Annotated in this window: 45 protein-coding genes and 1 pseudogene (1 of these 46 cut by a window edge); 23 read left to right on the top strand and 23 right to left on the bottom strand. The window is 70.2% G+C overall.

Annotated elements, in window-relative coordinates; genetic code table 11:
- Positions 1-218: 218 nt before the first annotated feature.
- A complete protein-coding gene (locus ACFYW1_RS28425) occupies positions 219-653 on the bottom strand; it encodes a contact-dependent growth inhibition system immunity protein (protein ID WP_388999145.1) in 435 nt (144 codons plus the stop codon).
- 204 nt (positions 654-857) lie between these two features.
- On the opposite strand from ACFYW1_RS28425, the gene ACFYW1_RS28420 reads away from it, so the two are divergent.
- Positions 858-1,217: an NUDIX domain-containing protein gene (locus tag ACFYW1_RS28420; RefSeq protein ID WP_388999143.1), complete on the top strand. Its 360-nt coding sequence runs from the start codon at positions 858-860 to the stop codon at positions 1,215-1,217.
- Between the two features lie 150 nt (positions 1,218-1,367).
- Here the strand turns inward: ACFYW1_RS28420 and ACFYW1_RS28415 are convergent, their stop codons facing one another.
- The 3 genes from ACFYW1_RS28415 to ACFYW1_RS28405 form a co-directional block, all read right to left on the bottom strand.
- On the bottom strand, positions 1,368-2,084 hold the full coding sequence (locus ACFYW1_RS28415; protein ID WP_388999140.1) for a hypothetical protein: 717 nt from the start codon (positions 2,082-2,084) through the stop codon (positions 1,368-1,370).
- A gap of 70 nt (positions 2,085-2,154) precedes the next feature.
- Complete coding sequence (locus tag ACFYW1_RS28410; RefSeq protein WP_388999137.1) at positions 2,155-2,850, bottom strand: formylglycine-generating enzyme family protein; 696 nt, start codon at positions 2,848-2,850, stop codon at positions 2,155-2,157.
- A 262-nt stretch (positions 2,851-3,112) separates the two neighbouring features.
- Complete coding sequence (locus ACFYW1_RS28405) at positions 3,113-3,307, bottom strand: hypothetical protein (RefSeq protein ID WP_388999134.1); 195 nt, start codon at positions 3,305-3,307, stop codon at positions 3,113-3,115.
- Between the two features lie 201 nt (positions 3,308-3,508).
- Here ACFYW1_RS28405 and ACFYW1_RS28400 point away from each other — a divergent pair, with 201 nt between their 5' ends.
- Positions 3,509-4,270: an SMI1/KNR4 family protein gene (locus ACFYW1_RS28400; RefSeq protein WP_388999131.1), complete on the top strand. Its 762-nt coding sequence runs from the start codon at positions 3,509-3,511 to the stop codon at positions 4,268-4,270.
- A 268-nt stretch (positions 4,271-4,538) separates the two neighbouring features.
- Here ACFYW1_RS28400 and ACFYW1_RS28395 read toward each other — a convergent pair whose 3' ends face one another.
- Both ACFYW1_RS28395 and ACFYW1_RS28390 read right to left on the bottom strand, forming a co-directional pair.
- Positions 4,539-5,717 carry a S1 family peptidase gene (locus ACFYW1_RS28395; protein ID WP_388999128.1) on the bottom strand — a complete coding sequence of 393 codons (1,179 nt, stop codon included), beginning with the start codon at positions 5,715-5,717 and terminating at the stop codon, positions 4,539-4,541.
- Positions 5,718-5,996: 279 nt separating this feature from the next.
- A complete protein-coding gene (locus ACFYW1_RS28390; protein ID WP_388999125.1) occupies positions 5,997-6,434 on the bottom strand; it encodes a MarR family winged helix-turn-helix transcriptional regulator in 438 nt (145 codons plus the stop codon).
- A 59-nt stretch (positions 6,435-6,493) separates the two neighbouring features.
- On the opposite strand from ACFYW1_RS28390, the gene ACFYW1_RS28385 reads away from it, so the two are divergent.
- Positions 6,494-6,901: a glyoxalase/bleomycin resistance/extradiol dioxygenase family protein gene (locus tag ACFYW1_RS28385; RefSeq protein ID WP_388999123.1), complete on the top strand. Its 408-nt coding sequence runs from the start codon at positions 6,494-6,496 to the stop codon at positions 6,899-6,901.
- Between the two features lie 39 nt (positions 6,902-6,940).
- Here ACFYW1_RS28385 and ACFYW1_RS28380 read toward each other — a convergent pair whose 3' ends face one another.
- The 3 genes from ACFYW1_RS28380 to ACFYW1_RS28370 all read right to left on the bottom strand — a co-directional run bounded on the left by ACFYW1_RS28380 (position 6,941) and on the right by ACFYW1_RS28370 (position 10,068).
- Positions 6,941-7,492 (bottom strand): glycoside hydrolase family 25 protein, encoded by a 552-nt coding sequence (locus tag ACFYW1_RS28380; RefSeq protein WP_388999120.1) that lies wholly within the window; start codon positions 7,490-7,492, stop codon positions 6,941-6,943.
- Between the two features lie 185 nt (positions 7,493-7,677).
- Positions 7,678-9,042, bottom strand: a complete 1,365-nt coding sequence (locus tag ACFYW1_RS28375; protein ID WP_388999118.1) for a radical SAM protein — start codon at positions 9,040-9,042, stop codon at positions 7,678-7,680.
- A 180-nt stretch (positions 9,043-9,222) separates the two neighbouring features.
- Positions 9,223-10,068, bottom strand: coding sequence for a pentapeptide repeat-containing protein (locus ACFYW1_RS28370; RefSeq protein WP_388999115.1), 846 nt, complete (start codon positions 10,066-10,068; stop codon positions 9,223-9,225).
- A 259-nt stretch (positions 10,069-10,327) separates the two neighbouring features.
- Between ACFYW1_RS28370 and ACFYW1_RS28365 the strand changes: the two genes are divergently transcribed.
- From ACFYW1_RS28365 to ACFYW1_RS28340, 6 genes are all read left to right on the top strand, one after another.
- Entirely contained in the window at positions 10,328-10,819 is a 492-nt protein-coding gene (locus ACFYW1_RS28365; RefSeq protein WP_388999112.1) for a hypothetical protein, read from the top strand.
- Between the two features lie 87 nt (positions 10,820-10,906).
- A complete protein-coding gene (locus ACFYW1_RS28360) occupies positions 10,907-11,131 on the top strand; it encodes a hypothetical protein (RefSeq protein WP_388999109.1) in 225 nt (74 codons plus the stop codon).
- Between the two features lie 465 nt (positions 11,132-11,596).
- Complete coding sequence (gene rhaI / locus ACFYW1_RS28355) at positions 11,597-12,763, top strand: L-rhamnose isomerase (RefSeq protein ID WP_388999106.1); 1,167 nt, start codon at positions 11,597-11,599, stop codon at positions 12,761-12,763.
- Between the two features lie 69 nt (positions 12,764-12,832).
- Complete coding sequence (locus ACFYW1_RS28350) at positions 12,833-14,878, top strand: bifunctional aldolase/short-chain dehydrogenase (RefSeq protein ID WP_388999103.1); 2,046 nt, start codon at positions 12,833-12,835, stop codon at positions 14,876-14,878.
- A gap of 34 nt (positions 14,879-14,912) precedes the next feature.
- On the top strand, positions 14,913-16,484 hold the full coding sequence (locus ACFYW1_RS28345) for a rhamnulokinase family protein (protein ID WP_388999100.1): 1,572 nt from the start codon (positions 14,913-14,915) through the stop codon (positions 16,482-16,484).
- On the top strand, positions 16,477-17,940 hold the full coding sequence (locus ACFYW1_RS28340; RefSeq protein WP_388999097.1) for an arabinose isomerase: 1,464 nt from the start codon (positions 16,477-16,479) through the stop codon (positions 17,938-17,940). Before ACFYW1_RS28345 ends, ACFYW1_RS28340 begins: the two co-directional genes overlap by 8 nt.
- 73 nt (positions 17,941-18,013) lie before the next feature.
- Here ACFYW1_RS28340 and ACFYW1_RS28335 read toward each other — a convergent pair whose 3' ends face one another.
- The gene (locus tag ACFYW1_RS28335; protein ID WP_388999094.1) at positions 18,014-19,111 is read right to left on the bottom strand and encodes an enoyl-CoA hydratase/isomerase family protein; all 1,098 of its coding nucleotides are present in this window, start codon (positions 19,109-19,111) and stop codon (positions 18,014-18,016) included.
- Positions 19,112-19,354: 243 nt separating this feature from the next.
- On the opposite strand from ACFYW1_RS28335, the gene ACFYW1_RS28330 reads away from it, so the two are divergent.
- On the top strand, positions 19,355-21,487 hold the full coding sequence (locus ACFYW1_RS28330; RefSeq protein ID WP_388999091.1) for a SpoIIE family protein phosphatase: 2,133 nt from the start codon (positions 19,355-19,357) through the stop codon (positions 21,485-21,487).
- A gap of 92 nt (positions 21,488-21,579) precedes the next feature.
- Here the strand turns inward: ACFYW1_RS28330 and ACFYW1_RS28325 are convergent, their stop codons facing one another.
- The 4 genes from ACFYW1_RS28325 to ACFYW1_RS28310 all read right to left on the bottom strand — a co-directional run bounded on the left by ACFYW1_RS28325 (position 21,580) and on the right by ACFYW1_RS28310 (position 25,963).
- Complete coding sequence (locus ACFYW1_RS28325) at positions 21,580-22,068, bottom strand: GNAT family N-acetyltransferase (protein ID WP_388999088.1); 489 nt, start codon at positions 22,066-22,068, stop codon at positions 21,580-21,582.
- Between the two features lie 102 nt (positions 22,069-22,170).
- Positions 22,171-23,586: a DUF6397 family protein gene (locus ACFYW1_RS28320; RefSeq protein ID WP_388999086.1), complete on the bottom strand. Its 1,416-nt coding sequence runs from the start codon at positions 23,584-23,586 to the stop codon at positions 22,171-22,173.
- A 95-nt stretch (positions 23,587-23,681) separates the two neighbouring features.
- Entirely contained in the window at positions 23,682-24,095 is a 414-nt protein-coding gene (locus tag ACFYW1_RS28315; RefSeq protein ID WP_388999083.1) for a roadblock/LC7 domain-containing protein, read from the bottom strand.
- Between the two features lie 446 nt (positions 24,096-24,541).
- Positions 24,542-25,963, bottom strand: coding sequence for an LCP family protein (locus tag ACFYW1_RS28310; protein ID WP_388999080.1), 1,422 nt, complete (start codon positions 25,961-25,963; stop codon positions 24,542-24,544).
- Positions 25,964-26,218: 255 nt separating this feature from the next.
- On the opposite strand from ACFYW1_RS28310, the gene tatA reads away from it, so the two are divergent.
- The 3 genes from tatA (at position 26,219) to ACFYW1_RS28295 (ending at position 27,923) form a co-directional block, all read left to right on the top strand.
- Positions 26,219-26,419, top strand: coding sequence for a Sec-independent protein translocase subunit TatA (tatA, locus tag ACFYW1_RS28305; RefSeq protein ID WP_388999076.1), 201 nt, complete (start codon positions 26,219-26,221; stop codon positions 26,417-26,419).
- A 156-nt stretch (positions 26,420-26,575) separates the two neighbouring features.
- Positions 26,576-27,151, top strand: a complete 576-nt coding sequence (locus ACFYW1_RS28300; protein ID WP_148832935.1) for a TerD family protein — start codon at positions 26,576-26,578, stop codon at positions 27,149-27,151.
- A gap of 172 nt (positions 27,152-27,323) precedes the next feature.
- Entirely contained in the window at positions 27,324-27,923 is a 600-nt protein-coding gene (locus ACFYW1_RS28295) for a class I SAM-dependent methyltransferase (RefSeq protein WP_388999073.1), read from the top strand.
- A gap of 28 nt (positions 27,924-27,951) precedes the next feature.
- Here the strand turns inward: ACFYW1_RS28295 and ACFYW1_RS28290 are convergent, their stop codons facing one another.
- Positions 27,952-28,854 carry an oxygenase MpaB family protein gene (locus ACFYW1_RS28290; RefSeq protein WP_388999070.1) on the bottom strand — a complete coding sequence of 301 codons (903 nt, stop codon included), beginning with the start codon at positions 28,852-28,854 and terminating at the stop codon, positions 27,952-27,954.
- Positions 28,855-29,193: 339 nt separating this feature from the next.
- Here ACFYW1_RS28290 and ACFYW1_RS28285 point away from each other — a divergent pair, with 339 nt between their 5' ends.
- On the top strand, positions 29,194-30,174 hold the full coding sequence (locus ACFYW1_RS28285) for a hypothetical protein (protein WP_388999067.1): 981 nt from the start codon (positions 29,194-29,196) through the stop codon (positions 30,172-30,174).
- Between the two features lie 68 nt (positions 30,175-30,242).
- Here ACFYW1_RS28285 and ACFYW1_RS28280 read toward each other — a convergent pair.
- The 3 genes and pseudogenes from ACFYW1_RS28280 to ACFYW1_RS28270 all read right to left on the bottom strand — a co-directional run.
- Positions 30,243-30,770, bottom strand: a pseudogene (locus ACFYW1_RS28280) (MOSC domain-containing protein); the annotation flags it as partial.
- 28 nt (positions 30,771-30,798) lie between these two features.
- Positions 30,799-30,981 carry a hypothetical protein gene (locus ACFYW1_RS28275; RefSeq protein ID WP_388999064.1) on the bottom strand — a complete coding sequence of 61 codons (183 nt, stop codon included), beginning with the start codon at positions 30,979-30,981 and terminating at the stop codon, positions 30,799-30,801.
- Between the two features lie 99 nt (positions 30,982-31,080).
- Complete coding sequence (locus ACFYW1_RS28270) at positions 31,081-32,160, bottom strand: fatty acid desaturase family protein (protein ID WP_388999061.1); 1,080 nt, start codon at positions 32,158-32,160, stop codon at positions 31,081-31,083.
- 313 nt (positions 32,161-32,473) lie between these two features.
- Between ACFYW1_RS28270 and ACFYW1_RS28265 the strand changes: the two genes are divergently transcribed.
- From ACFYW1_RS28265 to ACFYW1_RS28230, 8 genes are all read left to right on the top strand, one after another.
- Positions 32,474-35,371 carry a DEAD/DEAH box helicase gene (locus tag ACFYW1_RS28265; protein ID WP_388999058.1) on the top strand — a complete coding sequence of 966 codons (2,898 nt, stop codon included), beginning with the start codon at positions 32,474-32,476 and terminating at the stop codon, positions 35,369-35,371.
- Positions 35,368-36,708 carry an SWF or SNF family helicase gene (locus ACFYW1_RS28260; protein WP_388999055.1) on the top strand — a complete coding sequence of 447 codons (1,341 nt, stop codon included), beginning with the start codon at positions 35,368-35,370 and terminating at the stop codon, positions 36,706-36,708. Before ACFYW1_RS28265 ends, ACFYW1_RS28260 begins: the two co-directional genes overlap by 4 nt.
- A gap of 169 nt (positions 36,709-36,877) precedes the next feature.
- Positions 36,878-38,227: an esterase-like activity of phytase family protein gene (locus ACFYW1_RS28255; protein WP_388999052.1), complete on the top strand. Its 1,350-nt coding sequence runs from the start codon at positions 36,878-36,880 to the stop codon at positions 38,225-38,227.
- Between the two features lie 332 nt (positions 38,228-38,559).
- Complete coding sequence (locus ACFYW1_RS28250) at positions 38,560-40,050, top strand: APC family permease (protein WP_388999049.1); 1,491 nt, start codon at positions 38,560-38,562, stop codon at positions 40,048-40,050.
- Complete coding sequence (locus ACFYW1_RS28245; protein WP_388999046.1) at positions 40,043-41,059, top strand: acetamidase/formamidase family protein; 1,017 nt, start codon at positions 40,043-40,045, stop codon at positions 41,057-41,059. Before ACFYW1_RS28250 ends, ACFYW1_RS28245 begins: the two co-directional genes overlap by 8 nt.
- Positions 41,060-41,094: 35 nt before the next feature.
- A complete protein-coding gene (locus tag ACFYW1_RS28240) occupies positions 41,095-41,688 on the top strand; it encodes an N-acetylmuramoyl-L-alanine amidase (RefSeq protein ID WP_388999044.1) in 594 nt (197 codons plus the stop codon).
- A gap of 105 nt (positions 41,689-41,793) precedes the next feature.
- On the top strand, positions 41,794-43,044 hold the full coding sequence (locus ACFYW1_RS28235; protein ID WP_388999041.1) for a GAF domain-containing protein: 1,251 nt from the start codon (positions 41,794-41,796) through the stop codon (positions 43,042-43,044).
- Between the two features lie 102 nt (positions 43,045-43,146).
- Positions 43,147-44,670, top strand: coding sequence for an aldehyde dehydrogenase family protein (locus ACFYW1_RS28230; RefSeq protein ID WP_388999038.1), 1,524 nt, complete (start codon positions 43,147-43,149; stop codon positions 44,668-44,670).
- A 171-nt stretch (positions 44,671-44,841) separates the two neighbouring features.
- Here ACFYW1_RS28230 and xerC read toward each other — a convergent pair whose 3' ends face one another.
- Entirely contained in the window at positions 44,842-46,236 is a 1,395-nt protein-coding gene (gene xerC, locus ACFYW1_RS28225; RefSeq protein ID WP_388999035.1) for a tyrosine recombinase XerC, read from the bottom strand.
- A complete protein-coding gene (locus tag ACFYW1_RS28220; protein ID WP_388999032.1) occupies positions 46,227-46,424 on the bottom strand; it encodes a helix-turn-helix transcriptional regulator in 198 nt (65 codons plus the stop codon). The genes xerC and ACFYW1_RS28220 overlap by 10 nt, the downstream gene beginning before the upstream one ends.
- Before the next feature lie 698 nt (positions 46,425-47,122).
- Here ACFYW1_RS28220 and ACFYW1_RS28215 point away from each other — a divergent pair.
- Entirely contained in the window at positions 47,123-48,484 is a 1,362-nt protein-coding gene (locus ACFYW1_RS28215; RefSeq protein WP_388999030.1) for a hypothetical protein, read from the top strand.
- A gap of 49 nt (positions 48,485-48,533) precedes the next feature.
- On the opposite strand, the gene ACFYW1_RS28210 is transcribed toward ACFYW1_RS28215, so the two are convergent.
- From ACFYW1_RS28210 to ACFYW1_RS28200, 3 genes are all read right to left on the bottom strand, one after another.
- A protein-coding gene (locus ACFYW1_RS28210; protein ID WP_388999027.1) for an IS5 family transposase occupies positions 48,534-49,342 on the bottom strand; the annotation gives its coding sequence in 2 pieces (ribosomal slippage) (positions 48,534-48,995 and positions 48,998-49,342; 807 coding nt in all).
- A 126-nt stretch (positions 49,343-49,468) separates the two neighbouring features.
- Positions 49,469-50,350, bottom strand: a complete 882-nt coding sequence (locus ACFYW1_RS28205; protein ID WP_388999024.1) for an aminoglycoside phosphotransferase family protein — start codon at positions 50,348-50,350, stop codon at positions 49,469-49,471.
- Positions 50,347-51,510: the 3' portion of a helix-turn-helix domain-containing protein gene (locus ACFYW1_RS28200; protein WP_388999021.1), read on the bottom strand. Its footprint extends 240 nt past the window's final position; the window shows 1,164 of its 1,404 coding nt (coding positions 241-1,404); its start codon lies beyond the right edge, outside the window; the stop codon is at positions 50,347-50,349. Before ACFYW1_RS28200 ends, ACFYW1_RS28205 begins: the two co-directional genes overlap by 4 nt.

The raw sequence follows: 51,510 nt of genomic DNA, 5'->3' as shown, positions 1-51,510 counted from the left end.
ACTCGCAGTACGACAGAACTCCGACAGCAAAGACGTGCTCTACCTCCCCGACACCACACACAACACCCTCTACCACGGACTACGCTGAAACCCCCACCAACAACCCCCACACACCACCACCCAACACCACACACACCCGTACAACGGCATCTCTCCTCCACAAGCACAAACTGTGCTCAGGCCGGGCTCAGTCGTGAGCCCGGCCGCACCTTCGCAGATCAGCGAAGTGATTCGATCCGCGCAGCAAAGCAGGCGATCTCATCGGTGGCGCCACGAGGCAGGTCGGCGATCGCTGTCTCCGGCAGTGCCTCGATCACGTCGCGCAGCCGGACGCCGAGTTCCGGCAGCAGGGTCCAGGCCGCAGCGGGGGCGTTGACAGTGGCGAGCAGCAGGTCACCCTCGTAGAAGTATGCGTCGAGCAGCGGTTCCTCGATCAGCAGGCGCACTGCGAGTGGAAGGACGTACGGCAGTGCGACCTGCTGGGAGACGAGAGTGCGCAGATCCGCAGGGACAAGTGCACGCAGCGGGACGCGTCGCAGCTCATGCACCTTGCGGATCAGCCGAGTTGAGTCGGCGGCAGGAGGCGCCCAGCGAGGCGGGTCCAGCTCGTCGAGCGTGCGATCGAGGTGCAACCGATGATCCATGGGGTTCATTCTCAAACTTTGGCCGGTATGTGTCTGCCGCCGCCAACCGCGGTCCGGGTCCGCGCGTGCCCGCAGCGTTCGATGCATCGCCCCTGGCCCGCCGTGATCAATGATCGGAGCCAGCGGAAGGGGCGATGATCGGGTGCGGCCCTACAGGGAGGTCGTGCCAGGCAGCCAACCTCACGTGGCCGTGGGGCCGACGTCGAGATTCCGGTGCCCTCCGACGGCGAGGTCTGGGTGGTCGGAACAGTCGTCCTCGACCAGAGCGGCAGAGTTTTCGCCCAGAGACGCAGTCCCGACATGCGGCTCTTCCTCAACTGTTGGGGCATCACCGGTGGCCACGTCCAGCCCGGTGCGTCGTTGCTGAACGCCCTTGCCCGTGAGGTCGAGGAGGAGACCGGTTGGCACCTGCACAGCGTCCGGCGCCTGCTCGGGATCACCACTTGGACCGGCGACGACGGTGCCGGAGAGCAGCACGAGGCCGATTGCCTCGTCGAGGTCGGCGGCGACCTGGACCACCCGCTCCCTGGGGTGGTCCAAGCACACCTCCTACGACTGGTTCGGCCCCGGTGACCTTCCCCGCCTCAGGGAGAACCGGGCCCCGGCGAATACCTCGTCCATGATCTGGTCGCGAAGGTCCTTCGAGTCCACCCGGACACAACTTGGCCCCGAGCACGGACCACCGACCGATGCGACGGAAACAGAAAACGGGCCGGGCAGGTCTCAGGAGTGGTAGAGCACCCGGACGACCATGGCGTCGGCCGGTAGGGACTCCAGATACTCGTTGAACATCCGGAGGTACTCGGGGCCGCCGCTCTCGATCCAGCGTCCGTCCAGGGTGAGCAGCGTGGGCGTGGGCAGCACCGCGGCCACCTGCTCGGCGACGAACGTCTCAAGGTCCTCGCCGAAATACGCGACCGGGTCGCCGGTGAACCGGTGCTCGAGGTCCGGGGTCTCGACGAGGGCCCGGACGAGCGGCTGACCGGTGAACTCCTCGACGACTCGCTCTCGCGGATGGGTCACCGGGTCGACGTGGGCCCTGGTCGCGAAGAACCCGTACGGCAGGGCCGGTGGGTAGCCGGTCGCGAACTCCTGGTACTCCCTCCACAGGACGCGGGCTTGCGCGGCGGCCTCGTCGCGGTCCACCGCGAGGTCGAGCAGCCCACGCGGCCCACCGTGGCACCGGGAGGGCGGCGGATCGACCGGCGGCTCCGTCCACTCGTCGCGGCGGACGAGCCTCGGATCCTGCTCATGCCCGGGGAGCACGGCGAAGAGGCACCCGGCACCGGACACGAACCAGTAGTCCCACTCCCCCACCCAGTCCGGGTCGGGGTGGTCCGCGCGGTTGTAGTCGAACGGGTCCATGGCCCGTCCGATGGCCCGGTGGAGGTCCTCGGGGGCGCAGGGCGGGACACAGACGGTGACGCGCTGTTTGGCCATGTCTCTGGCCTTTCGTTCGGTGCGGGGCCGGTCGGGCCGACCGCTCGGGCCGGGTTCCCGCGTCCCGGATTCAGCCGCCTGTCCGGGCGAGGCGGAATCCGAGGTCGTCGATGCGGAAGGTGGGGTGGCTCTTGCGGCGGCACGATGCCCGGCAACCCCGGGGCGGATCGTACGCGCCCCCGCCGCGGAACACCCGGTACGGACCGTAGACCCGGGGGTCGTAGAGGTCCCAGCACCACTCCCACACGTTGCCGATCATGTCGTGCAGGCCCCACGCGTTGGGCGCCCGGGTCCCGATGTCATGCACCTCGCTGCCGGAGTTCCCGCGGTACCAGGCGATCTCGTCCAGTTCCCCGTAACGGGCTCCGGAGGTTCCGGCTCTGCACGCGTACTCCCATTCCGCCTCGGAGGGGAGTCGGTAGCCGTCCGCCTGCCAGTCGCAGATCACGTCCAGCCCGTCGCGGTCCTCGCCCGTCGTGTAGCAGGGCCGGAGCCCCGTCTCCCGTGAGAGGCCGTTGCAGAACTCGACGGCTTCCTTCCAGGAGATGTCGGTCACCGGGGTGCGCGGCCCGGCCGAATCGCCGGGCGCCCTGCCTCGAACGGCGTGGTACAGCTCGCGGGTCACGGGGTACGCCGCCAGCCGGAAGGCACCGACCTCGGCCCTCCATTCCGTTCTCGTGCCCTCGTCGCGCAGGACGATCTCTCCGGCGGGGACGCTCCTCATGTTCTCGGCATCCGTCCGGTGGAGTATCGACTCCGGGCTCATCACCGCTCCTCATGTGCACCGGCGCATCGGTCCGGTACGTCGTCGGACCGCCGGCCGTACGAGGACAGCCGGGCTCGTGGGACGCCCCCGCTTCTTCCTCTCGGAGGACCGACGATACAGGCAGGGCTTCCGTCGCCCACGCGGCTGCAACACGGATGTTCAGCAAAGACGTTGGAGGGTGTGCACCGGGCGGCGGTTGGATTTCCCCGACCTTCCCGGACCTTCCCGGACCTGACGGTCTGACGGGCCTGGTACGGCCCAGTCAGGCGTCCTGCTCGTCGGCGAGCGGGCGCTCCAGGGGAAGCGGGAGGAAGCGGCAGGCGAACGTGAGGCCCGCGTCCGCTCCGTCTCCCCCGAGACGGTGGTTCCATGCGTCGGCGGTCTTCGCCGGGCCAGTCCCTCCGGCGGGAACCCGGGTTCCGGCCGTCGGTATCCCGACGTGGTCGAACACCAGCACTTCGGGAACCGTGCGCTCCCTGATCGCGTACGCGGCGACCCGGATCCTCGGTCGGTCATGGCCTCGTTCTTCCTCACCACCACCGCAGAACGCCGTCGGTCATCGACACCGAACCCTGTCCTTCGCCGGCAGCTGAACGGCGGCGGCATGCCGTCCCATGCACGGCGGAATGCCCTGATCAGGCCGATGCACAGTCACCGCATGGCATACCAGTTCGACATGGTTCAGTCGCTCACTTCCGTTGTTCACGGCGACGGGGCGGGCGGTATCCGGGAGTTCGTCCGCGGTTTCGCGGCGCACTGGACAAAGCCGCTCGGTGACGAGGACGGCCTGCCCGAGGCCGATGTCGTGGCGGCCGAGGAGAGGCTGGGCCTCCGGCTGCCTCCGGCGCTGCGGGAGGCGTATCTGCTGTTCGGCCGCCGCACGGATCTCACCAGGAACCACGACACCCTGCTCGGTCCGTCCGAGCTGTACGTGGACAGCGGCCAGGAGGCCCTGATCTTCCGGCACGAGAATCAGGGGGCCGCCTCCTGGGGCGTCCCGCTCGAAGCGCTGGGCACGGAGGACCCTGCCGTGTTCGTCCGGGCGGATCTGGCCGACAAGAGCGCCGAACGGTGGGAACCCTGGCTGGACCGGCTCTCCCTCGCACTCGTCGAGACCGTTCTCTCGGAATCCGTACAGGCGGATGACGAACTCTGCGACTTCCTGATGGACTTCGACGAACACGGCGTCGAACTGCTGGAGCAGAAGTGCGTCCGGCTTCCCTTCCCCGCCTACCCGGCCTGCGAGAAGGAGCCCGGCACCCGCTGGTTCCTCGGCCCGGACGCCCTGCTCCGCGACGACGACGGGGCGGCCCTCTACGCCCGGGGCCGGACCGAGGAAGCACTCGACGGCATCCGTGACCTGGTCCCGGGCGACTGGCTGAACGACTTCCGTGATGCCACACCGGGCGACCAGGAGTAAGACGACGCCTGCCCGCCCGTTCCCGCCCCGGGCCGGAGCCGAATGGTCCCGTCCAAAGCGACATCGTTCGAATCCTGTCCGGGCGATGCGCGGCAGTTGTGTCTGCGGCGGCACTCGTCGATTCCCGACCGGTGGCCGGAGCCCTCGCCCGGCCTCGCAGGCGTCGTACCGTTCGCCCACGCCAGAGGCCTGCCACGGGCGTTGAAACTCGTGTCGCGGCGGGCCGTCGGGCTCACGCGGGGGCCGGGCCGGCCCCCGCGTACCGTCATCAGGCCGTGTGCAGTGTCAGCCCGTACCGGTTCAGGATCTCGTTGATCGGCTGGTGCCAGGTCTCCCCGCCGCCGGAGCAGTTGCCCCAACCGCCCGAGGTGACCCCCTGGGCCTGGTCCCCGCTGATGAAGGAACCGCCGGAGTCACCCGGCTCGGCGCAGACGCTCGTCTTGGTCATCTGGTGGACGGCGCCCTGGCTGTAGTTCACGGTTTCGTTCTTGGCCAGCACGTTGCCGCAGTGCCAGTGGGTCGTGGAACCTGAACGGCATATCGAGGCGCCGACGGGGGCTTCCGCGGAGCCCCGTACCAACTGGTCCGAAACCGTGCCCCAGCCCAGGACGACGGGAACGGTCCACCAGCCGTTGCCGACGCTGACCCAGGCGTAGTCGTTGTCGGGGAAGGACGACCCCTGGAAGTTGCCGATGGCCGACCGGTCCCATCCGCTGACCGCCGCGCCCGCCTGGCCGCAGTGTCCCGCCGTGACGAACCCGCCGTGCACGGAGAAGCCGATGGAGCACCGGACGTTGCCCGTGTAGTAGGGGTCGCCGCCCACCGTCCCGGCGGCGAAGGTCCTGGGTGCCTCGGGCGTCCGCTTCACCAGGACGGGACCGGCCTCGCGGGCCTTGGCGACGAATGCGCGGACATCGTTGTCATCCTGCGCCGAGGTGACGATGTCGACGACGACCCGGTTCGCTTTCGGGTCGACGTGCCAGCTGCTGACGCCGGCCGGTGCGGACATCGTGTCGATCCGGGCCTTGGCCGCGTCGAGTTGTCGAGCGCTGTGGCGCACCAACCTGACGGACGCGCCCGCCGCTTCCACGGCCCCGGTCCTCCGGCCGTCGGTGACGGCCACGTTGAGCTTGCCCGTGGCCGGATCGAACCAGGAGCCGGCGTACGACGATCCCGCGGCCCGTTGCGCCTTGCCCTGTACGGCGGTCGCGGTCTTCTCCGCGGCCAGTCGCGCCCTGGCCTGGTTTTCCGTCAGGCCGAGGTCCCTCCGCATGGCGGAGAGCAGGCCGGTGGACGCCGGTTCGTCCACGGCCCCGGCACGGGAAGCACTGGAGGTGCCGACGGGCTGGTCCACGGCGACGGGCAAGGCCGATGCCGTGGCGAGCCCCATGGTCGCCCAGGCTCCGACGACGAGCGTGGCGGCCAGGTTCGCACGCAGTGCGGTCATGTGTCTCAAGGGAGTGGCCCTTCTGTTGTTCCGGCATGGTGGGGGAGGAACAGGGGCAGCGAGAGGCCTCGACTGAGAGCGCTCTCAGGAGATGCCGCAACGGACTGTAACGCAGCCCGCCTATCAGGTCCATGCCAATGGACAGGTTCCAGAACCACTTCCGCGCCCCCTGCCCCGGCCCCGGCGACACGAAGCCCGGCCCGACGCGATCGTCCCGAGAGGTTTCTCACCCCGCCGGGCACAGGCCGTCGGCCCGCACGCCGACCACAGCCCGCCGAGTCAGGTGCAGGCGTGGGCGTGAACCCGCCTCAGCAACGCCGCCAACTGGTCCTGTTCACGCCGGTTCAAGGGGGCGAGCAGTTCCTTCTGCACGGCCAGCGCCTCGGCCTGGAGCTCGGAGAGCACCACGCGGCCGCCCGGGGCGAGGGTGACGGTCACCCGGCGGCGGTCGTCGACGTCCCGGGCCCGGTCGACGAATCCGGCCACCGCGAGGTCATCCACGATCTTGACGATGTCGCTCCGGTCGATCCCGAGCCGGGACGCCAGCTCCCGCTGCACATGGGGACCGAAATCGGCCAGCGCCGACAGGACGGCCATGTGCCAGAGCCGCAGTCCGCGCTCGGCCAGCCGCGCCGCCAGCCGGCCGCGCGCCGCCTTTCCGGTCTTGGACATCAGATAGGTCGTAAGTCCCAGGAGGCTGGGCGGGGTCTCACTCATTGACACCATCTTAGGCATGCACCAATGATGGGTCTGCACCTACTAATTTGGAGTGGTTCATGGATGCCCTGCACCCTCGTCTGCTGGTGAGCGCGTTCGCCCCCTGCTTCCGTTTCTACGACGGTCTGCTGCCGGTCCTGATCGGGGCGGACCGGACCAGTGGCGGCGAGTCCGGTCCGTACGCGCACTGGGACGTCGACGGCCAGGGGGTGCTGGCGCTCCTCGACCGCGATGCGATGGCCGCCCTCACCGGTACCGCCGGGCTGCCGGCCGCGGCGCCGCCCGCCCAGGACCGGTCGATGTTCGTCTGCCGGGTCCCCGACGTCGACGCCGGGCTGGCCCTGTGCCTGGAGCACGGGGCCGGCCCGGTCGCCGGGGCGTGCGACCGGCCGGACTGGGGTCCGGGGCTCCGCACCGCGCACGTACGCGATCCCGAGGGCCACCTCATCGAGTTGCAGTCCTACTGAACGGCCCCCGATCCCACGCCCGTGCGCCCCGTTCGGCGGCTACCCCCGGGCCCAGTCGCGCATGGCGCTCCGCGAGGCGAAGGAGGCGACGTCCTTGTCGAGCGGCTGGTCGGTGTACTGGTGGATACGCCAGGACGCCTTGATCCTGGGCTTCCCGGCGGTCACGTAGTCGGCGATCCAGAGACCGTCCCCCGCGTACGAGGTGGTGTCGTGGTTCAGCCAGAAGTGACGGTTGCAGTACAGCAGGACCTTGTGATGGGGCCTCAGGCGTTTGACCTCACGGATGAAGCGGTCCTTCTCCGCGTTGCTCGCCCTCGTGCCCTCGCCGTTCTCCTCCCAGTCCACCGCGAGCAGATCGCCCGCCTTCTCCGGGGTCTTGCTCACGAAGTACTCCGCCTGGGCCTTGATGTTCCCCGGCCAGAGAAAGTGGTAGAAACCGACCACGCATTCCGCGTCCCGGGCACGCTTCACCTGTTCCGCGAGGCGTGGATTGATGTACGAACGACCCTCGGTGGCCTTGATGAGGACGAAGTCCAGCCCGCCCGTATCGAAGGACGGCTGATGGGAACTGACGTCGACGCCATGCAGCATGGGCACCGCCTTCCACTGACCCTGGTGGTTCCGGTTCTCTCCCTGTAGGTGCCCGCCGTCGCTCGCTCCCATCCTCCGGGTGAACGGGCGAATCGTTTTTCCATCGCTGCTTTCCAACGCCGTCCGCTACCCGCCAGCGCCGGGCCAGGTCGGACCGGGCCCGGCGCTGGACGGTCCGTTCGGCGTTACCGCTCGTCGCCCGAAGCGGCCGGAAGGCTGTCCATGAAGGAGCTGACGGAGAAGACCGCGCGCCCGGGTCCGGGCGGGCCGTAGCCGGGGGGCGAGCTGAGCCCGTACTCCTCCATCGTCGCGCGGTAGGCGTCCAGCAGACGGATGTGGTACTCCAGCGGCGCTCCGTCCGGGTTGGTCTTCCCGAGCGGGGTGGTGGGTTCCGGGCACCAGGTGGTGAACCGCGGGGTGATGCCGTGCGACATGAAGAAGCGCAGGCCCTCGGTGGTCGAGGCGATGGCCTCGTCCACCGTGGTGAAGCCGAAGGGCGCGGCCATCTCCACACCGGCGACGAAGTTGGGAATGACGTTCCGGGCGCCGAAGACCTCGGCGGAGTCCAGGATGCGGCGGTGCCACTCGTCGCGGCCCACGTAGCGCTCCTTGCCCGGGCAGTAGAGCTCGAACAGCCTGCGGTCCCACACCTCGTAGTTGGGGTGGTAGATCTGCACGCCGTAGTCGTGGAAGCGCTGCACGTCGGCCTTGGGCAGGGCCTGGGCGACGACCTTGCCGATCCAGCGGCCGGGGAAACGTTCCTCGATGGCCTTGGCGTACTGCCCGTAGAAGTCGGCCTCGTCACGGCCGCCGATGTGGGAGGTGATGGCGCCACCGGTGAGCGTGTAGGCCGTGGAGGTCTTCGCGGTGTCGTACTTGTCGATGATGGCCAGCGCCTCCAGGACCTCCTCGACCGGCTTCACCCCGGTGTACGGACGGCCCGCCGCCTTGTGCTGGCGCCAGTTGTGGTTGATGTCGCAGTACTGGCACTCCTCCTTCGCCCCGAAGTACTGGCAGACCCGGAAGACCGTCAGGTACACGAGGTAGCCCCACTGGATGGTGGGCGCCACCTCCATCACGGACTTGCCGTTCTCCAGGGTGTGGCGGTAGTAGTCCGGCATGGGCGGCAGGCCCACGTCGGAGATCCGCCGGCCGTCGAGGTACAGCCCGAGCACGCCGTCCTCGTCGGCGGCGACCCGGTAGGGGGAGGCGGGGTTGACCCGTACCGACACCACGGTCCTGCGCAGGTCGTACGGGCCGCCGGTGAGCACGATCTCCTCCGGCGGGCGGCGGAGCGCGGCCGCGCCGAGCTCGGGGAGCGTGCCGTGGTCGAACGAGAAGATGAAGTACGACTTCGGCTTGACGTCGCCGTCCTCGTTGTCGCTGAGCGCGGATTCGTCGAACGCCACGCCGCCGCGCAGGAGGTCCTCCTTGATGACGGCTTCCCGGGGGACGTGCGGGAACTGCTCCATGAGCCGCTCCACCAGGCGGGTGCGACTCCCGTCCCGGTGGCTCGTCTCGGTGCTGCTGCGGTCGGTACTGCTGGGCATGTGCGGGACTCCTCGGTCCGGTCGGCGACGGCGCTCCGGGTACGCCACACGGTGCAACGAATCAGGCACGCCGGCAGTGCCCCGCCGTGCCGGTCGATTCGTGCCGGTGTCGCGGGCGTGATGCCCGGTCACCGGCTCGCGGTCCGGATCGCCCGCCGTCGACGGTACCCGCCGCGATGCTCACCCGGTCCAGTGGGCGGGGCGGTCGAGGGACCGCGGGAGCTTCGTCGCCGCGTCGCCCCTGGCCGCGTTGAGCTGGGCCTGGGTGAGGAAGAGACCCCCGGTGAGGTCCGCGCCGGACAGGTCGGCGTCCCGGAAGTCGGCGCCGATCAGGTCGGCCAGGCGGAGGTCGGCACCGGTGAGGTCCGCCGCGATCAGGTACGCGCCCCTCAGGTCGGCGCCCCTCAGGTCGGCGCCGCGCAGCCTGGCCCCGATCAGGTCGGCACCTCGGCGGTGGCGCTTCTTCCCGCGCGGCGCCGTCGCCCGTACGAGTTCGCTGGTGCGGAGCAGGAGCCTGGCCACCTCGTCGCGGTGACCGGACACGTCGAGGCCCGCGAGGTCGTCCGCCGGAAGGCGGGTGAGGTGTTCCGTGGCGTCGAGGGCACGTCGGAGGTCGCCCCTCAGGGGCCGCGCCGGTTCCAGGGACAGCGCCTCCGTGAGGTACCAGAGGAGTTCGTGGAGCTGCCGCATCACCGGGAACACCTGGAACATCTGCCGGGCGGTCTGCGGCGCGGAGCGCCAGTCCTGTCCGCCGAAGGTCTCTCCGGAGACCTTCTGACCGGCCCCGAAGCAGTCGTACACGGTGCAGCCGGGAAAGCCCTGCGTCCGCAGCCGGGTGTGGATGCCGCAGCGGAAGTCCTCCTGGAGGTTGCGGCAGGGCTCCCCCGCGTCCTTGTCGATCGCGAAGTCCGCGGACCGGGTCAGGGTCAGCGCGACGCAGCACAGCCCGAAACAGTTCGCGCAGTCGGCACGCAGCCCGGCACGGTCGATGGGGGCGGTGCCGGGGCCTTGGACGTTGTCGGGCACAGTGCGTGAATCCTCTGGGGTACGGAGCTGTCGGCGTTCGAGCCTATAGGGCCATGTCACCCGCGCACACCGATTTCATGATCGGCCGCATGCGTCGGGCCGTCGGGGCCGGTTTCGGAACGGTGCGTCACATGGCTCGCGCGGCCCCCGCCCCCGTCCGGGCGAGCCGTTCCCGCAGCGGCCGGGGCGCGGCACCCGGGTCGTTGTCAGTGGGGCGGCGCACACTGTCGGCAGTACCGCACGGGCGAAGGGGGCACTGATGGGCACCGAGCACGAGACCGGGTTCGAACCGGCCACCGGGGACGGTCCGGCGGCTCCCGCACCGGACCCGGGGCGCGCGGCCTCGGTGCGGACGGCGTTCGAAGGGATGCTGCAGATCCGCCGGCTGACGAACCCCGGGCACGCCGCTCCGGAGGGCGTGCCCGCGTCCTGGGAGGCGCACCGGCCGGTGCGGGCCGTGGCCATCGCTCTGGAGGCCTCGGGCCTGCCCCCCTCGGCCGTCGACGGATCGGGCAGCCGTACCGCGACCGGGTACCGCCTGGAGCGGGGCGAGGCGCCGGGCGGCGTCCGTGTCGAATGGCTCGGTCCGCCCGGCAGCGGGGCGGCCCATTCGGAGGCGGACGGGCTGAGCCGGTGCGCGGCGGTGCTGCGGGAGTTGGGCTGGACGGTGCTGCTGTACCGGGGAGCCCGGCGCCGAAGATTCCTGGAGGTGGAACCGCCGCCCGGCACCCGGCGGTCGGACGGCCGTTAGCGGGCGTCCGCGCGTCGCTGCGGCGGGCATTGTCGGACCCATGGGGGATGCTGGTGCGTCCGACACCTCTGACCGGGAGATGCTGAGATGCGCGATGACGAACTCGCCGCAGCCCAGGCCTACGTCCGACTGCTGGAGGCCACTCGGGCCGCGCTCGCGGATCCGGACGACGGCCCTCTGTACGTGCCGTTGCTCGCCTCGCCGATCGCGGAGGCCGACGGCGCACTGCGGCGGGCGGGTCTGTGCGGCAACGAGTCCCGCTTCTTCGACCTGGTGCGTTCGCTCCGCCCGAGCATGCCGGGCGGTCACTGACCGGGGCTGTCGGTCAGCCCCTCCGGCAACCTGTGCCGACCCTTCCGGCGGGCGACACCGCGCCCGCACCACCCCCGGCACCCCGCCCGGCGGTTGCTTGCCTGCCGCCGCGTCCGGCGGCCGGTGGGCCCCCTTCTCCTCGGGCGTCGCGAGGCCCTCTTCACCCCGCCGCCCCGATGCGTCACCATGCTGTGGGCGAGTCGGCGGAACGAGCGCTCCCGGGCGCTGCTCCGAGGGCGTTCACGGCCTGCCGCCCCGCCCCGGCCCCACTCGTCGGGACGATCGGCCCTCCCCCGATGCGCACGCTTCCGCATACGCGGTGAATTGATTCAAGACGGAAGAACAACCCGACCAGCCGATTGACCGGAACCCTGGGAGAACCTACCGTACGATCGAACTGAAACGATTCATATGTTCTTCAGTCCGACCGGCTCCCGGTCGCTGGATACCCCTTGCGAGGTACTCATGTCCGATGTGTCGACCGTCAAGGAAGTCCTGAAGTCCCAAGTGATCGAGACGCCCTCATGGGGCTACGGGAACTCCGGGACGCGTTTCAAGGTGTTCGCGCAACCGGGGGTTCCGCGCGATCCGTTCGAGAAGCTGGAGGACGCGGCGCAGGTGCACGCGTTCACGGGCGTGGCGCCAAAGGTGTCCCTGCACATCCCGTGGGACAAGGTCGAGGACTACGCCGCGCTGAACCGGCACGCCGAGAGCCTCGGCGTGCGGATCGGCGCGATCAACTCCAACGTGTTCCAGGACGACGACTTCAAGCTCGGTTCGGTCACCCACCCCGACCCGGCGGTGCGCCGCAAGGCCACCGACCACCTGCTGGAGTGCGTCGGCATCATGGACGCGACCGGGTCCCCCGATCTCAAGCTCTGGTTCTCCGACGGCACCAACTACCCGGGGCAGGACGACATCGTGGCCCGGCAGGACCGGCTCGCCGAGGCGCTGGCCGAGGTCTACGAGCGCCTCGGCGACGACCAGCGGATGCTGCTGGAGTACAAGCTCTTCGAGCCCGCGTTCTACACGATGGACGTGCCGGACTGGGGCACGGCGTACGCGCACTGCCTGAACCTCGGGCCGAAGGCCCAGGTGGTCGTGGACACCGGGCACCACGCACCGGGCACCAACATCGAGTTCATCGTGGCGTTCCTGCTGCGTGCCGGAAAGCTCGGCGCGTTCGACTTCAACTCCCGGTTCTACGCGGACGACGACCTGATGGTCGGGGCCGCCGACCCCTTCCAGCTGTTCCGGATCATGCACGAGGTGGTCAGGAACGGCGGTCTGAAGCCCGAGACGAACGTCAACTTCATGCTCGACCAGTGCCACAACATCGAGGCGAAGATCCCGGCCGTGATCCGCTCGGTCGCCAATGTGCAGGAGGCGACCGCCAAGGCGTTGCTGGTCGACGCGGCGGCGCTGGAGGCGGCGCAACGGTCCGGTGACGTGCTGGCGGCGAACGGTGTCCTGATGGATGCCTACAACACCGACGTCCGTCCGCTGCTCGCCGAGGTGCGTGAGGAACTCGGCCTGGCCGGGGACCCGTTCGCCGCGTATCTGGCCTCCGGCAACCAGGAGCGGATCGCCGCCGCCCGGGTCGGCGGCGAGCAGGCCGGCTGGGGTGCCTGACCCCTGCCCCTCCCCCGTACGTCCGCCCCGTCCCGTTCTCCTTCCTCCTCCGGATCACAAAGGAATTCCATGACCTCCGCGACGCATCCCGAAGTCGCCGCGCTGCTGGAGCGCGCCCACCGCATCGGCTCCGATCCCCGCAACACCAACTACGCCGGCGGCAATGCCTCGGCCAAGGCCACCGCCATCGATCCGGCCACCGGCCGCGAGACCGAACTGCTGTGGGTCAAGGGGTCCGGGGGCGATCTCGGCACCCTGACCGAGGCAGGTCTCGCCGTGCTGCGCCTGGACCGGGTGCGTGCGCTCGAGGACGTGTACCCGGGAGTGGAGCGCGAGGACGAGATGGTGGCGGCGTTCGACTACTGCCTGCACGGCAGGGGTGGAGCCGCTCCGTCCATCGACACGGCGATGCACGCCCTGGTCGGGGCCGCGCACGTCGACCATCTGCATCCGGACTCGGGCATCGCGCTGGCGTGCGCCGCCGACGGCGAGAAGCTCACGGCGGAGTGCTTCGGCGACAAGGTGGCCTGGGTGGGCTGGCGCAGGCCCGGATTCCAGCTCGGCCTGGACATCGCCGCGGTCAAGGAGGCGAACCCGCGGGCCGTCGGCGTGATCCTGGGCGGGCACGGCATCACGGCCTGGGGCGAGACGTCCCAGGAGTGCGAACACAACGCCCTCTGGATGATCCGCACCGCCGAGGCGTTCCTGGAGGAACGCGGCAGGGCCGAGCCCTTCGGTCCCGTGTGGGCGGGCCGGGAGCCACTGGCCGAGGAGCGGCGCCGGGAACGTGCGGCGGCGCTCGCCCCGTTGATCCGCGGGCTGGCCTCCACCGACCGTCCGCGGGTGGGTCACTTCACGGACGCGGAACCGGTGCTGGACTTCCTGGCCCGCGCCGAGCATCCGCGGCTCGCCGCGCTCGGCACCTCGTGCCCGGACCATTTCCTCCGTACGAAGGTCCGGCCGCTGGTTCTCGACCTGCCCGCGGACGCCCCGCAGGCCGAGGTGGAGGCGCGGCTGCGGGAACTGCACGCGGAGTACCGGGAGGAGTACCGCACCTACTACGAGCGGCATGCCTCACCCGGCTCCCCGGCGATGCGCGGTGCGGACCCGGCGATCGTGCTGGTGCCCGGGGTCGGCATGTTCTCCTTCGGCAAGGACAAGCAGACGGCCCGGGTCGCCGGGGAGTTCTACCTCAACGCCATCCAGGTCATGCGTGGCGCCGAGGCCGTCTCCTCGTACGCCCCGATCGAGGAATCCGAGAAGTTCCGGATCGAGTACTGGGAGCTGGAGGAGGCCAAGCTGCGCCGGATGCCGAAGCCCAGGCCCCTGGCGGCCCGGGTGGCGCTGGTCACGGGCGCGGGGTCCGGCATCGGCAGGGCCATCGCGCACCGGCTGGTCGCGGAGGGAGCGTGTGTCGTCGTCGCGGACCGCGACGCCGAGAACGCCGCCTCGGTGGCACAGGAGCTCGGCGGGCCCGACGCGGCCGTCGCGGTCGCGGCCGACGTGACCGACGAGAAGCAGATCGTCGCCGCGTTCGGGGCGGCCGCGCTCGCGTTCGGCGGTGTGGACCTGGTCGTGAACAATGCCGGGATCTCCGTCTCGAAGCCGCTGCTGGAGACCACCGTGCAGGACTGGGACCTCCAGCACGACATCATGGCGCGCGGCTCGTTCCTGGTGTCGCGGGAGGCCGCCCGGATGATGCGGGTCCAGGGCCTCGGCGGCGACATCGTCTACGTCACGTCGAAGAACGCGGTGTTCGCGGGCCCGAACAACATCGCCTATTCGGCCACCAAGGCCGACCAGGCCCATCAGGTGCGGCTGCTGGCGGCCGAACTGGGCGAGCACGGGATCCGGGTCAACGGTGTCAACCCCGACGGTGTGGTGCGTGGTTCGGGAATCTTCGCATCGGGCTGGGGGGCCCAGCGCGCGGCCACGTACGGCGTCGAGGAGGAGAAGCTCGGGGAGTTCTACGCCCAGCGCACGCTCCTCAAACGCGAGGTGCTCCCGGAACACGTGGCCAACGCGGTCTTCGCGCTGACGGGCGGCGACCTCACGCACACGACGGGGCTGCACATTCCCGTCGATGCCGGTGTGGCCGCGGCGTTCCTGCGATGACCCCCGCCCTCGCCCCGGCCGTAAGGAGGTCGCCATGTCCGTGACGTCAGGGAGCGGAGCGGTTTTCGCGGCCGTGGACCTCGGTGCGACCAGCGGCCGGGTGATCACCGGCCGGGTGGGGCCCGGAGAGCTCGTGTCGGCCGAGGCGCACCGCTTCCCCAATACTCCGGTCCGCCTGCCGGACGGGCTGCGGTGGGATGTGCTCGCCCTGTACCAGGGGATGCTGGACGGGTTGCGGGCCGTCGCCCGCACGGGTCCGGTCGCCTCGGTCGGCATCGACACCTGGGCGGTCGACTACGGCCTCCTCGACGCCGACGGGGCGCTGCTGGGGCTGCCGTTCCACTATCGCGACGGCCGTAACGCCGAGGCCGCCCGCCAGGTGCTGGCCGAGTGCGACGGGCGGGAGCTGTACGCCGTCAGCGGGTTGCAGGAACTGCCGTTCAACACGGTGTTCCAGTTGGCCGCTCACCGTACGAGTGCCCAGTGGGCGGCGGCGCGGACGGTGTTGCTGATCCCCGATCTGCTGACGCACTGGCTGACGGGATCGGTGGGCGCGGAGATCACCAACGCGTCGACGACCGGACTGTTCGATGCCTCCGCCGGGGCCTGGTCCGATGCGCTGATCGGCAGGCTGGGGCTGGACCGTTCGTGGTTCCCGCCGCTGCGCGAGCCCGGTGATCCTGCGGGGACGCTGCTGCCGCATGTCGCCGAGTACACCGGTCTGCCCGCCGGGACGCCGGTGACGGCGGTCGCCTCGCACGACACCGCGTCGGCGGTCGCCGCGGTGCCCGCGACGGAGCCGGGGTTCGCTTACCTCTCCTGCGGTACCTGGTCGTTGGCGGGACTCGAACTGACGGCCCCGGTCCTGACGGAGGAGTCCCGGGCGGCGAACTTCACCAATGAGCGCGGGGTGGACGGCACCATCCGCTACCTCCGCAACATCATGGGGCTGTGGCTGCTGGAGGAGTGCCGTCGGACGTGGGACCGGCAGGGCGTCTCCCCCGGGCTGGACCGGCTGCTCGCGGAGGCGGTCCGGGCCCGGCCGTTCGCCGCGGTGATCGATCCGGACGACGAGGCGTTCCTCGCGCCGGGCGACATGCCGGCGCGCATCGACGCCCACCTCGCGCGGACCGGGCAGGCGCCGCCGGACGGTCCCGGCGGGTACGTGCGCTGTGTGCTGGAGAGCCTGGCGCTGGCCCATCGCAGGACGCTGCGTCTGGCCGCCGCCCTCGCGGGGCGGGAGCCGGTCCGGATCCATCTCGTCGGCGGCGGTTCGCGCAACGCGCTGCTGTGCCAGTGGACCGCGGACGCCACCGGACTCCCCGTCACGGCCGGCCCCGCCGAGGCGACCGCACTCGGCAACATCCTGCTGCAGGCGCGTGCCCACGGGCTGGTGGGGGGCCTCGACGACATGAGACGGCTCGTGGCACGGACCCAGGAATTGCGCCACTACACCCCACGGGGCGATCAACGGGCATGGGACCGGGCGGCCGCACGGCTGGAGCCGGTCCGAGCGCCCGGTGCCCCGCCCTCGACAGCGGTCCGGGCGCCCGTGGGGGCGGACCGGACCCGGTACGGAAGACGGAGGAAGGAAACCCATGGCTGATGTCCCGCCCGCTGTGCCGGGCTCCGCACTCACCCGCGTCGCACGCCGTCGTACCCGTGTGGGTCTGGTCTCCGGCGGACTCGGCGCGTACTGGCCGCAGTTCCCCGGTCTCCTCGAACAGTTGCGGAAGTCCGCGCGCTTCGTGACCGAGCGGTTCGAGGAGATGGACTGCGAGGTCGTCGACGCCGGCTTCGTCTCCGATCCGCAGGAGGCCGCCGGGGCGGCGGGGAAGCTGCGCGCGGCCGACTGCGACATCGTCGTGACGTTCCTGACGACGTACCTCACGGCCTCGATGGTCCTGCCCATCGCCCAGCGCGCCCATGCTCCGGTGCTGGTCATCGACCTCCAGCCGACCGAGGCGATGGACCACGCGAACACGGACACGGGGGCATGGCTGGCCTACTGCGGTCAGTGCCCGCTGCCGGAGATCGCCAATGTCTTCCGGCGCGGGGGAATCCCCTTCCGGTCCGTATCGGGCCATCTGCGCGACGAGAACGCCTGGAGCAGGATCCGCCGCTGGATCCGTGCCGCCCGGGTGCGCGGGGTGCTGCGCCACGGGCGGCACGGTCTGATGGGCCACCTCTACCCAGGCATGCTCGACGTGTCCACCGACATGACGCTGGTCTCCACCTGGTTCGGCGGACACGTCGAGGTTCTCGAGTTCGACGACCTGCGGGTCCGGGTCGCCGCCGTGACGGATGCGGCCGCCGCCGAACGTGTCGCGCTGGCCCGTACCGTCTTCACGCTCGACGGTTCCGTCGACGAGGGCGATCTCGCGTGGGCGGCCCGGGTCTCGGTCGGGCTGGACCGGCTGGTGGAGGATTTCGGCCTGGACAGCCTCGCCTACTACCACCGCGGTCTGGAGGGCGAGATCCACGAGCGGCTCGGTGCCGGGATGATCCTGGGCGCTTCGCTGCTGACCGCGCGCGGGGTCCCGATGGCCGGGGAGTACGAGCTGCGCACCAGCCTGGCCATGCTGGTCGCCGACACTCTGGGGGCGGGTGGTTCCTTCACCGAGTTCCAGGCCCTCAATTTCCGGGACCGGGTCGTCGAGATGGGCCATGACGGTCCCGCCCATCTCGCGATCAGTTCCGGGGACCCGTTGCTGCGCGGGCTCGGTGTCTACCACGGCAAGCGCGGCTGGGGCGTCAGCGTGGAGTTCGACGTCGAGCACGGTCCGGTCACCACGTTCGGCATCGGCCAGGAGGCCGATGGCACCTTCACCTTCATCGCGTCCGAGGGCGAGGTCGTGCCGGGGCCGCTGCTGGAGATCGGCAACACCACGTCCCGGGTGGACTTCGGCTTCGATCCCGGCGAGTGGACGGATGCCTGGTCCGCGACGGGAGTCGGCCATCACTGGACGCTGTGCACCGGTCACCGTGCCAAGGACCTCAGGGCGGCGGCCGGGCTCCTCGGCGTGCCCTTCCGTGTGGTGGACGGCCCGGGGGAACTCTGAATCCGTACGTGCTCCGGGCGGGCCCGCCGTGTCGCGACGGCCCCGCCCCGGGTGCGGGCGGGCCCGTACCGGCTCAGTGCTCCGTCGGGGAACCTGCGGCCGAGCTCGCCCGTCTGCCGGGGGCCAGGCCGAGCTCCCGGTCGCCCAGCGGGGCGAAGAAGAGCGCCACGTCGGCGTCGGTGACGTCGGCGAGGGTCGCCGGGCTCCATCGCGGGGAACGGTCCTTGTCGATGATCTGGGCCCGCACGCCCTCCACCAGGTCGGGCCTGGTGAAGGCGGTGCACGAGGTGCGGTATTCCTGGTCCAGCACCGCTTCCAGGCTGTCGAGCCCGCGGGCCCTGCGCAGCGCGGCGAGGGTCACCTTGAGTGCGGTCGGCGACTTGGCCAGGATCGTCCCGGCGGCCCGTTCGGCGGCGGGGACGCCGCTGGCGCGGAGCCGGTCGACGATCTCCTCGACCGTGTCGGCCCGGTAGCAGGAATCGATCCACTCTCGGTGTTCGGTCAGCTCGCCGGCCGGTGCGGGCGAGGCGTACCGCAGCACCGTCTTCTCGATCTCCGTGGCCGTGCCGCAGCCTGCGAGGTCCGTGACCAGTGCGGTGAGGTGGTGCGACGGAACGAAGTGGTCGGCGAGCCCGCACAGCAGCGCGTCGCCCGGACCGGCCGCCTCCGCGGTGAGGGCCAGGTGGGTACCCAGTTCACCGGGCGCCGCGGCAAGGAGGTGCGTCCCGCCCACGTCGGGGACGAATCCGATTCCGGTCTCGGGCATGGCGACGCGTGAGCGTTCGGTGACGACACGGACGTCCCCGTGGGCCGAGACGCCGACGCCGCCGCCCATCACGATGCCGTCCATGATCGCGACGTACGGCTTGGGGAAGCGGGCGATGCGGGCGTTGAGCCGGTACTCGTCGCGCCAGAAGCCCGTCGACGCGTCGTTCCCGGCGCGGGCGTCCTCGTAGATGGACCGGATGTCGCCGCCCGCGCAGAGGCCGCGTTCGCCCGCTCCGGCGATCAGGACGGCGGTGACGGAGTCGTCGTGTTCGGCCTCGGCGAGCGCTTCGTCGATGCGGGCCACCATGACGTGGTTCAGCGCGTTGAGGGCACGTGGACGGTTGAGCGTGATGTGCCGGACGCGTCCCTCGGTGTGCAGCAGAACGGGATCCTCGTGGTTCATGAATGCGCTCCGGTCAGCCCCTGTGCCGTATCGACCGCAGATCGCGGACGATCTTCCGCTGCCATTCTGCGGGGGCGGGCTCCGGCCCGGAACGGCAGGGGTGCCGCAGGCGCCGGGCGTGGTGCCCGGGCCGGATTCCGCCGGGCATCCGCTGTGGCAGCCTGCCCGAACCGGTTCGACAATTGAGACACCCGGCACGGGCCGCGCCGCCCGGCAGCCCAGCCCGGCGACCTCGGAGCAGGAATGACCGATCACGACCAGCAACCGAGCAGATCCGTTCCGCCCCGCCTGCTGATCGACCGGACGCACAACGGCGAGACCGCAACGGCTCAGCGGCTTGCCATGAACCGGACGGGCAGCTTCGAGTGGAACGTGGAGGCCGATACGCTCGACATCGACGAGGCCGGGCTGCTGGTATTCGGTCTGGACCCCCAGACCTTCGACTCGCGGCCCGAGACCGTGATGGAGCGGCTCGAACAGTCGGACCGGACCCGCCTCGAAGTGGCGATCGACGAGGCGATCAAGAGCGGGCGCAGTTCGTACAGCGTGCACTTCCGGGTGCCGCTGGACAACGGCAAGGACCAGTGGACCCATATCCAGGCCCGAATACTGCGCACCGAGGACGGTCAGGTGGACCGAATCATCGGGGTGGTTCAGGACGCCACCGCCGAGGTCACCCATTCGGCCTTCGTGCTGGATCTGGAAAAGCGTCGGCAACGCCAGACCAGCATAGTTGAACGCACAACGAGTGCCTTGTCGCGGGCGGTGACCGTCGACGACGTGACCGCGTCGCTCACCGGGCCGGGCGGGCTCGCCCGGCTCGGCGCGGACGGGCTCTCGCTCGGGCTGGTCGAGAACACCTCGATGAACGTCATCGCGCTGAGCGGCGATTCGGTGGAGGCGATCGACGAGATCCGGTCCGCGGGCCTGGACCGTGATTTTCCCCTGGCCGACGCGATCCTGAGCGGTCGGCCCAGGTTCCTGACCTCGGTTTCCGCGCTCATCCACCGCTATCCGGTGCTGGCGCCCCATGCCGACCGGATGGAATTTCGTGCCGCCGCCTATCTGCCGCTCGTGGCCCAGGCGCGCTCCCTCGGCACTCTGGCTCTCTTCTATCGCGAAAGAACGACCTTCAACGCGGACGAGCGCAATCTGTGCCTGGGGCTGGCCGCCATCGTCGCCCAGTCCCTGCAGCGCGCGAAGCTCTTCGACGAGGAACGCGAGTTCGCCACCGGCCTCCAGTCCGCGATGCTGCCGAGGCGGATCCAGGAGATCGAGGGCGGCGAGATCGCCGTGCGCTACCACTCTGCCTGGAGCGGCCGGCAGGTCGGCGGCGACTGGTACGACGTGATCGCGCTGCCCAAGAACCGGTTCGGGATCGTGGTCGGTGACGTGCAGGGCCACGACACGCACGCCGCAGCCATCATGGGACAGCTGCGCATCGCCCTGCGCGCGTACGCCGCCGAGGGGCACTCGCCGTCGACGGTGCTGGCGCGGGCCTCGCGCTTCCTCTCCGAGCTGGACACGGACCGCTTCGCGACCTGCACGTACGCCCAGGTCGATCTGGCGTCGGGAACCGTGCGGGTGGTCCGCGCCGGGCATTTCGGCCCGTTGATCCGGCACACGGACGGCCGGGTCGGCAGCCCCCAGGTGCGGGGCGGTATGCCGCTGGGCATCTCGACCGACTTCGAGGACGAGGAGTTCCCCGAGACCCGGCTCGACCTGGTGCCGGGCGAGACCCTCGTCCTGTACACCGACGGTCTGGTGGAGGAGCCGGGAGCCGACATCGACTCGGGCGTCCGTACGCTGATCAACGAGGTGAGCGCGGGCCCGGCGGGCGCCCAGGCACTGGCCGACCATCTGTCGGAGCGGCTCTGGGAACGCTGGGGTTCGGGGGACGACGTGGCTCTCCTGGTGCTCCGGCGCAGCCCGGATCCCGGATCGCCGCGGGCCCCGCGGCTGCACCAGTACATTCACCAGGCCGACCCGGAGGGGCTCTCCGACGCCCGCACCATCGTGCGCCAGGCCCTGGCCGACTGGGACATGGCCGAGCTCGCCGACGACGCGGAGCTGGTCACCGGCGAGTTGCTGGTGAACGTCCTGCTGCACACGGAGGGCGGGGCGGTGCTCACGCTGGAGGTGCTTCCGGAGCCCGTCCGCCGGGTCCGGCTGTCCGTGCAGGACCGCTCCAGTGCCTGGCCGAGGCGGCGCAGCCCCGGCGAGACCGCGACGTCGGGACGGGGACTGATGCTCCTGGACGCCGTCGCCACCCGCTGGGGAATCGAGCCCCGCGGGGAGGGCAAGGCGGTCTGGTGCGAGATCGGTACCCCGGTGCCGCCCGGGTCCACCACTCGGCCCGCGACGGAACCGGTGTGACGAAGCGCTCGCCCCGCCCCGGTCCGGGCGAGCCGGAGCACGGGGCTGCGATTCCGTCGGAGACGCCGGTGCGTTCAGAGACGCTGGGGTGTTCAGAGGTGTCGGTGCATGATGTGCAGTCCGACCAGCCCGCGCTCCGGGTGGTTGAACCCCTCCGGCAGGGTTCCCAGGATCTCGAAGCCCAGCGACTGGTAGAGCCGGACGGCGTGGGTGTTCGTCTCCACAACCGCGTTGAACTGCATGGCCCGGAACCCCGTCTCGCGGGCCCACTCCAGGCTGTACTCGCACAGGGCCCGGCCCACCCCCTGCCCCGAGTGCTTGGGGTCGACCATGTAGCTGGCGCTGCCGATGTGCGAGCCGTTGCCCATGTGGTTGTTGTTCATCTTGGCCGTGCCGAGGATCGTCCCCTCGTCGTCGACCGCGACAACCGTGCGGTTGGGGGACTTGAGGAGCCACCAGGTTTCGGCCTCCTCCTCGCCGAGGTCGAGAGGGTAGGTGAAGGTCTCGCCCGCGGCGACGATTTCGTGGAAGAACGGCCAGATGGCGGGCCAGTCCTCGGGGGCGGCTTCTCTGATCAGCATGGCAGCCAGGATGCCCGCACGGATCTTCGTCCGCGACCTGTTTTCCCACCCGTCGCGAGCCGCCCGTCTGCGTGAGCAACGGTTTCATCCCCTTTCGCTCCATCACGCACCGTGCGGCGCACGGCCCGGCCGGGGGCGCCGACCGCGGCCGCTTCCGGACGCACGCCTGCGCAGACGGAGCCGGGCGAGCAGGCCGGACGCGGGCCCCGCCACGCCTGCCGCAGCCACCCCCGGAGTGGGCGTTGTCGCGCACCCGGACGCCGGAACCGACCCGGGCACCGAGCCATGCGCCGGAAACCGACCGGACACCACGGCCGGTTCGGGCGCCGGAGCCGGGCCCCGCACCGCGACCGGCCCAAGGGCCGGAGCCCGACCCGGCGTCGCGTGCATGTCCGATGCCGGGAGCGGGCCGGGGACCACGGTCGGGTCGGGCAGCGTGGCCGGGCCCGAGGCCGGTGTTCGGTCCGGGGCCGGGAGCGGGCCAGGGGCGCGAAAAGGGTCCGGCATCGGTGCCGGGTCGGGCACGACCGCTGCAGGCCATGCCCCGGCTGCGGGCTCAGGGCTCCGTTCGGGGCCCTGATCGGTCTCCGCGCCGAAGTCGAGGCCGGCTTCAAAATCCGCGTCGGCTTCGGGCCGGTGCTCCTGCCCAGGGGCGGGGAAGGGGCGGGGGCGAGGACTCCATCCGGCGTCCGGGCGCGGAGCCGGGCGGACCTCCCGGGCGTTGTCCAGCTCCATGATCAGGCCGACCCGCCGCCACAACATCTCGTCCGGTTCGTCGGCCCGCATCAGCTGCGCCACCGTTTCCCGGGCGGACGGCGACGGCGATGTCGGCGCGAAGGCCGGTTCCGGCCGGATCCTGGCGAGGTAGGCGCGTTCGTAGGGGTCGTCGACCACCTCCGCCAACTGCACCGGATCCAACGCCTCGGCGACCACCGCCGCCCGTGCCCAGGGGTCTTCCGTGAAGTGCAACAGCCGCTCGATCCGGCGCGAACGCCAGTTCCGCGCACGATGGTCGGCGCCTTCCGCCAACCGGTCTCGCACCCAGGCCGGGCTCCTGCCCGTCAGGAGTTCGGGTTGTCCGGCGGCGAACCCGGCGAGCTCCTCCGCGAGGTAGAGCCAGACGACCGCCCGGTACCGGTTGACATAGAGCGCGATCGGAGTCAGGCATCCTGCGCGGGCGAGCCGGGTGAAGCGGTCGGGGCTGACGCCCAGTAACCGGGCCCCTTCCGCGGTCCCCACCGTGCGCACCTTTTCCCGCAGCGCTTCCGGGAACCCTTCCTGGGACCGGAGCCGTTGGACCTCCGCATGGCCGACCCTGGGCCTTCCACCGCCCTGTCGCGCCATCAGCCGGATCAGTCCCAGATGCACCGCGATGGCGAACTCACCACGCTTCAGCAGGAGTTCCCGCGCGGCTGTGCCCATGGCCATCGTGTCCGCGGTGCCGGCATCGGTGCCGGTGTCCGTACCCATGTCCCGCGCGCCGCCGGTCCCCGTGCGCACGCCTTCGGTAAAAGTCATGACACTCTCCCCCGCAAAGATCGATCACTCTCTGTGACCACCGTAACGCGGAAGAGGAATCGCCCGCCCAGCCTGTGGATAACCTCGCGGCCGGGTCAGTTCCCGTTGCCCTCCTCGCTCCCGGTCTGCCTCGCGGCAACACCGAGATGCTCCCCGACCCTGTTCACGAGCAGTGTCATCTCGTACGCGACCTGGCCGACGTCGGCCTCCGCCTCGCTCAGCACGCACAGACAACTGCCGTCCCCGGCCGCCGTCACGAACAGCATCGCCTCGTCGAACTCGACCATCGTCTGCCGGGGCTTCCCGGCCCGGAAGTGGCGCCCCGATCCGCGGGCGAGGCTCTGGAGCCCCGACGCCACCGCGGCAAGGTGCTCCGCGTCCTCGCGCGCCAGGTCCGTGCTCGCGCCCGTCACCAGTCCGTCGTTCGACAGCACCAGCGCATGCCGTATGTACTCGACCCGGCTCGTGAGGTCGTCAAGGAGCCAGTCGAGTCCCCTGTCAAGCGCCATTCCCTCGCTCCTCCCCGCTCATGCGTTCCCCGTGCCCCGTGCGCGTAAGCCTTGCGCACCGGTCACGCGGGGGCAAGCACTCCTTCGCCATGTAACTAGGTCCGGGCCCCCTTGGGGGAGTTCGTCCCACAGGGGCCGGAAGCAGTTCCGCCCGGGTGTGCCGAAGGGGCGGAACGGGGGGCCGAATCGTACGACGAAGCACCCGAAACACCTGGTCGCAGCGATCACGGCCGTCCGGCCGACTCATCCGTGCGGTGGGCCGGATCCCTCGCTCCGGCAAGGAGTTGCTCCGTGCACAGTGGCCGGATCCCACCGGTCACATGCCGGCGCGGTCCGTGGGCGCCCGATAACGGCATCGGCCGGGACGCGACACGCCTGTCGCCGCACCGCGCCGCCGCTCCTCCCTCGCCCGCTGCCCGGCGCCGCACTCCCGCCCCGGTGGAAGGTCAGCCGTACGAGAGGTTCGCGCACGGATCGTCGTCGGCCGACCGCGCCTCGCCGGCGACAGCGGGCGGGACGCCTGAGGATGCCGGTTTCTCCGGTGCGGCCGAGGGATTGGCCGCGTAGGAACTGCCGAGGATCACCTGGATCCCGGGGACGTCGGAGGCCGTTGCCCTGGCTTCGGCGAAGAGTCGCGCCGTGGTCTCCGCCTCGTCCCGCAGTCCCGGTCCGTACTCGACGACGGTCGTGGCGTGGTCCTGCCTGCTCGCCGTGGCCGTGGTGGTGACGGTGAAGTCCCGGGAACGCAGCAGTTCGGCGGCGCGGGCCGCCAGTCCGGTGACCGTGGTGCCGTTGTAGACGGCGACGTCGATGCCCTTGCCGGAAACCGGGGCCGCGGGCGGGGTCGGTTCCTTGTCCTTCTTTTCGTCCTTGCCCGGCCCCTTGCCGCTGGCGTCCTTGCCGTCGACCGTCCGGTCGGCCTTCAGCGCGGCCCACAGCTCGTCGGCGTCCGGTTCGACGATCGCGACGCGCGCACCCTCGTAGCGCCAGGGAACCGTGACGAACTTGGTGTTGTGCAGGTCGACGTTCTTCATCGACATGGCGAATGCCAGGAGCCGGTCGGCCGAACCGAGCCCGGGATCCACGGTCATCGCGTCGGTCGCCGACTTGGCCAGGGGCAGCAGGGTCGTGGGGTTCAGCCCCTGGGACTTGATCTTCTTGACGAGGGAGGCGACGAACGCCTGCTGGCGCTTGATGCGCCCTATGTCCGAGCCGTCGCCGATGCCGTGCCGGAGCCGGACGTAGTCGAGTGCCCGCTGCCCGGAGACGGACTGCGGGCCCTTCGTGAAGATCAGGTCGCCCCGGGTGGGCCGCTTCGGGCTCAGGTCGCGCTGGTAGATGTCCTTGGGCAGGCACACCGGCACTCCGCCGACGGCGGAGGTCAGCGCGGAGAATCCCGCGAAGTCGATGACGACGGTGTGGTCGACGCGCAGGCCGGTGAGCTGCTCGACCGTGTTCTGCGTGCAGGCGGGATTCCCCTCGGGCGTCTCCCCCACCGAGAACGCCCCGTTGAACATCACGGCGTGCTGCGGCGCCGTCCACTCGCCGCCCGGCTTCTTGCAGGCAGGGATGTCCACGAGGGCGTCACGCGGGATGGACACGGCGACCGCGTGCTTGCGGTCGCCGTACACATGAAGCAGGAAGGCGGTGTCGGAGCGCCCCACCGTCCCCGTGCCGCCACCCAGTTTGACGTTGTCGCCCGAGCGCGAGTCCGATCCGATGACCAGGACGTTCTGTCCGTTCGACGAGTCGGGCGGCCGGTTGTCGGAGATCCCGTCCGCGCTGAAGGTGGCGATGCTGCCGCCGAGCTTGAGGTAGCCCCACCCGACACCGGCGACGAGCAGCACGAGGAACGACAGCCCGAACATGGCCGTCCGCCGCAGGCGACTGCCCCTTCCCCTGCGCGTCCCCGCTGTGCGACTTCCCGTCATCGGCCACCCCATCCGTCCGGCTTCCACGGGGTAGGACGTGCTCCGCCGCCCCATGGTTGTACAGTTGCGCAATGTAGCAAGCATTGATGTCCGGGCGGATCCTCGAATCCGCCCGCAGTCACCCTGAAGCACTGTCCGCGGACGACGGGCGGAAACGCCGGCCGAAGCACCGAAAGGAAGGGCGACACGCACATGTTGCGCAACGGCCTCGAACCCTGGCACCTGCTGATCGTGGCGATTGTGATGATCGCGCTGTTCGGCTCGAAGAAGCTGCCGGATGCGGCCCGGGCCCTGGGCAAATCCATGCGGATCCTGAAGAGTGAGGCGAAGGCCATGAAGGAGACCGATGCGCAGGAGCCCCGTACCGACTCACGTGTCCAGGGCACCGGTTGACCAACGTACGTCACCTCGCCCCGCCGTTCACTTCAGGGCTTGCGCAATTGAGGGAACCATCGCCGCCGTGCTGTCGTTCCCTCCGGTGACGGCCGAAGGAAGCGCTGTTCACCACATCACCGAATCGCTGGACCAATTGATCGTTGGAGGATGTTCATGGGTGTGACCCTGGCCAAGGGCGGCAACGTCTCCTTGTCGAAGGAGGCACCCGGCCTGACCGCAGTGACGGTCGGCCTGGGCTGGGACGTGCGGACGACGACGGGTGCCGACCACGACCTGGACGCGAGCGCGCTGCTGTGCTCGAGCACGGGCAAGGTCCTCTCCGACCTGCACTTCGTCTTCTACAACAACCTCACCAGCCCGGACGGTTCGGTCCAGCACACCGGTGACAACCTGACCGGTGAGGGCGAGGGCGACGACGAGTCCATCAATGTGGAGCTGTCGACGGTCCCGGCGGATGTGGCCAAAATCGTCTTCCCGGTCTCGATCCATGACGCGCAGAGCCGTGGGCAGAGCTTCGGCCAGGTCCGCAACGCGTTCATCCGTGTGGTGAACCGGGCGAACGGCATCGAGCTGGCCCGTTACGACCTCAGCGAGGACGCCTCGACCGAGACCGCCATGGTCTTCGGCGAGCTGTACCGGCACGGTGCGGAGTGGAAGTTCCGGGCGGTCGGTCAGGGATACGCCTCGGGCCTGGCCGGTATTGCGTCCGACTACGGCGTCAACGTCTGATCCGAAGACGGTACGGACGACGGGCGCGGGCCCTCCCGCCCGGTACCGGGAAACCGGGAGGGCCGGCCCACCGTCATCGGCCGCGCGGGGCGACTCGGTACGTCCTCGCGCAGGAACAGCCGGGCACGGTCCGGTACGGGCAACGGACCGGTGACTGCGCGATCATGTCCTCATGGCCGACGACCACACGCATGTCCAGGAATTCTTCACGGCCCGCGCGATGGACTGGGATGCCCGGTTCCCCGATGACGGACCCGCCTTCGACGAGGCCGTCCGTTCGCTGGGGCCGAGGCCCGGGGACACCGTGCTCGACGCCGGGTGCGGTACGGGGCGGGCCCTTCCCGCCCTTCGTGCGGCAGTCGGACCCCGTGGCACGGTCGTGGGCGTGGATCTGACGGCGGCCATGCTGGAGTCGGCGGTACGGGCGGGCCGCGGCCGGGAGGGGGCACTGGTCCTCTCCGATGTGGCCCGCCCGCCCTTCGGGTCACAGGTGTTCGACGCGGTGCTCGCGGCCGGACTGGTCTCCCACCTCTCGCGCCCCGGCCCGGACCTGGCGGAGCTGGCGCGGGTGGTACGGCCCGGCGGACGGCTGGCACTCTTTCACCCCGTCGGGCGGGCCGCCCTCGCGGCCCGGCACGGTCGCCGGCTCACGGACGACGATCTGCGCGCGGAGCACAATCTCCGTCCGTTGCTGGCGTGCTCGGGCTGGCGGCTCGATGTCTACGCCGACGAGGACGAGCGCTTTCTCGCCCTGGCCGTGCGGCTGCCCTGACCGGCGCGCCGGTACCGTCCCGCCGTGCTCACTCCGCCGGGGCCGCGGGACGCCGGTCGTGCGGGACCGGGCAGCCGCCGACTCCCGGGCGCGGGAACGTACCGAGCGCGGAGAGCTCGTAGCCGTTCGGGTACCCCTTGATCTCCGGGTTCTGCCGGGCGTAGTGCGGTGCGGTGCGCGGCGGCAGGAGGCGCATCGCCCGGGCCCGCAGGCGCAGGGCGCCGTGGACGAGGCCGCAGGTCGCGGGTCCCGGGCGCTCGTACCTGAACGCTCTCAGCAGCGAATCGTCCAGGAGCGCCAGGGCGGCCTTCCGCGCGGCGGGGGCGAAGGGCCGGGGATACCAGGAGGCCATCAGGTCGAGCGTGGCGTCGGAGACCCGGCGCCCTCCCTCGTCCCAGCCGAAGTGCTCGGCCTCGTAGGCGTCGAGGGTTTCCTCGAAGTCCTGGTACGACTGCGGCAGGTCCTTGATGCCCATGTGGGCGCCCAGGGTGCGGTAGTAGGCGGCGCACGCCCGCAGTTCGTGATCGGACAGCCGGCGCCAGCCGTAGTCGTCGATCCACCGCTTCGGGGTGACGACGAAGGTGCACAGGACGTACCGCATGTCGTCGTTGCCGATGTCGTAGCTGCGGTGCATCTGATTGATCCGGCGCAGGGCCGTGCGTCCCGGGTCGCTTTCGAAGCCGTGCTCCACGACGGCGTCGAGGAGCAGCGCGGTGTCGTCGTAACGCTTCTGCGTACGGTCCGTCATCTCGGCGGTCCGGGCGAGGAGTCGGCCGATGCTGGGCACGGCGTACGTGCGGTACAGGGCGAGTTCGAGAGCGCGGGCAATGTCCCAGGGGAACTCGTACGTTGCCGTGATCCGGTAGATCCTGAGGAAGTCCCGTTCCGGATCGAGGCGCTGAATCTCCTTCAGCCGGTCGTACCGCTTCACTGCGTTACCCCCTCTACTCGGTCCGGAGGGCCAACTTATCGCTGATGGGGAGTACCACGAATACGTTCCGGCCAGTCGGGTGCGCTCACCGTTCCATCGGAGGCAGTCCGTTCCGGAGGTGCCGATCCGGTCTGCCGGACCGTCGGCGCGCCGGTCCGTGGGCATGGCAATTCGCCGCGGACGGCGGACGGCGGACGGCGGCCCGGGTGCCGCTCGGCCTCCTCGCCGGTCGAGGAGGCCCTTCGCGGCCCGCTTCCTCCTTTGTCAGGGCCTCGACGAGTGGGTTACCGACTGGTTAGGGTGCGCCGACGGGCAGGGATGACGGACGAGGAGGGTGCCGTGGCCGGGACGAACGACACAGTCGCCGATGACGACGCGCTGTATGTGCTGACCGCGGCGCTGCTGACACCGGCGCAGTTCCCGAGCCTCCTCGGCGACGACTACCCGGCCGCGTGCGCCGCGTTCGCCCTCGAACCGTACGCCGAGGGCTACGGGCTCGTCCTCGGGCAGGACGGCGGTGGTGCGCGGTGGACCGTAGTCGTCGAGGACGTGTCCCTGGTCGCCGTCGCCATCGCGGCCTGGGACTGCGGCATGGAGTACGACCTCTCCCCCGACGACCGTTCGGTGGTCTGCGCGCTGCCCGGCTGGCCCCTTCCGGTGGCGGTTTCCGCCCCGGGCGTGGCGGCCCCGCACGACCCGTTGCCCGATCCGGAGGCCGAGGGCACCGATCCCACGCCGCTGGCACCGCCCGACACGGATTCGTGGGGGCCCGCCCAACGGCGCATGGGGGCGGACGAGATAGCGCACCAGTGGGTCGCCTGGCGCGAACAGCTCGACGGCGATCCGGCCTTCGCCGCCCCGGCCGGGGCGGAAGCAGATTCCGTTTCCCCGTCCGACACCACCACCGACGCGGGTACCGAAGCCGGTTCCGATGCCGAGGCTGTCGCGGAGGCCGGATCCGAGTCCCGGGCCGATGCCGGATCCGGATCCGGTACGGACGTCCGGGCCGACACCGCCGCCGGGGAACCGGCCGGTGAGGCCCCCTCGGGCGCTCATCCCGGCGTGCGGCGGGCGCTCGCGGAGGCCCGGGGCTACCTCGACACCCCGCCGCCGCCCGGCCGCGTCCGGTCTTCCTTCGCCTCGGGCGATGCCCGGATGCTGCGCGCCGACGGCCCCGGCTGGTCCCTGGTCGCCCGGACCGACGACATCGCGTTCATCCTGCTGGACGAGGAGCCGGGCGAGGTCCTGCCGGTCGGACGCGGTACGGAGCTGCCCGGCCTGCTGAAGGCTCTCGACGCGCTCGCGGTGCGTCCGGCCTGAGCACGGCCGCAGGCGTGCGGGCGAAGGGCCGGGGCGGGTCTCCCGGCCGGTCGCGTCCTTCGCCCCTGCACGCGCTCCAGCGCCCGGTGCGGACCTGCGGGCAGTTCGACCTGGATCGGGTCGCCCGGCCGGACCACGCCGCCGACCGTGACGACGCCCATGATCCCCGCCTTGCGGACGATCCGGCCCGATTCGTCGCGGCCCACGACGTGCTTGAGGGGCCCGTCACGGAAGTTGTCGATCTGCAGGCAGGGGTTGCGCAGTCCGGTGACCTCGACGACTGCCTCGCCGCCGAGGCGCAGCAGGCTCCCGACGGGGAGGGCGAGAAGGTCGATCCCCCTGGTGGTGACGTTCTCCCCGAGGTCGCCCGGGGAGACGTCGAATCCGGCTTCCTCCAATTCGCCGAACAGTTCCTCGTGGATGAGGTGGACCTGGCGCAGGTTCGGCCGCGTGGGGTCCTGCGCGACCCGGGAACGGTGCTTGACCGTGACCCCCGCGTGCACGTCTCCCTCCACCCCGAGCCCGGCGAGGAGCCTGATGCTCTCCCGGTTCGGTTTGGTGAACGAGTACGTCTCGTTCCTGCTCACCGTCGTCACTGTCCCGCTCCACGCGGAGCCCTTCTCGTCAGCGCCCTATTTCCTTGCGCGTGATCCTGCGGAGCCTGCGTCGCTGGGAGGGGTCCAGGAGCAGGTACGCGACGGCCGGAACGCCGATCAGGACCAGCAACGACAACCAGAAACCGATGAACGGCATCAGGATCGCCGCTACGACGACTCCCCCGATGACGATCTTCGCGTTGTTCGACATCGTCCACGCCTCCTTCGCGGCCCGGAGCCGCTCCTGCTGTGAGAACGCTCCCGCACGCCGATCGGTTCCGGCCCGCCCGAGGTGCTCCGGTCCGGGGTCTCACCGCAGGGGTTCGCCGACCTCGTGCATGTGGCGCAGGGCCTGCCGGTAGGACTCGACCAGCCCGGTCTCCGTGTACGGCATGCCGAGCGCCTCGCAGTGGGCACGCACCATGGGCTGCGCCAGGCGCAGGTGCGGGCGGGGCATGCTCGGGAAGAGATGGTGTTCGATCTGGTAGTTGAGCCCGCCGAGGAACCAGTCGGTGAGGAGGCCGCCGCGTACGTTGCGCGAGGTGAGGACCTGCCGTCGTAGGTGGCCCCAGCGTTCGCCGTCGGGGTCGGGCATCTCCATGCCCTTGTGGTTCGGCGCGAAGGCCATGCCCAGGTGAAGTCCGAACAGCGCGTGGTGCACGAGTGCGAAGACGACGGCCTTCCCCGGGGACAGGACGGTGAGCAGCAGTGCCGTGTAGAGGCCGAGGTGGGCGACCAGGAGCAGCGCGGAGAGCGCGCGTTCCCGGGCGGGCTGCCGGCGCAGGTACTGGAAGCCGGAGACCTTCAGTGCGATGCCTTCGAGGAGCAGCATCGGAAAGAAGAGGCGGGCCTGGTTGCGGGTGAGCCAGCGGGCGAAGCCCTCCCGCTGGGCCGCCTGCTTCTGGGTCCAGACCAGGGCGCCGACACCGACGTCCGGGTCCTTGTCGATGTGGTTGGGGTTGGCGTGGTGGCGTACGTGTTTGTCGTTCCACCACGCCTCGTTCATGCCGAGCAGCAGGTTGGCGTGGAAGAGGCCGATGGCCCGGGCCGCCCTGCGGGCACCGGTTATCTGGGCGTGCCCGGCGTCGTGTCCGACGAACGCGACGCGCGCCCAGAAAAGCGCCAGTGGCAGTGCGAGCGGCAGGGTCCACCAGGTGTCGCCGAGAAGGAACATTCCGGTGATGACGGCGCCCAGGGCGATCAGATCGGTGGCGATGCGCACCGTGTACCACCCGGTGCGCCGTTCCATGAGCCCTTGCCCCTTCACCGTCCGCAACAGGGGGGCGAAGTCGCTTCCCTGGGCCGGGGCGGCCCCGCCGCCGTCGGCGTCCGTGGTGTTTCCTCTGCTGTCACGGGTGCCTTCCGCGACGGCGGCTACGGCATGGGACATGAGGTCTCCGGTTTCTGGAAAGCTGGGCTGACCTGTAGAAACGTAGAACCGCCGCGGTGTGGCGACCATGGCGCCAGCACCCGGACCCTCCGGGGACAACCCCCGGTGCCACAGGGGGGCCTGCCCCACCTCCGAAGGGTGGTTGCGTCCCTGGACGGTGTGTGTCCGGGCGCTCGGCCTCGCGGGAGGGAGCAGCCGGGCATCTCGGGGGTGATGTGGATCACGGCGATCCGTCGCGCGGGAGCGGGTGTCGATGGAGTACCCTCGGCGACTCGACTGCCCACTAGTCAAATTTGAGGAACTCGGCGTCACTGTGCACAGACTTCCTGCGGCAACACTTTCCGAGATCTCCGCTCTCTCCTCCTGCTCCGTGGTCTTCCTGCCCGGCGATCCCGCCCGGGCCGGCCGTCTCGCCTTCTGGCATCCGGACGGCAGCGCTCCGCCGGACGCCCCCGGTTCCGTGGAGGAACTGGACGTCGTCGGTGCCGACGCCCGGGTGTACTCCGTGTCCGCGCGCATGGTCCCGGTCCACGACGCGCTGCCCGTGCTGACGCGGGCGCGGGTCGCGGCGCACGCCTCCGCCGCGGCGGCGTTCTGGGGAGCGGCGACGCTCCTCGCGCTCCACATCGCGGCCCGGGGGCTGTTGTTGCCGGGGCTCAGCGCCACGGATCACGATGCCTGGCGGGTCGGACCGCTGACCGCCGACGACCAGTCACGGATCCGTGTCCTCGCGGCCTCGATGCCTCCCACGGCCCACGCGGTGCCGCTCGACGGGGACGCCGAGCCCGTTCTCCTGCCCGAACCCGAGGTGCTGCTGCGGGCGTTCCTCGACTCCGTGGCGGACGGTCTGCCGCGCTCCCCGGCCGCGGTGTTCGCGGGCGGCGGTCCGGCGTTCACCGCCGACGAGCCGCAGCGCCTCCCCGACCAGCGTGCCTGGGTGACCGATGTCGCGGCCGGGCACGACGCGGGCGTCCGGCTGTCGCTCCGGGTCGAGGTGTCCGGGCTGACGGCGCCCGACGAGGACGACGAGGAGTCCGCCGGGCCCGCCTTCCGGGCCGTCCTTCAGGTCCACAGCGTCAGCGACCCGGCGCTGGTCGCCGATGCCGCCGAGGTCTGGTCGGGCGGTGCGGGCGCCGCGGCGCTCGGCCCCCGGGCCCGGATGGACACCCTGCTGGCGCTGCGCCGGGCCGCCCGCGCCTGGCCCCCGCTGTCCCCGTTGCTGTCCGCTGCCGTGCCCGATTCCGTCGAACCCGCGGACGACGAACTCGCCGACCTCCTCGGTCCCGCCGGGCAGGCGCTCGCGGCGACCGGGGTCCAGGTGCACTGGCCCAGGGAACTGGCCCGCAAGCTCACCGCCCGCGCGGTGATCGGCCCGGTCGACGACGGGGACGGGGGCGGCGAGGAGCGCCAGGGGTTCGTGCCCGCCGGTTCCGACGCGCCGTCGCTCATGTCGGCCGACGCGTTGCTGGCGTTCGACTGGTGGTTCGCCCTGGGCGACCAGAAACTCAGCAGGGCCGAACTGGACCGCCTGGCCGAGGCCAACAGGCCGGTGGTGCGGCTGCGGGACCAGTGGGTGCTGATCGATCCCGAGGAGGCGCGGCGCGCCCGCGAGACCCAGGACCGCAAGATCGCCCCGATCGACGCGCTCGGGGCCGTGCTGACCGGTTCCACCGAGGTCGACGGCCGCCGGGTGGAGGTCCGGGCCACCGGTTGGCTGGAGCGGCTGCGCCGGCTGGTCGCCGACCCGGAGGCCGCCGGGGAACAGGACGGGGCGCAGCCGGTCGGCCAGCCCGCCGCGCTCGCCGCGACGTTGCGCGACTACCAGCTGCGCGGGCTGAACTGGCTGCACACCATGACCTCGCTCGGTCTGGGCGGCTGCCTCGCCGACGACATGGGGCTCGGCAAGACCATCACGCTGATCTCCCTGCACCTGCACCGCCAGGGCATCGAGGAGGCCGCCGGGCCGACCCTGGTGGTCTGCCCGACGTCCCTCATGGGGAACTGGCAGCGGGAGATCGAGAAGTTCGCGCCGGGCACGCCGGTGCGGCGCTTCCACGGCGGGGCACGCAGCCTCGCCGATCTGGAGGGCGACGGGTTCGTCCTCACCACGTACGGCACGATGCGGCTCGACGCGGCACGGCTCGCGGAGGTCCGCTGGGGCATGGTGGTCGCCGACGAGGCGCAGCACGTGAAGAACCCGTACTCGGCGACGGCCAAGCAGTTGCGGACGATCGGCGCGCGGGCCCGGGTGGCGCTCACCGGCACCCCGGTGGAGAACAACCTCTCCGAGCTGTGGGCGATCCTCGACTGGACGACGCCCGGTCTGCTGGGACGGCTCGGGACCTTCCGCACCCGCTACGCGCGCACCGCGGAGGGCGGCGACCCGGCGGCCGCGGAGCGGCTCGCCGCGCTGGTGCGGCCGTTCCTGCTGCGACGGCGCAAGTCCGATCCGGGAATCGCCCCGGAGCTGCCGCCGAAGACCGAGACGGACCGGACGGTGTCGCTGACGGCGGAGCAGACGGGGCTGTACGAAGCGGTCGTGCGCGAGACGCTGGAGGCGATCTCCGGTGCCGACGGTTTCGCCCGGCGCGGTCTCGTCGTCAAGCTGCTGACGGCCCTGAAGCAGATCTGCAACCACCCGGCGCAGTACCTGAAGGAGGAGGAGCCCCGGATCACGGACCGGTCGGGAAAGGTGGAGCTGCTCGACGAGTTGCTCGACACGATCCTGGCGGAGGGGGCGAGCGTGCTGGTGTTCACCCAGTACGTGCAGATGGCCCGGCTGCTCGAACGGCATCTGGCCGGGCGCGGGGTGCGTACGCAGTTCCTGCACGGCGGCACCCCGGTCGCGGAGCGCGAGGCGATGGTGAACCGTTTCCAGGCGGGCGAGGCCCCGGTCTTCCTGCTGTCCCTGAAAGCGGCCGGCACCGGCCTCAATCTCACCCGGGCGGGCCATGTCGTGCACTTCGACCGCTGGTGGAACCCGGCGGTCGAGGCGCAGGCCACCGACCGTGCGTACCGGATCGGCCAGACCCAGCCGGTGCAGGTGCACCGGCTGATCGCCGAGGGCACGATCGAGGACCGGATCGCCGGCATGCTGGCCCGCAAACAGGGGCTGGCGGACGCGGTGCTCGGCTCCGGCGAGGCCGCGCTGACCGAACTGACCGATGCGGAACTGGCCGATCTGGTGGAGCTGCGAGGGGGCACGCGATGAGTGACGGTTACGACGGGGACCGGTACGACGACGGCACGTACGGGGACGACGGGGGCGGTGCGCCGGGGCAGGAACGCACCTTCGCCGCGCTGCCGCCCGCGCACGGCCGGGGCTTCGCCGGTTCCTGGTGGGGCCAGGCGTGGCTGAAGGCGCTGGAGGACACCGCGCTCGACAACCAACACCTCAAGAAGGGCCGCCGGTTCGCCCGCGAGGGCCGGGTGGGCGCGGTCACCGTGCGGCCCGGCCGGATCACCGCGGTGGTCCGGGACGGGGACTCGTCCACGTACCGCAGCGACGTGCTGCTCCAGGAGCTCGACGAGGCGGACTGGGAACGGTTCCTGGCGATGGCCGTCGAACGGTCCGGGCACATCGCGGCGCTCCTGGACCGGGAGATGCCGCCGCACCTGGTGGAGGACGCGGCGGCGGCCGGGGTCGAGCTGCTGCCGGGCATCGGCGACCTGGAGCCGGAGTGCACGTGCGAGGCGTGGGACCACTGCCCGCACACTGCGGCCCTGTGCTACCAGGTGGCGCGGCTGCTGGATCAGGACCCGTTCGTGCTGCTGCTCATGCGGGGCCGCGGCGAGCGGCGGATCCTGGACGAGCTCCAGATCCGCATCGCGGCCCGCGCCGAGAAGCACGGGGAGCCCGGCCCGGACACGGACGACGGGGACGGTGTCCGGGGCGTGCGGGCGGACGAGGCGTTCGCGGCGCGGGACATCCTGCCCCCGTTGCCCGCTCCCCCGCCGCTGCCCGCGGAGCCCGGCGCCGCGCCGTCGCTGGACACGGAGACCGAGCCGCGTCCCGGGGTCGACCCGGCGGCCCTGGAGGTGCTGGCGACGGACGGCGCGGCGCGCGCCCACCGGATGCTGGCCGAAGCGCTCCGCGCCGGGCACGGGGAACAGCCGCCGGCCGCGGTGCTGACACCGGAACAGGATGCCGTGCGGCTGGCCGCGGAGGCCCGGCCGGGGCCCTGGATCATGGCGCGGCTGGCCACCGGATCGGGGCGGCGGCGGGCCGATCTCGACGCGGCGGTGCGTGCCTGGCAGCACGGCGGGGCTGCCGCGCTCGCCGTGCTCGACGAGGAGTGGACCCCCGATCCGGAGTCCCTGGCGCGGGCCCGGGCGCGGCTCGCCGGGGCGTGGGAGGAGGGGGAACGGCCCCGGCTGCGGTCGGCGGGCAACCGCTGGACCGCGGTGGACGAGGGCGTACAGCTCCGTTACGGGCCGGACGGGCGCTGGTGGCCGTACCGCAAGGAGGGCGGGCGCTGGATGCCGGCGGGTCCGGCGGACGACGACCCGGCGGCCGCGCTGGGCGGCTCGGCCGCCCCGGAGGGCTGACCCGCCCGTTCGTGCGGCCGGTTCGGCGCCCGGTGGCGGGCGGGGCAGCGTGCTCCCGCCCCCGCCCGTCGCCGCGTTCTGCCCTCCCGTTCAGCTGGACGTCACCATGCGTTGACGAGGAGGGCGGAACCTGGCGGCCGTCAAGCAGTTCCGCACCGCAGGAGGCCCCATGTCCGCTCGTGTTGTCCGTCGTTCCCTCGCCGTCGGGCTGCCGCTCGCCCTGCTCGGCACGGTGTGCGTCGCCGGGACGGCCACCGGGGCACAGGACCGGCACGGGCATCCGCAGCGCACCGCCCGGATCACCGGGAGCGCGGTGCTCGGTGACGTTCCGCTGGCCGGGTTCAGCAACCGGCTGCTGCCCGGGACGGTCGCCGACGACCGCGGGGTGAAGCTCGGCGGCATCGGCAGCGACATCTACCCCGCGGACCGCAAGGGCGAGTTCTGGACGGTGACCGACCGCGGCCCCAACGGGCAGATCAAGATCGACGGGAAGAAGCGGCGCACCTTCCCCGTGCCCGGCTTCGACCCGGCGATCGTCAAGGTCCGCGTCAGCGGGAAGCACCTCCGGGTGGTGCAGGCCGTCCCCCTCACCACCCGCTCCGGCAAGCCGGTCACCGGTCTGCCGAACCAGATCTCCCGCGACGAGGCGCCCTACACCTACGACGCGAGGACGCCCCTCCCGTACGACCCGAACGGCCTGGACACCGAAGGCATCGTCCGCGCGGCCGACGGCACCTTCTGGCTCGTGGACGAGTACGGGCCCTCCCTGGTGCACGTCTCGGCCCGGGGCCGGGTGCTGGCCCGGTACGTCCCGCAGGGGCTCGGGCTGACCGGCGCCGACTACCCGGTGGTGGAGGCGCTGCCGGGCGTGCTGCTGCACCGCAAGGTCAACCGTGGTTTCGAGGGGCTGGCGCTGCTCCCGGGCGGCGACCTGGTGCTCGCGGTGCAGAGCCCGCTGTCGCTGCCCGACCAGGACGCGGGCGAGTCCTCGCGCAATGTGCGGCTGCTCCGCTTCTCGACGAAGAAGCACGCGGTCACCGCCGAGTACGCCTACCGGTTCGACCCGGTGGACGTGGTGGACCCGGGCGAGGACGACACCTCCGAGCTGAAGATCTCCTCGGTCGTGGCGATCGGCCGCGACGACCTGCTGGTGGAGGAGCGCACGGACAGGGCGGCCAGGCTGCACCGGGTGTCGCTGCCGCACGGCTCCGGGATCCTGGGCTCCGCCTGGGACGACCCGACGACGTCCCCGTCGTACGAGGAGCTCACCGACCCGTCGGCGTCGGGTGTGCCGGTGCTCCGCAAGCGTCTGGTGGTCGACCTGGGCAAGGTCGCGGGCGTGCCCGGGAAGATCGAGGGCGTGGCGGTGACGGGCCGGGACACGCTCGCGCTCATCAACGACAACGACTTCGGGATGACCGACGGCGCCGAGGCGTTCGACGAGAACGGCCGACTGGTCGACAGCGGCGTCAGGACGTCGGTGACGCTGCTGAAGCTGCCGCGCCCGCTGCGCGACTGACCCTCGACTCCCCCCGGTACGAAGGAAGTTCGGCCCGCAGGGTCCGACAAGGACACCTCCCGCCACAACTCCCTTTCACGTAAGGGAAGTTCACTCGGCCCGGACCGGCCCTCGGTACGTACTCGTCCCCGAGGGCCGGTCCGGGCCGCTTCGCCGTCGCCGTCACCGTCGCGACATCGTCGTACATTCCGGTGTTCTCGCCGGCCGCGGAACCGATTTCGTCACCTGCCGTCTTCCCCCCGCCCTCGCCGCGCCCGTACGGTAGGGCGCACAAGACGCTCGGCCGTACTTCGGACAACGCATTCCGGTCAGCGGACAGAGGGAGTCACAGAGTGTCGGGGGATTCGGGCAACGGGCTGTTGCGCGACGCCATCGGGCTGCGCGAAGTCCTGTTCCAGAGCATCACGGCGATGGCACCCGCCGCCGCCATCGCCGCGTCGATTCCGGCCGGTGCCGCGTTCGCGGGCGGCAGTCTGCCGCTGTCCGTGGTGGTGGCCCTGGTCGCATGCCTGTTCACCGCGTCGTGCGTCGCGGAGCTGGCCCGCCACCTGCCGGCCGCCGGATCCGTCGCCACCTACTCCGCCCAGGGGCTGCACCCGGCCGTCGGCTTCCTCGTCGGCTGGGGCTACGTCTTCGTCGAGGCCCTGGTGCCCGCGCTGCTGCTGCTCCAGCTCGGTTTCACGACAGCGGGCACCCTGCACCAGGAGTGGTCCTCCTATCCGGCGGACCTGTGGTGGCCGTGGTCGCTGCTGGGCGCCGTGATCATCGCGCTCGCCGGGTACTTCGGCGTGCGGGCCTCCGCCCGGTTCGGCACCGTGCTCGGCGTCTTCGAGGTGCTCGTCTTCGTCGTCTTCGCCGTCCTGCTGATCGGGCAGGCCGGTTCGGACAACACCCTTTCGGTGTTCGGCACCTCGCACACGGCGGACGGTTTCGACGGCATCAGCGGGATCTTCGCCGGATCGGTCTACACGGTGCTGGCCTTCGCCGGTTTCGAGGCCGCGGCCCCGCTCGCCGAGGAGACGAAGAACCCCCGGCGCACCATGCGGCGCGCGGTGCTCGGCGCGGCGGTCTCCATCGGCCTGGTGTACGTCCTCACCACGTATGCGATGTCCGTGTACTTCGGGCCCGACAGATTCGCCGGTTTCGGCGGTTCGGGGGCGGCCTCCTGGGAGGGGGTGGCCCGTGCCTCGTTCGGGCTGTTCTGGGTGCTGCTCTTCCTCGCCGTGGTCAACTCGACGGTGGCCAACGCCAACGCGTCCGCCAACGTGTCGACCAGGACGGCGTTCGCCCTCGGCCGCATCGGGGTGTTCCCCCGGGCCTTCGCGAGGCTCCATCCGCGCCGCCGCTCCCCCGTCGCCGGAGTGGCCGTGCAGTTCGTGATCGCGGTCGGCGCGGCGCTCGGGCTGGGCTTCGGCTACGACCCGGTGACGGCGTTCGTGCTGCTGGCCACCGTGATCGTCACGGTGATCATCGGTGTGTACATCGTCGTGAACCTGGCCTGTGCCGGGTACTTCCTGCGCCGGCGGCGCGACGCGTTCAACCCCGTGCTCCACCTCGTGTTCCCGGTGCTGGGCATCGCGGCTTTCGTACCTGCGCTGCTGACGGCCGCGGGCATCCCGGCCTTCGACTTCGTCTCCGAACTCAGCGCGCCGGTCTCCTACGCCGGTCCGGTCGTCGGCGTCTGGATGCTGATCGGGACCGTCGTGCTGGCGGTGCTGCTGCGCAGGCATCCGGAGCGGGTGACGCAGACCGGACGGATCCATCTCGACGACGACCCGGCGCCCGCCGGGCAACTCGGACAGGAGCAGTGCAACGATGAGTGACCCCCGTGTCCTGACCGTCCGCCCCGAGGACGGCGAGTACGCCTGGACCTTCGGCGGGGCGGCACCGATCGCCCGCATCGAGCCGGGGACCTTCCTCGACCTGTACACGGAGGACTGCTTCGCCGGCCGGGTCCGCTCCGAGAAGGACCTGGTCTCCGAGGTCTGCGAGTTCCCCTTCCTCAACCCCCAGACCGGCCCGTTCCACGTGGTGGGCGCGGAGCCCGGCGACACCGTCGCGGTGCACTTCGTGTCCATCGAGCCGGCCCGGGACTGGGCCGCGTCGACGACCGTTCCCCTCTTCGGGGCGCTCACCTCCACCCACACCACCGCCTCGCTCCAGCCCCCACTGCCCGAAGTGGTGTGGATGTGGCAGTTGGACCGGGCCCGCCGCACCTGTCTGTTCAGCGCCCGGGACAGCGACATCCAGGTGGAGCTGCCGATGGATCCGATGCACGGCACGGTCGGGGTGGCCCCGGCCAATCTGGAGGTGCGGTCCGCGCTGGTGCCCGACGCGCACGGCGGGAACATGGACACGCCGGAGATGAGGGCGGGCGTCACCTGTTACCTGGGGGTCAACGTCGAGGGGGCGCTGCTGAGTCTGGGGGACGGTCACGCCCGCCAGGGCGAGGGCGAGACCTGCGGCGTCGCCGTGGAATGCGCCATGAACACGGTGGTGCTGGTCGAACTGCTGAAGGGCGTCGCCACGCCGTGGCCGCGCATCGAGTCCGACACCCATCTGATGTCGACCGGTTCGGCGCGCCCGCTCGAGGACGCCTTCCGCATCTCGCAGCTGGACCTCGTGCAGTGGCTGGCGCGGGACTACGGGCTGTCCGAACTCGACGCCTACCAACTGGTCAGCCAGGCCGACGAGGCGCCGCTGGCCAATGTGTGCGACACCAACTACACCTGTGTGGCGAAGATCCGCAAGGAATGGCTGCCCGCAGGTGATCCCCATCGCGGGCTCCACCGCCATCTGCGGGAGACCGCGGCACCGCTGTCCCGTCCCTGACCGCGTTCCTCATCCCCCCACACACAGGAGTGTTCATGCACCGCAGAAGGATTCTCCAGGGCGCCGCCGCGACGGCCGCCGCCGCCCTGCTCCCGGCCTCCGCCCGTGCGACGGCCGCCACCGCTGCGGGCGACACGGACTACCCGCTCGCCCACTGGAACCCGGCCTCCACCTCCAACTACACGGTGTCGAGCCGCCCTTCGGCCTATCCGGTCCAGTACGTGATCATCCATGTCACCCAGGAGACGTACTCGGACACGATCGGGATCTTCCAGAACCCGGCGAAACAGGTCTCCGCGCACTATGTGGTGCGCTCGTCGGACGGCTATGTCGCACAGTGCGTCCGGGAGAAGAACATCGCCTGGCACGCGGGCAACTGGGACTACAACACGCGCAGCATCGGCATCGAGCACGAGGGCTGGGTGGACCGGCCGTCGTACTTCACCAACGCGATGTACGAGAAGTCGGCCCTGCTGACCGCCTCGGTGTGCGACCGCTACGGGATCCCGAAGGACCGGGCCCACATCCTCGCCCACTCCCAGGTTCCGGGCAGCGACCACACCGACCCCGGTCCGAACTGGGACTGGGTGCGCTACATCCGCCTCGTCAATCTGTACTCGGCGGGCTGACGCGCCCGCGCCGCCCGGGCCGATCGTCCCGTGCGCCGGAGTTGTCGCGGCGGCCGACTGCGACGACGATGGGGTGTTCACGACGCCCCTGGACGGGAGGGTGAGTTGACGGACCCCTGGGTGGCGCTGGCGGCCGATACCGACCCCGGCGAGCGGATCGGCCAACTGCGCCGCGCACACGAGGTGTTCACCACGGCGGGCCGGGTGGAGCGGCCGGTACGACCGGTCGTGGGCGAGTCGTGGCGGCGCTCGGCCCGGGCCAGGGTCAGCCCGGACGGTGCGGCCCTGGTCGAGCTGGGCCCGGACGACCTGGGACCGTACCGGGACGGGCACCCCCTGGCCTCCGCCATGCCGGTGATCCGCGAGCTGATGGGCGCCTACGCGACGGACGGGGAACATCTGCTCGCGGTGTGCGACGCGCACGGCAGGCTGCTGTGGGTCGAGGGGGCCGCGGTGACCCGGCGGGCCGCCGACCGGATGAACTTCGTGGAGGGTGCCCGCTGGGCCGAGGCCGCGGCCGGGACCAACGCGCCGGGGACCGCCATCGCCGTGGACCGCCCGGTGCAGGTATTCGCCGCCGAGCACTTCCTGCGGCCGGTGCAGCAGTGGACCTGTGCGGCGGCGCCGCTGCACGACCCGCACACGGGCCGGGTCCTGGGTGCCGTGGACATCACCGGCGGGGACCGGCTCGCGCATCCGCACAGCCTGGCATTCGTGCAGGCGGTGGCACGCGCCGCCGAATCGCACCTCGCGCTGCTCGCCCCCGCACCGACCGGCGGGAGCATGCGGCTCAGCGCGCTGGGCCGGGACGAGGCGCTGCTGGTGGCGGAAGGCCGCAGGATCCGGCTCGGCAGGCGGCACAGCGAGATCCTGGTGGCGCTGGCCCGCCGCCCCGAGGGCATCGGCGGCGACGAACTCCTCGTCGAGCTGTACGAGGACGAGTCGGTGACTCCGGTGACGTTGCGCGCCGAACTCTCCAGGCTTCGGCGGCTGCTCGGCCCGGACCTCCTGCTCTCCCGCCCCTACCGGCTGTCCGCCCCGGTCGACGCGGACTTCGACGCGGTGGCGCGCAGGCTGGCGTCGGGCGCGGTGGCGGCGGCGCTCGGCGCCTACCCGGGGCCGTTGCTGCCGGCCTCGCGGGCCCCCTCCGTCGTCCGGCTGCGGCACCAACTCCAGGAACAGCTGCGGGCGGCGCTCATCGCGCGCGGCGATCCGGGGCTGCTGGCCGACTGGGTGTACAGCCCCTGGGGCGAGGACGACCTGCCGGCCTGGCGGGCACTCGCCGCGGCCGCGCCGGCTTCCCGGCGTCCGGCGCTGCTCGCCAGGGTCCGGACGCTGGACTCCGAGCAGCGGTAGCCGTTCCACGAGGCGTGCAACGGGGTTGCAACGTACCGCTGCCTACCCTCGCGCCGAGGGCCGTCCAACGGCGGACGGCACCGGATCCGGGAGGCCACAGAGATGACCCGTTACGCCGCGCCGGGTGCCGAGGGCGCCATCGTCTCGTACGAGTCCCGCTACGACCACTGGATCGGTGGCGCGTACGTGCCGCCCTCCCGCGGTCAGTACTTCGAGAACCCCAGCCCCGTCAACGGCCGCCCCTTCACCGAGATCGCCCGCGGCACGGCCGAGGACGTCGAACTCGCCCTGGACGCGGCGCACGCCGCCGCGCCCGGCTGGGGAGCCACGTCGGCAGGCGACCGCGCGCTCGTCCTCAACCGGATCGCCGACCGGATGGAGGCCCACCTGGAGGAGCTCGCGGTCGCCGAGAGCTGGGACAACGGCAAGCCGGTCCGGGAGACCCTGGCGGCCGACATCCCGCTGGCCGTCGACCACTTCCGTTACTTCGCCGGTGCGTTGCGCGCCCAGGAGGGCTCGCTCGGCGAGATCGACGACGACACGGTCGCGTACCACTTCCACGAGCCGCTCGGCGTCGTCGCGCAGATCATCCCGTGGAACTTCCCGATCCTGATGGCGACGTGGAAGCTGGCCCCGGCGCTCGCGGCGGGCAACGCGGTGGTGCTCAAGCCGGCCGAGCAGACCCCCGCCTCCATCCACGTATGGCTGAAGCTGGTCGCCGACCTGCTGCCGCCGGGCGTCGTCAACGTCGTGAACGGTTTCGGGACGGAGGCCGGCAAGCCCCTCGCCTCCAGTCCGCGCGTCGCGAAGATCGCCTTCACCGGCGAGACGACGACGGGCCGGCTGATCATGCAGTACGCCTCCGAGAACCTCAGGCCGGTGACCCTGGAACTCGGCGGCAAGTCGCCCAACATCTTCTTCGACGACGTGTGGAACGAGGACGACGACTTCCGCGACAAGGCTCTTGAGGGCTTCACCATGTTCGCCCTCAACCAGGGCGAGGTCTGCACCTGTCCGTCACGCGCGCTGATCCAGCGCGGGGTGTACGACGAGTTCCTGGAGGCCGGCATCGCCCGCACCGAGCGGATCGTGGCCGGGCATCCGCTGGACACGGACACGATGATCGGCGCACAGGCCTCCGACGACCAGTTGCGGAAGATCCTCTCCTACCTGGAGATCGGCCGGGAGGAAGGTGCGAAGGTACTCACCGGTGGTCAGCGGATCGAGTACGACGGGGAGCTGGCGGGCGGCTACTACGTCCAGCCCACCGTCTTCGAGGGCAACAACCGGATGCGGGTCTTCCAGGAGGAGATCTTCGGCCCGGTCGTGGCGGTCACTCCCTTCTCCGACTTCGACGACGCGATCGGGACCGCGAACGACACACTGTACGGCCTCGGGGCCGGCGTGTGGACGCGCGACATGAACACCGCGTACCGGGCGGGCCGTGCCATCCAGGCGGGCCGGGTCTGGACGAACTGCTACCACGCGTACCCGGCGCACGCGGCCTTCGGCGGGTACAAGCAGTCCGGGATCGGCCGGGAGAACCACAAGATGATGCTGGAGCACTACCAGCAGACGAAGAATCTGCTGGTGAGCTACTCGCCAAAGAAGCTCGGCTTCTTCTAGCGGCACGAAAGAAGGCGCCTGACCTGGGGATTTCCCCGGATCAGGCGCCTTCTTGGAGCGCACGGCCCCTCCCATGGGGGAGGAGTCGAAATACCCCCTTCTTCCAGTTCATCCCACCGGTATCCCAGTCCTGACCAGCAGTTCCGGGCCATACACGGGCCAGATTGCGGCTCAGCCCTTGGCGCTGTTGTCCTCGCTGCGCCGGCTCCACTCCTGCATCGACTCCTCGATGAGCCGGTTGGAATGCTCCTGAAGACCATCCAGGAACTTGGCGTAGTACTGGAAGAGCACTTGGATGCTCTGGCCGGCCCGGCGCGCGCATTCGGCAGGATCCACGCCGGAGTGCAGCCAGAACGAGATCCCGGCGTGCCGGAGGTCATAGGGCCTCTTGGCGAGGAGCGTCGGCTGCTCATTGGGAGTCAGGGCCTTCTTACGGGCCCGCTCCCATGTCTTGCCGTAGGCGGCTGCATCAACGTAGCCGTCGGCAGCATTGCGAAACACTCGCCCGTCGGGCGCCGCGCCGAAGCGATCGACGTGATTTCGCAGTGTGCGCACGAACGGCGGCGGTATCGGCACGGGACGTGTGGCCTTGACGGCTCGCCGCTTCAAGGAGTGCACTTCGTGGACCGAACCATCGTCCGTCCACTCCTTGCCGGCCGTGACGACCCCTCCGCTCAGGTTGAGCATGCCCCAGCCGCTCTTCGGCAGGTGGCACTGTGAGATCTGCAGGTGGATGACCTCTGCCGGACGCATGGCCGCGTGGTACATGCAGCCGAAGAACGCCTCAAGGTGCGGGCCGCGGCCCTGTTGTTCGCCGACAGCGGTCAGCAAGCGAGCAACCTGGGTCGGGTTCGGCACGCAGGCCGGGTCTACCTCCTCGCTCACTCCAGGAGCCTGCCACTTGACCCTTGCGAGCGGATTCTCCGCGAAGTATCCCCTGTCGACGGCAGTTCCGAGTACCTCACTGAAGGCCGATCGCTTTCGCAGGGCGGTCTTCGCCGCAGCGGACTCTCCGTCGATCTTCCGGCCGAGCGCGTCCAACGCCCTGCGCACGACGTCTGGTTCCATCAGCTCACTGACGGGCAGGGAGTGCTGCTGCATCCAGTCGAGGGCATGCTGCCATTCGGCGGACGGCTCACTCTCCCAGGCTCGCTTGTTGAACGCCCATGAATACAGCGCGCGCCGCAGGACCCTCGGCTCCGAGTAGCGCGCTTCGCGCCTCACCAGCGCGGGCGTGATGGTGGCGAGTGCATCAGCGAGGGTACGACGGGTGTTGCCAGGCGTTCGGTCCCATCGCTCATCGATGTAGGCATGAGCCAGGTCGTACCAGGTGGTCCGCTGCCGAATGGCACGGATCTCGGAGGCCGGCAGACCAGCCTGCTCGTCGAACGCCTCACCGTCACGCGCGGCCGTCATGAGCTTCGCTCGTCGACTCTCGGCCAGTCCCTTGGTGATGAAGGACTCCGACCGCTCGCGGCCGTTGACCGTCCATCGGACCTCGAACGGCTTGCGACGCTTCGGCCGCTCCCGGATGTCCCAGAAGCGGACCTTGTAACTCATCGCCATTCAGGCGTATCCCTTTCGCACGCCCGCCACCAGGCGTCAAGGTCTGCACGACGGCAGCGAAGTTCGCCGTTCGGGAGCTTGATCATTCGAGGAGCCTGGTTGCGGGCACGCAGACGGTAGAACGCCGAGGGACTCATGCGGATCTCCTCCAGGACCTCAGCGAGTTTGAGCGCAGGGGGACGAGCCATTTTTTTCCTTTCAGTCGGGAACAGGAAAGGCTACGCAGGTGCAAATCACAAGGAAGCACCGCATAGTCCCGGGACAGTGCGTCCGCCGGCTCCACTACCAAGCACGGCCGATGCGGACGAACATCAATGGTCGCGAGGATCGCCGGTTTGGCCAACCGGCGATCATGGGCTATGTTGCGCGCCCCGCGCCGATGAGATCGCAACACCTTGGATCACCAAATAGGCCAGCCACGCAGGCGCAGACGCGCAGTCGACAGTGAACGATTCTTAGCCACCAGACATTTTCGAATGGCGGGAGCAGACACACGAACCTCCTAAACAGGAACTGTTCCAGACCGCCAATCTCACAAGGCTGGGATTATCATCTCTCCGTTCCTGCCCGTCGAGCAGCTCCTCGTCCGACCTTGCATTTTCGGGACGTTGTACATTGGCATGGTCTCAGCCGAGGTTCCAGTCTTTTGCCGCCAACTCTCGTCTGCCGTGAGCGAATGCCCACTATCAATCCGCCGGGAAGTCGACAACTCTAGGCGCGATAAGAACTGCCCTGCAGATAGGCACGCGAGGGCACCGTCGTGCGATCCGCGGTGGCTGTCCGCTATTGCTGTGGTGTGGACCGGACGGGGGACTCGTCCAGGGCGGGCTGGGAGGAAGCGCCGGACGTTCGGGAAAACCCCCGCATCCTGGCCTGCGGATGCGTCATGATCACGGGCATGCACCCTCGTGACAAAGAGATATGGCGGGCGATCGATCAGGGCCTCAGGGCGATCGACTGGGAGGCGTGGTTCGGTTGTCCGGAGGGCGCCGACTATCTCTCCCCCGTAGGTCACGAGGTGACCGCACGCGCCGTGGCTGGCCTCACCGCGTTCTTCAACAGCCGCTGGCTGCCCAAGGCCGTGGTCCCCTCCCCCGCCCGGGGTCAGGCCAGCGGCACCTTCGTCGGCCTGGGCCGACACGCCCCGGTGCTCCAGTTCATGAACGGAGCCGCGCCGGGAGCATGGGTGGAGGCGGTGCGGTGGTGGGCCGCGTACGCCTATCTGGAAAAAGCCGGGGTGCCCGGCATTGCCTCGGTCAAGCGGGATGCACGCCGCGACGTCACCCTGTCCCGGTTCCTGCACTCCCAGGCACAGGCCCGGCTCGCGCTCATGGGGGCGGCCCGCGGACTCCCGGTCGAGCTGGAACCGGCGAAAGCCAGCGGTGGTCCCGGCGACGTCCGTGTCGGTCCCGTCTTCATCGAGGTCGTCACCCTCGCCGAGGACCAGAAGAGCCAGGACTACGAGAGGTTCCGCCAGAACCTCCAGGCTCACCTCTTCACTCTGGACAGGGGCCGTGACATCTACTGGGAAGGCGACCTCCCCGAACTCCTCAACGGTGACGCCTTCGAGGTATGGAAAAAGCGGACCGAGGAGGCCGCCCAACAGTGCGCTGCCTCGGGGGCCGCGGTCGATGTCCTCAGCAACGCCGGCAGGCGGCTGACCGTCCACCCTGGCACGGCGCCCCAGGGCACCACTCTGACCGGTGACACGGTGGAGAGCGACCAGGGCAGGCGGCTCCTGGGCAAGGTGCGTGCCAAGTGCGCCAAGACGGCGGGGGCGGGCACCGCGTGGATCTGGGTGGAGGACCACAGCGGCCTCTTCCACTTCCCAACGCCCTTCGCGGGGATGCCGCTCGCCGCCAAGTCCGATGCGCTCGCAGACCTGTTGGGGCCTCTGCTGACGGAGTACGTCCACGTTGCCGGGATCGTCGTCTCGAACGCGGCCCGCCAGCGCTTGCCGCTCCCTCCGGACGAGGACGCCCCCCGCCCCGCCGCGCAGGGCTTCCGGCGGGGGCTGCCCCTCGACCGAGTCCGGGAGACGATCGTGATCCCCCGGCGAATCCTTCTGCCTGAACAAACCAGCCTGATAGCCAGAATGTGCGATGCCGAAGCCGATGCGCTCGACTGGGCCCTGGGGAAGCTTGGTGTTCCTCAAGGCGTGGCCTCGCTGCTGACCGACTCGTCGACACCGCGCCGGGATTCCGCGCTGTGGACGCCGCGAGCGGACCGAGGCGGTAAAACGGCGTGAAGACGACATGCTGGGGTCCCAAACGTGGTCCCCGGATTCAGAAGCCATCTCATTTGGTGAGTCTGCGGTAGCAGATGAGGGTGCAGGCGATGCTGGTGAAGGCGAGGAAGTGGTCGGCCTTGCGTTCGTAGCGGCGGTGGAGTCGGCGGCAGCCGGCGAGCCAGGCCATGGTGCGTTCGATGGTCCAGCGGTGTCGGCCGAATCGCTGTGAGGACTCGATGCCCTTGCGGGCGATGCGGTGCCGGATGCCTCGCTGTGTCAGCCATTGCCGCAGGTGGCGGTAGTCGTAGCCCTTGTCGGCGTGAAGCTTTCCGGGCCTGCGCCGGCGTGGGCCCCGCCGGGATCTGATGGGCGGTATGCCCTTCACGAGCGGGATCAGGGCCTGGCTGTCGTGCAGGTTGGCGCCGGAGATGCCGACGGAGAGGGGCAGACCGGTCCGCTCGGTGATCAGGTGGACCTTCGACCCGTACTTGCCCCGGTCCACAGGATTCGGACCTGTCAGGTCCCCCTTTTCAAAGCCCGCATGTTCACCGAGTCGATCGCGCACCTCGACCAGTCCAGCTCGCCGCGGGATCCGAGCTCGTCGAGGACCAGGCGGTGCAGCCCGGCCCACACCCGGGCCTTCGTCCACTCGGTGAATCTGCGGTGGGCCGTCGCACCGGATGGACCGAACGACGCCGTGGGCAACTGCTGCCACGTGCAGCCCGACGTGGCCACGAACACGATCGCCGCCAGGACCTCCCGATCACCGTGACGACGCCGACCGCCACCCTGCGGCCGCGACGGCACCTCCGGCACCACCCGCTGGAACAACTCCCACAACTCGTCCGGCACCAGCCGCTCAACGATCCCCGCCATGACCAGCAGCCTGCCCAGCCAATTGAGATGACTTCTTACCCGGGCTGGGAGTACCTCGATGATCAGCGACGGTCAGGGCAACACACAGACCCCCATGGTGAAGGTTACTTCGAACGACGTGAGAAGCTAGAGGATTCCTTTCCATTTCCATGGGCGGGGCCCTCGTCTGCCTCGTATGCAGTCGACTCGGTACTGGGCTTGATTATTCCATTCCGAATTACTGGCCGCATGCCGTGTTGCGAACGCCACCATTCGCAGTTCACGGATCCGTGAGGCGATTGTGTAGTTGCTCCACATGGTTACGTCACATCCGTAGAGATTGCAGAATTTTTCGTATTCGCTCGAACTAACGACCCCAGTCGTTTTTGAACGTACTGCAGTTGAGACGAGGTCCCATTCGAGGGGACCGATCGAGAACCGCTCCAAGTCCATCAGTAGATAAGAGCCACGCACACGGACGATGTTGCCGGGCCAGGCGTCGCCGTGGATTACTCCTTCTGAATTACTACTTTTCTGCGCAGCAGCCCACTCCTCCGAAAGTTCCCTGTAGAGGCTTAGCAGCCATTCTTTGTCATCACCGTTTAGCGTCGTAGAGGCGGTGAGGCGCTCGTGAAGTCGAATGAACGGATCGAGCCGACCTACTTCGAAGTCTGGTATCGGTAGTGAGTGAAGGTCTTTCAATCCGCCCGCTACATCTGCGATGGTGCCTTGGTCGTGCTTGCCGATATCGACCCAGAAGGTGACCGGTCTACCTGCTGCGATGACTGGTTGTTGAACGTCGATTACTTGTACGGCTGGAACACCCATGCTCAGAAGCCAGCGGGCGACCTGGACTTCCCGTCTTGCCGTTTCCTGCTGGCCGATGGGAGAGATCCGCGCAATTACACCGTCGGGAAGGCGCCAGACTTCGTTCTCAGCTAGGCGTATTGGCTCTATGGGACTGGCGGTGAGTCCCACAGCAGCGCAGGCTTCTCGGAGCGCTACGCCGCCGTCTCGCACATTTTTCATGCTTTCAACGTAGCGTCGAGGCGTTCGCGGAGTGCGTTCACCTCAGGAATTTTCTGGTGGCGGTCGGCGAAGACTCGGAGCTCCCTCAGGTCGTCAGCAGCTCGCCGGGAGGTGAGGTTACCTCCGAGCTCGATGGCACGTTCCCCGATTGCAACGGCTTCCAGCGGGTCGCCTTTAGCCATGGTGAGGGATGCCAGTTTGGCGCAAGAGATCGCCCTGGAGCGAGTGAATGCATCGCCATGGCCGCGCACTGCTTTCCGGAAACGCTGGTTGGCCAGCCCGGGGCTCTGGTTCTCGAAGCCAATGGCCAGGTCGAAGAGGGCGTGGGCTGTGTCCCCGTTGTGTTGTGCCTCGTCGTAGTACGCCATCCATGGCGGGTCTTCGGAGGGGTACCGCTGGGCAAACGCTTCGTCGGCGGCTCCGACTGCAGCCAGGGTCTGTTGCACGTTCCGTAGTTTTCCGAACGCGCGTGCGCGTGCTGTGTGTAGCATGGCGCGCTCTGTCGCTGTGAGCCGGTCCGAGCGGACGAGTCCCTTCTCGGCGTGGGTGAGTCCAGTGTCGGCGTCACCGACCCAGATGGCCTGCCGTGCCAGGAAGGAGTAGCCCTTGGCCCGCAGGTGCCAGTGCTTGCCTTCCTCGGCTACTTCAACGGCGACTTTGAAGGCGAGCCTTGCTTGGTCGTGCTCATATGCGTCGAATTGAGAGGCTCCGGCGACAAGGCTCAAGCGTGCTACGGCAGCGAGGAAGTCGGCCTGTAGGGGTGCCGGGCATTCGACGGAGAGTAGCCTGACCGCCCACTGCACGGACTGTGTGGCCAGCTGCCGTACAAGGCCGCCGCCACCATGAGCGTTATCCCAGACGTGAAGACCTTCGGCGATGTCCAGAAGCTGCTTGACCTCCTTCGAGGTCACCCTGGCGGGCAGCGCCTGGGGGGCTGTCGGCATGAGTTGACGGGCGAGATCTAGTGGGGCGAGCAGGGCGAGGCTGCCAATGGCGAGAAGTGAGCGGCGTTCCACAGGTTCAGTACCCCCGGTTGACGAGCTTTGGTGACCTCCCTCCAGGATGCGCCCTTCGTGCGGCCGTGCGGTGCGGCGCTGCCCCTGACGGGCCGGATTATCCGCATCACGGCCCCGATTATCCGCATCGGCGAAGACCATGGC

The organism is Streptomyces sp. NPDC002669 (assembly GCF_042889165.1).
Classification (GTDB): Bacteria; Actinomycetota; Actinomycetes; order Streptomycetales; family Streptomycetaceae; genus Streptomyces.
This window is presented reverse-complemented; position numbering and strand designations above follow the sequence as displayed.

Coding starts and splice junctions, on each gene's coding strand:
- ACFYW1_RS28425 (WP_388999145.1), bottom strand. CDS start 653: ATGAACCCCATGGATCATCGGTTGCACCTCGATCGCACGCTCGACGAG.
- ACFYW1_RS28415 (WP_388999140.1), bottom strand. CDS start 2,084: ATGGCCAAACAGCGCGTCACCGTCTGTGTCCCGCCCTGCGCCCCCGAG.
- ACFYW1_RS28410 (WP_388999137.1), bottom strand. CDS start 2,850: ATGAGCCCGGAGTCGATACTCCACCGGACGGATGCCGAGAACATGAGG.
- ACFYW1_RS28400 (WP_388999131.1), top strand. CDS start 3,509: ATGGCATACCAGTTCGACATGGTTCAGTCGCTCACTTCCGTTGTTCAC.
- ACFYW1_RS28395 (WP_388999128.1), bottom strand. CDS start 5,717: ATGACCGCACTGCGTGCGAACCTGGCCGCCACGCTCGTCGTCGGAGCC.
- ACFYW1_RS28390 (WP_388999125.1), bottom strand. CDS start 6,434: ATGAGTGAGACCCCGCCCAGCCTCCTGGGACTTACGACCTATCTGATG.
- ACFYW1_RS28385 (WP_388999123.1), top strand. CDS start 6,494: ATGGATGCCCTGCACCCTCGTCTGCTGGTGAGCGCGTTCGCCCCCTGC.
- ACFYW1_RS28380 (WP_388999120.1), bottom strand. CDS start 7,492: ATGCTGCATGGCGTCGACGTCAGTTCCCATCAGCCGTCCTTCGATACG.
- ACFYW1_RS28375 (WP_388999118.1), bottom strand. CDS start 9,042: ATGCCCAGCAGTACCGACCGCAGCAGCACCGAGACGAGCCACCGGGAC.
- ACFYW1_RS28365 (WP_388999112.1), top strand. CDS start 10,328: ATGGGCACCGAGCACGAGACCGGGTTCGAACCGGCCACCGGGGACGGT.
- ACFYW1_RS28360 (WP_388999109.1), top strand. CDS start 10,907: ATGCGCGATGACGAACTCGCCGCAGCCCAGGCCTACGTCCGACTGCTG.
- rhaI (WP_388999106.1), top strand. CDS start 11,597: ATGTCCGATGTGTCGACCGTCAAGGAAGTCCTGAAGTCCCAAGTGATC.
- ACFYW1_RS28350 (WP_388999103.1), top strand. CDS start 12,833: ATGACCTCCGCGACGCATCCCGAAGTCGCCGCGCTGCTGGAGCGCGCC.
- ACFYW1_RS28345 (WP_388999100.1), top strand. CDS start 14,913: ATGTCCGTGACGTCAGGGAGCGGAGCGGTTTTCGCGGCCGTGGACCTC.
- ACFYW1_RS28340 (WP_388999097.1), top strand. CDS start 16,477: ATGGCTGATGTCCCGCCCGCTGTGCCGGGCTCCGCACTCACCCGCGTC.
- ACFYW1_RS28335 (WP_388999094.1), bottom strand. CDS start 19,111: ATGAACCACGAGGATCCCGTTCTGCTGCACACCGAGGGACGCGTCCGG.
- ACFYW1_RS28330 (WP_388999091.1), top strand. CDS start 19,355: ATGACCGATCACGACCAGCAACCGAGCAGATCCGTTCCGCCCCGCCTG.
- ACFYW1_RS28325 (WP_388999088.1), bottom strand. CDS start 22,068: ATGCTGATCAGAGAAGCCGCCCCCGAGGACTGGCCCGCCATCTGGCCG.
- ACFYW1_RS28320 (WP_388999086.1), bottom strand. CDS start 23,586: ATGACTTTTACCGAAGGCGTGCGCACGGGGACCGGCGGCGCGCGGGAC.
- ACFYW1_RS28315 (WP_388999083.1), bottom strand. CDS start 24,095: ATGGCGCTTGACAGGGGACTCGACTGGCTCCTTGACGACCTCACGAGC.
- ACFYW1_RS28310 (WP_388999080.1), bottom strand. CDS start 25,963: ATGTTCGGGCTGTCGTTCCTCGTGCTGCTCGTCGCCGGTGTCGGGTGG.
- tatA (WP_388999076.1), top strand. CDS start 26,219: ATGTTGCGCAACGGCCTCGAACCCTGGCACCTGCTGATCGTGGCGATT.
- ACFYW1_RS28300 (WP_148832935.1), top strand. CDS start 26,576: ATGGGTGTGACCCTGGCCAAGGGCGGCAACGTCTCCTTGTCGAAGGAG.
- ACFYW1_RS28295 (WP_388999073.1), top strand. CDS start 27,324: ATGGCCGACGACCACACGCATGTCCAGGAATTCTTCACGGCCCGCGCG.
- ACFYW1_RS28275 (WP_388999064.1), bottom strand. CDS start 30,981: ATGTCGAACAACGCGAAGATCGTCATCGGGGGAGTCGTCGTAGCGGCG.
- ACFYW1_RS28270 (WP_388999061.1), bottom strand. CDS start 32,160: ATGTCCCATGCCGTAGCCGCCGTCGCGGAAGGCACCCGTGACAGCAGA.
- ACFYW1_RS28260 (WP_388999055.1), top strand. CDS start 35,368: ATGAGTGACGGTTACGACGGGGACCGGTACGACGACGGCACGTACGGG.
- ACFYW1_RS28255 (WP_388999052.1), top strand. CDS start 36,878: ATGTCCGCTCGTGTTGTCCGTCGTTCCCTCGCCGTCGGGCTGCCGCTC.
- ACFYW1_RS28245 (WP_388999046.1), top strand. CDS start 40,043: ATGAGTGACCCCCGTGTCCTGACCGTCCGCCCCGAGGACGGCGAGTAC.
- ACFYW1_RS28240 (WP_388999044.1), top strand. CDS start 41,095: ATGCACCGCAGAAGGATTCTCCAGGGCGCCGCCGCGACGGCCGCCGCC.
- ACFYW1_RS28230 (WP_388999038.1), top strand. CDS start 43,147: ATGACCCGTTACGCCGCGCCGGGTGCCGAGGGCGCCATCGTCTCGTAC.
- xerC (WP_388999035.1), bottom strand. CDS start 46,236: ATGGCGATGAGTTACAAGGTCCGCTTCTGGGACATCCGGGAGCGGCCG.
- ACFYW1_RS28220 (WP_388999032.1), bottom strand. CDS start 46,424: ATGGCTCGTCCCCCTGCGCTCAAACTCGCTGAGGTCCTGGAGGAGATC.
- ACFYW1_RS28215 (WP_388999030.1), top strand. CDS start 47,123: ATGATCACGGGCATGCACCCTCGTGACAAAGAGATATGGCGGGCGATC.
- ACFYW1_RS28205 (WP_388999024.1), bottom strand. CDS start 50,350: ATGAAAAATGTGCGAGACGGCGGCGTAGCGCTCCGAGAAGCCTGCGCT.